Below are 56,546 nucleotides of genomic sequence, written 5' to 3' on the forward strand. Positions count from 1 at the left end.
GCCGGTGTCCGGTCCGGGGCCGTTGTCGAGGACGGTCACCTCCACCACGGGCCCGACCCGGACCACGCTGACCTCGGCCTTCGCTCCCTGGCCCGCGTGCTTCCGCACATTGGTGAGGGCTTCCTGGATCACCCGGTACGCGGCGAGGTCGGCGGCCGCGGGCAGAGCCGTGCCGTGGTCGGAGCGGGCCACCTCGACGGGGAGTCCCGCGTTGCGGAAGGTGTCGGCGAGCTCGTCGAGCCGGGCCAGTCCGGGGGCCGGCTCGGTCGGCGCCTCGGGGTCGCCGGACTGGCGCAGCAGGCCCACGGTGGCGCGCAGTTCGTTCAGCGCGGACCGGCTGGCCTCCCGTACGTGCGCGAGCGCCTCCTTGGCCTGGTCGGGGCGCTTGTCCATCACATGGGCGGCGACTCCGGCCTGCACGTTGACGAGCGCGATGTGGTGGGCGACGACGTCGTGCAGATCGCGGGCGATCCGCAGCCGCTCCTCGGCGACCCGGCGGCGCGCCTCCTCCTCGCGGGTGCGCTCGGCTCGTTCGGCGCGTTCCCTGATCGCGTGCACGAAGGCGCGGCGGCTGCGGACGGCGTCGCCCGCCGCGGCGGCCATGCCGGTCCACGCGAAGACGCCGAGGTTCTCCTGGGCGTACCAGGGCAGCGGTCCGGCGAGCATCGCGACCGCCGTGAGGACGGTCATGGTGGCCAGGCCGACGCGCCAGGTCGTGGGGCGGTCGGTGGTCGAGGCCACGGTGTAGAGGGCGACGACGGCGGACATCGCGACCGGGGCCCGGGGGTCGGCGGTCACCAGCTCCACCAGGGAGACGGCGACGGTCGCCGCGAGGACCTTCATCGGGGAGCGGCGGCGGAAGACCAGGGCCGCGGAGCCGAGGACCATGAGGGCGAGGCTGAGGGCGTCCGGGGTGCGGGCGCCCCAGGTCGTACCGTCGGCCCCGTGCGGGTCGACGAAGGAGCCGGCCACCATGCTGACGAGGACGCCTGCTGCGAGGGCGGCGTCCAGGGCGAGGGGGTGGGCCCGCAGCCAGTCCCTCATACGCTCCAGGGTGCTCACCCGGTCCACGGTACGGGGCCCTGCCGGGCTTGGGACCGGCCTGTACGACGCCGCTCCCCACCCGCCCGGGAGGCGGGCCGCGCGGCTTCCGGACTCGGCACCGGGGTGCCGCCCGCCGGGCTGCGGAGTTCGAGCGTGCCGCTCGCGGACTCGGGACGGAGGGCGTGGGCTCGCCGGACTCGGCACGGGCGGACCGGACTCACCGGACCCTGGAAGCGGGCGCGCCACCCGCCGGGCTCGCGAGGGGCGGTGCGGTGTCGCCCCGGACCGGGCGCGGACAGTTCGGTGCGCCCGCCGGACCAGGGCGCCGGGTGTGCCGCCGGCCGGGCTCAGCACGAGCCGTGCGGTGTCGCCCGCCAGAGCCGGGGCCGGGTGTGCTGCCCGCGGGGCGGGGGCTTCCCGGTGTCGGCTCGGGTGGCCGGCGGACGTGCCGCGGGCCGCTCTCCGCCGGTGGCGGAAGCGCGGTCGGGATGCTGGAGGGGTCAGCCGGGGATCAGGCCGTCGTCGCTCAGCATCTCGCGGACCTCTTCGAGGGTGGCGTCCGGGGACGGGAGGATGAGCTCCGACGGCTCCAGCGAGTCGTCGGGAAGCGGGGTCCCGGAGCGGCGCACCGCGTCCAGGAGGGCTCCCAGGGTGCGACGGAAGCCGGATTCGTCGCCCCTCTCCATTTCGGTGAGCAGCTCGTTGTCCAGCTTGTTCAGGGTGGTGAGGTGGCCGTCGTCCAGCCTCACCTGCCCCTCCCCCATGATCCGTACGATCATGTCGCCCTCCTCAGGCATGGGCCCGCTCAGGTCACTGCTTGTCGAAGCGCGGAGTGTCCTGCGGCTGCGACGACGACTTGGGCTGGCCCGTGCCGCCCTCGATCGCCTGCTGCTGCGCCGAGGAGCCACCGGCCAGCTCGGCCTTCATGCGCTGCAGCTCCAGCTCCACATCCGTACCACCGGAGATCCGGTCCAGCTCGCTCTGGATGTCGTCCTTGGCGAGCCCGGACTGGTCGTCGAGCGCCCCGGAGGCGAGCAGCTCGTCGATCGCGCCGGCCCGCGCCTGGAGCTGCGCGGTCTTGTCCTCGGCGCGCTGGATGGCAAGCCCCACATCGCCCATCTCCTCGGAGATGCCGGAGAAGGCCTCTCCGATCCGGGTCTGTGCCTGGGCCGCCGTGTACGTCGCCTTGATCGTCTCCTTCTTCGTACGGAAGGCGTCGACCTTGGCCTGAAGACGCTGGGCCGCGAGGGTGAGCTTCTCCTCCTCGCCCTGCAGGGTCTGGTGCTGCGTCTCCAGGTCGGTGACCTGCTGCTGGAGCGCGGCGCGCCGGGACAGCGCCTCACGGGCCAGGTCCTCGCGGCCGAGCGCGAGGGCCTTGCGGCCCTGGTCCTCCAGCTTGGTGGACTGGTTCTGGAGCTGGTTCAGCTGCAGTTCGAGACGCTTGCGGCTGGTCGCCACGTCGGCGACACCGCGCCGGACCTTCTGGAGCAGCTCCAGCTGCTTCTGGTATGAGTAATCGAGGGTTTCGCGCGGGTCCTCGGCCCGGTCAAGGGCCTTGTTCGCCTTCGCGCGGAAGATCATCCCCATACGCTTCATGACACCGCTCATGGGCTTCGCGCGCCCCCTTCTGACGGACTCCAGCTCCAGGTACTGCAACAGGACCCACAGTACGGGCCCTGCATCCATTACCGCACTGTTCGGGGACGGATGCGCTCATCCCCAAGGACGACTGCGCCCGCCACCGCTCCGGCGTAAGGAGTAGGTGGCACCCGGGGTCCACCCGGAAGTGCCATCCCCTCTGTCCCACTACAGACGCACGGTGTTGCCGGATCGTTCCCCACTCGATCGACGTCCATGCCCGCGGACCCCGTACCCTTGGGTTTTGTGTTCCGAAGCCGTGCGAAGGAAGAGAAGGCCCCCGCCGACAAGGCGCCGGTGACCGACTCCAAAATGACCCGTGACCCTCAGGCCCCCAAGGGCCGCCCCACGCCCAAGCGCAGTGAGGCCCAGACCCAGCGCCGCAGCGTCGCCCAGACGCCGTCGACGCGCAAGGAGGCGGCCAAGCGGCAGCGTGACGATCGCCGTGTCCAGATGGAGAGGCAGCGCCAGGCGCTGGCCAGTGGCGACGAGCGCTACCTGCCCGCACGCGACAAGGGCAAGGTGCGCCGGTTCGCGCGCGACTTCGTGGACTCGCGGTTCTGCATCGCGGAGTTCTTCCTGCCGATGGCCGTGATCATCCTCGTCCTGAGCGTGGTGCCGGTCGCCTCGCTCAAGAACATCGCGCTGCTGCTCTGGCTGGTCATCATCGTGATGATCGTGGTCGACTCGATCCTCATCACGATCCGTCTGAGGAAGCAGCTCACCACGCGCTTCCCCGACCAGCCCACGAAGGGCACGGTCCGCTACGCGCTGATGCGCACTCTCCAGATGCGTCGACTCCGGCTTCCGAAGCCGCAGGTCAAGCGCGGAGAGCGGCCCTGAGCACTACGTCGTTCTCCGGGGGCGCGGCGGATGCCTGGCTGAGCAAGCTGGGCGGGCTGCGGGATGTCGTACGGCAGGAACTGGTGGCCCGGCAGCTCGATGAGCAGATAACCGGGCGGTATCCGGTGGGGCAGCGCCTGCGGGTGCTGGACGTCGGGACGGGCCAGGGCACACAGGCCCTGCGGCTCGCGCGGGCCGGCCACCAGGTGACCGGGCTCGAACAGGACGCGACGATGCTGTCCGTGGCCCGGCAGGCGCTGGCCGCCGAGCCCGAGGGCATCCGGAGCCGGGTGCGCTTCATCGAGGGCGACGGGCGCGAGACCGGCGTGCACTTCCTGCCGGGCAGTTTCGACGTGGTGCTGTGCCACGGCGTCCTCATGTACGTCGAGGAGCCGGACGCGCTGCTGGCGGGGCTGGCACGGATGCTGGCCCCGGGCGGGCTGCTCTCGCTGCTGGTCCGCAACGCGGACGCGCTGGCCATGCGGCCCGGAATCGGCGGGGACTGGGCGACGACGCTGGCCTCGTTCGACACGACCGCGTACACGAATCGGCTCGGTCTCGACGTCCGTGCCGACCGGCTCGCCACGCTGACCGGCACGCTCGCCGGGATCGGGGCTCCGCTGCACACCTGGTACGGGGTGCGCGTCTTCACGGACACGGCGGCCGACGGTGCGCCGGTTCCGCCGGACGCGGAGACGCTGCTGGCCGCGGAGGAGCGGGCCGGGCGGACGGATCCGTACCGCCAGGTGGCGGCGCTGCTGCATCTGTGCGGCGTACGGGGCTGACCCCCTCGGGGCGGGGCTGACCCCTCACCCCTCAGGGCGGGGCTGCGACAACCCCTTCGGGGCGAGAACGGATTTCGCCCCCCGAGCGGAACCGGACAACCCGGAGGCCGTCGAGGTTTCCCGTGCCGCCGTGGGCGGAGACGGGTTGCCGGGGTGTGGCCCCGGCAACCCCTACCGGCCTACTCCGGTTCGGCGTGCAGGCTCATCGGACCGTAGATCTTCGTGCTGTCCTCGAAGAGGAACACCTGGTCCGCACCGCCCGCCAGAAGGTCCTTCCACACCTCACCGATCCAGGACTCGGCGTCGCCCTGGGTGGTGAACTCCTCGGGCTGCACCGCGGGTTGGACCTCTGTCCCGTCGGACTTCTCGAACCGCCACGTCCATGCCGCCATGTACGCCTCCAAGGTGTGAGCACACTGCACAGCGGAAGCCGGACAAGATCCGTCTCCCGACGGAAGCCTAGCCGGACGCGCAAGACGTGCGGGGACACGGAAAAATCGGCGACGTGGAACTGACTCTGCTCGGCACCGGAGCCCCCGCGGGCCTGCCCCGCCCCGACTGTCCCTGCGCTGCCTGCGCGACCGCGCTCGGCGAGAGGGCGCGGGCGGCCACCGCGCTGCTCGTGGACGGCACACTGCTGCTCGACCTCACCCCCGGCGCCGCGTTCGCGGCCGCCCGCGCCGGACACTCGCTGAGCGGCGTACGGCAGGTACTGCTCTCGCATCCGCACGACGGGCCCGCCGTGGAGGTGCCGGCCGGGCTGCCGCAGCCCGGCCGGGTGCCCGACGGACGGGAGTTGGCGCTGCTGACGGGACACCGGGTGCGGGCGGTGGCGATGGACGCGCCCGGCACGGGGTACGCGGTGACCGGCCCGGACGGGCGGCGGCTGCTGTACCTGCCGCCGGGCGCGGCGCCGGCCGGTCTGGACGACAAGGGGGACGTCTGTCACATGGTGCTCCTCGACGTGGTGGGACGCCCTGACGCCCTGGCGAAGCTGCGCGCGGTCGGCGCGGTCGACCCGACGACGGACGTGATCGCGGTGCACCTCGACCACGACGTGCCCCCGGGGCCCGAACTGCGGCGGCGGCTCGGCGCGGCGGGCGCGCGGGCCGTGCCCGACGGGACGACGCTCGACGTGGGCGTCTACGAGGACGTGCCCGATGTGCCGCGCAGGACGCTGGTGCTCGGCGGAGCGCGTTCGGGCAAGTCGGTGGAGGCGGAACGACGGTTGGAGGCCTTCCCCGACGTCGTGTACGTCGCCACGGGAGGTGCGCGCAACGGGGACTCCGAATGGGCCCAGCGGGTCAGCGCCCACCGTGAGCGGCGGCCCGGCTCCTGGCACACCGTCGAGACCTGCGACCTGGTCCCCCTCCTCGCCGAGGACGGCCCGCCCCTGCTCGTCGACTGTCTCTCGCTGTGGCTGACGGACGCCATGGACTCGGTGAACGCCTGGGACGACGCCGAGTGGTCCGGCGGCGGCGAACGCGCCCTGCGCGCCCGCGTGGAGGAGCTGGTCGCCGCGGTCCGGAACACCCGCCGCACGATCGTCGCCGTCTCCAACGAGGTCGGCTCGGGCATCGTCCCCGCCACGGCCTCCGGACGCCGCTACCGCGACGAACTCGGGCGGCTGAACGCGGCGTTCGCCGGGGAGTGCGAGCACGTACTGCTGGTGGTGGCGGGACAGGCCCTGAAGCTGAGGGGCTGACCCCGACCGCTCTCCGCTGTCGGACGCGCGTCCTTCGACTGCTCCGGACCCCCTGTCCGCCGGGTGGATCCGGGTGTCCGTCCCGACTTGCTCCCGCCTCCCGTTCCCGCTTCGCTGCGGGCGGCGGGCTCAGACCTCCCTGCGGGCGACGATGCGGTACGCGTTCGAGAAGCGGGTGCGGCGGAGCAGGGGGGCCATCAGGCGGTCCAGCACGGCGGCCGAGGCGAGGAGCGGGGCGGACGCCCGGGTCAGGGCCAGGCGCGCGGTGCGCTGGAATGGGGTCGGCGGTGCCGGACGCCAGGGGGCGTCGAGGCCGGGAAGGGCACCTCCGATGGCCAGGGCGAGGGCGCCCGAGAGGTCGTGGGGGATGTGCGGCTCCCGGCGGTCGGTCGCGACGACCACACAGCCGAGGGACTCGAGTTCGCCGAGCAGATTGGGCAGCGGCATGAGGTGCAGATGGCGCGGCTGGCCGTACGCCACCCACCACTTGCCGAGCAGCATGCCGAACGCACAGTCGGGGTCGGGGACTTCGACGAGGAGATGTCCGCCGGGGCGCAACACCTCCAGCGCGGCGCGCAGTTCCTCGCGCGGGTCGGGCGTGTGCTCCAGATGGTGGAACATGCTCACGACGTCGTAGCGGGCGCGCAGCCGCTCCGCGATCCGCGGGTCGGTGAGCCGCCCGACGTGCGCCTCCTCCACGCGTCCCGCCGCCCGCGCCCTCTCGACGCGCCGGGTCGGGTCGAGCCCGTCGAAGGACGTGTACGGGTGGACCTCCTTGGCCGCCGCCGGGAAGTGCCCGTGCCCGGTGCCGATGTCGAGCCAGCTCTCCGGCTCCGGGAAGGGCAGCATGGCGCGGGCCGCCGCGAGGTGGCGTCCGGCTCCGCCGCGGGCACCGAGCAGCCGTTCGGCGAGGCTGTCGTGGGCGTCCTCGCGGAGGTCCCGGTGGTAGAAGGCCAGCCCCTCGGGGGTGAGCCGGGGGTTCTGGAAGGCGTGGGCGCAGTCCCCGCACTCGTCGACGACGAACGTCCCCGGCTTGCGCTGCCGCAGATCCGGCGTACGCAGCCGGGTGTGCAGGCGCTTCGAGCCGCACCAGGGGCAGTCGGCGCGGCGCGGTTCGTGGAACCGGGCGGTGCCCTGGGCGAGTTCGGCCGCGTAGGCGGCACGGCGTTCGGCGATCGGCTGCCGGGTGGGGGGCATGGGCGCTCCTGTCGGGGATGAGCCGTACGACAATCCGACACAAACGGTACGTATGCGAAGGGGATCCGGAGTGCAACGACGTGGCGCGGTCGCGTTCGATCGCTGCCGGTACTGTTCGGCGAATGAGCTCGCTTAATCTCGATGACTTCACCGATCTGATCGAGCGTCCCGACGGAGGCGTACGCCGTGACGCCGAGGCGTACCGGGAGCGCCGGATCGTGCCGCCCGGGGCGCTGGGCCGCCTCGACGACCTGGGTGAGTGGCTGGCTGCGGCGCAGTCCGCGGTGCCGGTGCGGCCGATCGAGCACCCGCGGGTCGTGCTGTTCGCGGGCGACCACGGGATCGCCGCCCTCGGCGTTTCGGCGCGCCCCGCGGGCAGTGCCGGCCGGCTGGTGCGGGCGGTCCTGGAGGGCGCGAGCCCCGCGTCGGTGCTGGCCCGCCGGCTCGGCGTGCCGGTGCGCGTGATCGACATGGCGCTGGAGGCCGATCCCGAGGGGCTCCCCGACGAGGTCGTGCGGCACCGGATCCGGCGCGGTTCGGGCCGGATCGACGTCGAGGACGCGATGACCCTGGAGGAGGCGGAGGCCGCGTTCCGGGCCGGGGTCGCCATCGCGGACGAGGAGGCGGACTCCGGTACGGATCTGGTGGTGCTCGGCGACATCAGCGTGGGCGGGACCACGGCGGCGGCCGTACTGGTCGCGGCGCTGTGCGGGACCGACGCGTCCGTCGTCACCGGGCGGGGCGGGCAGGCCATCGACGACCTCGCGTGGATGCGCAAGTGCGCGGCGGTGCGCGACTCCCTGCGGCGGGCCCGGCCTGTGCTCGGGGACCAGCTTCAGCTCCTCGCGACGGTGGGCGGGGCCGACCTGGCGGCGATGACCGGGTTCCTGCTGCAGAGCGCGGTACGGAAGATGCCGGTGATCCTCGACGGGGTCGTGTCGGCCGCGTGCGCGCTGGTCGGACAGCGGGTCGCCTTCCGCGCGCCGGACTGGTGGCTGGCCGGGCAGCGCAGCGGGGAGCCGGCGCAGGCGAAGGCGCTGGACCGGATGGCCCTCGAACCGCTGCTCGACCACGGCGTGACGGTGGGCGAGGGAGCGGGGGCTCTGCTCGCCCTGCCCCTGGTCCAGGCCGCGGCGAGCCTCGCCGCGGACCTGCCGGAGGCCCCCTCCCCGGAGGCGGAACCGGAAGCGAATCCCAAGCCGGACTCCGAGCCCGGCGCCACGTCCGACACCGACACCGACACCGGACCCGACACCGACTCCACGCCCCCCGGGCGGAACGGGTAACCGCCCGCTTCCGAGCAAGCACCCGGGCCCGATGTCCGGCCCCGATGTCCGGGCCGGACGGCCGGACCGGACGGCCGGACCTCGACGGACCTGGACCTGGACGGGCCGGACCTGAACCTGGCCTGGACGGGCCGGACCCGGCCGGACCCGGCCCAGCCTGGACGGACCCGGACGGACCGGACCTGGACCTGGACAGGCCGGACCTGGACCTGGACCTGGCCTGGCCTGGACGGGCCGGACCTGGACGGGGACGGGCCTGGACCTGGCCTGGACGGGCCGGACCTGGACGGGGACGGGCCTGGACGGGCCTGGACCTGGCCGGGACGGGCCGGGACGGACGGGACGGGCCGGACGGGACGGGCCGGACGGGACGGACGGGACGGACGGGCCGGACGGGACGGACGGGACGGACGGGAGCGATTCGGCGGCGGGAGCCGTTCGGCTTGCGCCGAAGGCGCGCCTCCGCATAACACGGGCCCACCGGACCCCGGCCGGGAAACTCACCGACCAGGGCCGACCGCCTCAGCCCCGAACGCGCACCCCGGCCGGGACGCCCGACCGACCGCTCCTGGGCGGTGGCCCGAGATCCGACACCCCGGCCGGGACAGGCCGACATGACGAGGACGAGGACCCGCCGCCCGGCGGGGCATCACCCGTACCGCCCCTCCCCCGCAGCGGCCACCGCGCCCCATATCATCGCGCTTTATGGGAGATGCCCGAATTGCCGCTGACCAGGAACGGGCGTCGGCCCGCCGGAGTGACGGGGACCGGCGGTCCACGGCTTCCTCCCGGCGGTCCGCCGCCTTCGCCGTGTGGTACCTGCGCGCGGTCACGTTCATCAACTTTCTGAGCGCCGCCTGGGTGTCGCTCGGACAGGACGTACGACGGCACAACACCGAGAACTACTTCACGCCCTATCTGCTGACCGCCGGCTTCGCGTCCGGTGTGTTCACGATGTTCCTGGCCATCACGATGCGGCGGCGCAAGCGGGCCGCGTGGATCCTCAACTCCGTGCTCAGCGGGCTGTTCCTGCTGCTCTTCGGCGTCGCGATGGCGTTCCCGGAGATCCGCCAGTACGCCCAGAACTGGGTCTCGCTCGTGCTGACCGCGGCCTTCGTCGGCTCCCTGGTCCTGGGCCGCCGGGAGTTCTACGCGAAGGGCGACCGGTCGAACCCGAAGCTCGCCGCGGCCGTCGCGGTCGGCGGGCTGCTGGTCACCTCGCTGCTCGCCGCGCTGCTGGTCACCGTCACCAACGACGCGCACGACGCGCACCGTTCGACCTTCCTGGACCGCTGGCGCTACGGCACCCTGCGGCTCGTCTCGGTCGCCGCCGACGACTCCCACTACCCGGGGATCGCGACGCCGAACTGGGTCAACGTCACCATCAACGTGCTCAGCACCCTGCTGGTGCTCGCCGTCCTGTACGCGGCCTTCCGCTCCCGGCGCGCCGTCGACCCGCTCACCGAGGACGACGAGAAACGGCTGCGCGCGATGCTCGACCGCAACGGCGACCGGGACTCCCTGGGCTATTTCTCGCTGCGCCGGGAGAAGAGCGTGGTCTGGTCGCCCACCGGCAAGGCGGCGGTGGCGTACCGCGTGGTGGGCGGGGTCTCCCTGGCGAGCGGCGACCCCATCGGCGATCCCGAGGCCTGGCCCGGCGCCATCGAGCCCTGGCTCGCCGAGGCCCGGGAGCACGGCTGGATCCCGGCGGTGATGGGCGCGAGCGAGGAGGCGGGCACCGTGTACTCCCGGCATGGACTCGACGCCCTGGAGCTGGGCGACGAAGCCCTCGTCGAGACAGCCGAGTTCACCCTCGAAGGACGGGCCATGCGTACCGTCCGGCAGGCCTACAACCGGGTCAGGCGGGCGGGGTACCGGGTGCGCATCCGACGGCACGAGGACATCCCGGCCGCCGAGATGGCGTACCTGCTGGAGCGCGCCGACGACTGGCGCGACGGCGCGACCGAGCGCGGCTTCAGCATGGCGCTCGGCCGGCTCGGCGACCCCGAGGACGGGCGCTGCATGATGCTTGAATGCACGGATGCCGAAGGCGAGTTGAGGGCGGTGCTGTCCTTCGTGCCATGGGGGCCCGGCGGGCTCTCGCTCGACCTGATGCGGCGTGACCGCGACGCGGAGAACGGGCTGATGGAGTTCATGGTGATCGAACTCCTGCGGCGTGCCCAGGAGATCGAGATCACCCAGGTCTCACTCAACTTCGCCATGTTCCGTTCGGTCTTCGAACGTGGCGCGCGTCTCGGCGCGGGTCCGGTACTGCGGCTGTGGCGCTCGCTGCTCAGCTTCTTCTCGCGCTGGTGGCAGATCGAGTCGCTGTACCGGGCGAACGCCAAGTACCGGCCCATCTGGGAGCCGCGGTTCCTGCTCTTCGAGAAGAGCGCGGACCTGCTGCGCATCGGTGTCGCGTCCGCGCGCGCCGAGGGGTTCCTGGAGGCGCCGGGCCTGCCGAAGTGGCTGCACCGCAAGCACCTGGAGTCGCACAGATGAGACGGACGGGACCGACGGGGACCGACGTGAGGAGAGCCGTGGGGACGACCGGATGAGCACACTCGCCCGCTGGGCCCGCGCCGAGTGGGGGCTGCTGTACGCCACCGTGCGCCGGGCCCTGACGGCGAGGGGGTGGCGGGCGGTCCCGATGACCCTCGGAGCGGTGTGCCTGACGGCCGTCCTCCAGTTCGTCCAGAACCAGTCCTGGGGCTATCAGCTGGTGCAGGACACCGGCGCCGTCCGGGCCGAGGACCCGCTGTGGCTCGCTCTGCTGCGCACCCCGCTCTCCTTGTTCGTACCGGCGCTCGATCTGCCCGTGTGGGGCGCCCTCGTGCAGATCCTGGTCGTCTTCGGGATCGCCGAGATCTGTCTGGGCTGGTGGCGCACGCTCGTCATCGCGTACGTCGCCACACTGGCCGGGACGCTGTACGCGCGCTTCGGCATCGCGCTCGGCCCGCACCGTCCGCTGGGGCTGCCCGGGGCGGACGCGCTGATCGTCGACACCGGTCCGTCGGCGGCCGTGGTGGGCCTCGCCGTGTTCCTGGGCTGGCGCTACCGGGCGTATGGGACGGCGGGCGTGGTGATCGGGGCCATGGTGGCCGAGGTGCTCGTCAAGGAGAACCTGGCGGGCAGGGAGCATCTGGCGGCCATCGCCGCGGTGCTGGTGATGTGCTGTCTCTCCGCGGCGCGTCACCGCCGTTCGGGCAGGGAGCGGGCGGGCGCGGGGTCGGGTTTGCCGCCGATCCACTCCTGAGCCCTGCGGCTGGGGCCCGCCCAGCGGCGGTCGTGCCGGTAGGCGCGCAGTCTGGACCGGGCACGGGCGCGCGGCCGGTGCCGGTAGAAGCGCTTGGCCCACGGCGAAGCGGGCTTGGCCAGCCGGATCGTGCCGATGAAGGCGATGAAGGGAACGATCACCCCGAAGATGGCCGTGCGTACCTTGCCCTTGCTGAGGCAGAGCAGCGCGAAGAGGAAGTTCAGGGCGATGGTCACGATCGCGCCGGCGCGGTCCTGCGCCTCCTGGTCACTGACGTCGTTGACGCCGAACGGCGAGAAGCCGCTGAGCATCAGGCCGACGAGGGCCGCGGTGACCACGACGACCTCGACGCTCTTGCGCCCGGCCTCGGTCCAGTAGACGTCGTCGAGATGCAGGATCAGCGCGAACTCGTCGAGCACCAGGCCTGTTCCCATGCCGAACAGCACAGCGCTGGCGCACGCCCCGAAGCCGTACCGGCTGCTGGCCACCGCGCCGAAGCCGCCGATCACCGTGAGCACGACGCCGGGCACCACGTGGTGGATGTGCAGATCACCGGACTTGACGTTGCCGAAGGGCCCTTTGCCGACGCGGATGAGCCGCACGATCACGCGGGTGACCACGAAGGTCACGACGAACGAGGCCAGCGCCAGCAACACCGGGAGCTTCCCGGGCTCGACGACGTTCCGATAGAACCAATGACCCATATGTGAACTTTATCCACCGCCGCTGTTTCCGCCCTCCGGGCGTCCGGGTACCCTGCGCCGATGTCCAAGACCGCCTCCGGGGCCTCCCTCGCCGACAGCCTCCGCTTCGCCTTCGGCACCCTCACCGTGCTCCCCGTGAAGGTGACCCGCTGGGACCGCCACGCGGCGCGCGGCGGCATGCTGTGCGCCCCGCTGGCCGGTCTGGTGGTCGGGGCGGGCGCGGCTCTGGTGGGTGTGGCCCTGCTGGCCATGGGAGCCGGACCGCTGCTCGCGGCCGTGGCCACCGCCGCCGTTCCGGCCGCGCTGACCCGGGGCCTGCACCTCGACGGCCTCGCCGACACCGCGGACGGGCTGGGCAGCGGCAAGCCCGCCGAGGACGCGCTGCGGATCATGAAGCAGTCGGACATCGGCCCGTTCGGCGTGATCACTCTCCTGTTCGTCCTCCTCGCCCAGGTGGCCGCACTCGCCCAGGCGTACGAGGTCTCATGGGGCCGGGGCGTCCTGGCGGCCGTCGTCTCGGCGACGGTGGCCCGCCTCGCCCTCACGCTCGCCGCCCGCACCGGGGTGCCCGCGGCCCGGCCCGAGGGTCTGGGGGCGGCGGTCGCGGGCACCGTGCCGCCGCGCGGCGCGCTGCTGGTGGCGGCGGCCGTGGCCGGTGCGGCGGCGGGGGCGGGAGCGCTCGTCGGGACGTACGACATCGTGCGCGCCGCGGCGGCGGTGGGCGCCTCGTGTCTGGCCGCCGAACTGCTGCTGCGGCACTGCACGCGGCGCTTCGGCGGGATCACCGGCGATGTGTTCGGGGGTCTCGCGGAGACGGCGGCGACGACCGCGCTCGTGGTTCTCTCGCTGGGCTGACCACCACCGCGGGGCTCACGGGGCGGGCTCCAGGGCGTGCGGCAACGTGCCCCAGGGATGGTCCCCCACGCCGGGGACCGCGCAGTACAGGGCGGCCCCCCGCTCCCGTGCCGACGCCGCCACGTCGACGCCGGCCGGTACCCCGTGGACGAGGTGACAGAGGCTCGCCCCGGCACCCGTCCACGGCGGCGGGGGCCTCCTCCGGTAGCCGGCCCAGGTGCCCTCGAAGGTGACGAGGACGTCGGCGATACGGGCGTACGAAGGGTGCGGTGCCGTGCCGTGGTTGAGGACGAGGGTGCCGGGGCCGAGTCCACGGACGGCCGTCGCCAGCCGCCGATAGTAGCCGAACTCGCTTTCCGCGGCGGCCACTTGGTCGAGGAAAGTGCCGTCGGTGCCGTACCAGTCGCGGTGCCGGGTCAGTTCGCGCAGGACGTCCGCGAGCGGTCGGCGGCCGTAGTCCGTGTCGACGTACCCGAGCACCCGGACGTCCGCCGCGCGCAGTCGTCCGGCGACCACCGCGAACGCCGGGTCGGGGCGGTCGCCGGGTCCACTGGCGGGATTCAGCACCACGCCGTACAGCCGGGGCGCGGCCGCGACGAGCGCGTCCCATTCCGCCGGGCGGACGACGGGGTGTTCGTAGTACGGGACGAGAAGGGCATTCGAGGTGCCGGGCATACGGGCGGTGTTGGGCGCACGGGTCGCGGCGGGGGCGGCGGGCGAGCCGTGCGCGCCGGTGTCCGGCGGGTTCAGCGGGTTCACCGGTGGGCCGTCACCTTTCCCAGCCGGGCGCAGACGAGCACGGTCTGGGCGCCCGCCGCCGCGCCGTACACGATCAGGCCCACCCAGTGCGCGTCGCCGGTGTGCGTCGCCAGGGCCGCGGTCTGGGCGAGCGCGGCGGCACAGACGACAGTGGCCGTGCCGGTGACGGCGCCGAAGGACTGGAGCAGCAGCCCGGTCCACATGACCACACCCAGCAGGAGCAGTGCGCCGAGCCGGATCCCGTCCGCCGCCGCGGGTGCGTGCGGCCACAGCGCGGAGGTGGCGAGGCCGAGCACGAGCAGCGCGGCGAGGTAGCCGGCCAGGCAGCGGACGAGCGCGCCGGCGGTGGCCCGCCGGAAACTCCTCGCCGAGGTGCTGGAACGCAGCCCGGCGAGGCTCCCGCTGCGGAACCGGAACAGCAGCCACTCGGCGGGGCCCATGCTGAGCGTCAGCGCGACCGCGGCCGGTGCGGCGACGGCCGTACGGGCTCCGGTCAGGACGTCTCCGAGCGCCGCGTACAGCACGAGGACCCCGCTGCCGAGCCCGAAGAGGGCGTACGGCAGGGTTCCGGCGTGCCGGCTCGGGGCGGACCGGCGGGCACGCAGCCGCGCGGCGACCGGGCCGAGGCCAGCCGGGGCGGTCCCGGGCTTCTCGGCGGCCGGCCGGCCCGCGGAGGCCGCCCGCGGCTCACCGGCCCGCCCGGACGGCTCGGTGCCGCCCCGCAGCTTCCCGTACGGCAGCAGCGCGAGAAGCCCGGCACCCCAGCTTCCCTCCCCCAACTCCCGCACGGCGGGCGCCACTTCGAACAGCCCGAGCAGGGCGACCGCCGCCAGCGAGCCGAGCAGCAGGGCCACTCGCGCCAGATCCGGGACCGGGTGGAACACGGTCACGATCGCGCCCGCCGTCATGGGCGCCAGGGCGGCGAGCAGTGTGCGTTCCCTGCCCATCACCAGCAGAACGGTGGCCGCGCCCAGATAGCCCGACTGCCCGGCGGCGAAGGCGACGGCGCCCCGGCCGGCCGATCCCGCCGCCGCGAAGGCCACCAGGGAGCCGAGCAGGACACCGACCGGGGTCCCGACGAGCAGCGCGCGACGGGCGGCCGCGTGGTCGCCGAGTCCCATCCAGGTGTACGCGCGGTGCGCGAGCCCCTGGTTCCAGGTCCAGCCGCACAGCGCCCCGGTGAGCATCGGAACGGTGCCGGCCGGAAGTCCCAACGCGCCCTCGGGCCCCGCGAGAAGCGGGGCGGCGAGGACGTAGCCGAGGCCGGGGAGGGCGAAGACGATGCCGCGCAGGAGGCAGCCGAGGAGACCGATCCGCCAGGGGTCGTGGGGCGGGCCCGCCGGTTCGGGATGGGCCCGGTCGACCCGCCCGAACAACTCCTCCGCCAGGGCGAAGGAGTTGGTGACGCCGTACCGTTCGCGGATCTGGTCGTCCGACAGACCGTCGGACTCGAGGAGCGCGGCCACCTCGTCGGGGTGCACGGCGGCGGACACGGACTCCCCCAGATTCTCGGCGAGTTCGTCGATCGGGTCGGGCCGCGCCCAGCTCGTCGGGCGACGCTGGCCCGGCACCAGCGGAAGGGTGGCCTCGCGGGCCTCGGGCTGCGTACGCAGGGAGCCGCTCACCAGCCGGTCCCGTCCGTGGCGACGGCCTGGTACCAGGGGTCGCGCAGTTCGAGGGTCCAGTCGGCGACCGTCTCCACGGCGGGCTCGTACACCTCGGGCCGGCCCGCCAGTTCCTGGTAGACCGTCCTGAAGGCGTCGACCGAGCGGCGCAGCGTGAACCGGTCGATGACCCGCTGGCGGGACAACTCTCCGAGGTCCAGGCGCCGTTCGTCGTCGCGCAGCAGGGTGAGGGCGGCGGCGGCCATCTTCTCCGGCTCGCGCGGCGGAACGACGATGCCGGTGTCGCCGACCGCCTCACGGACCCCGCCCACATCGGTGGAGACCGTCGTACGGCCGCAGGACATCGCCTCGATGATCGAGAACGGGAAGCCCTCGGAGATGGAGGACAGCATGACGACATGGCCGGCCGCGTAGGCGCACCACACCTCGGTGATACGGCCCTCGAAGGTCAGCCCGTCGGTGACACCCAGTTCGGCGGCGAGTTTCTCCAGGCGGGTCCGGTACGCCTCTCCGCCGGGCGGCACGGGACCGAACAACCGCAGCCGGGTCTCGGGCAGTTCGGCGCGCACCATGGCGTACGCGCGAAGGAGTGTCTCCAGGTCCTTGATGGGGTCGACCCGGCCGCACCAGGTGAGGGTGGGCACGGCGGGTTCGGGGCCGGCGTGCGGGAAGGCGTGCGGGTCGACGCCGTTGTAGACCGTGCGGATCCGGTCGCCGTCGGCGCCGCCGCGCTCCTCCCAGCGGCGGTTGTACTGGTTGCAGGGGGTGATGAGGTCGGCGGCGCGGTAGCCCAGGGAGTTCAGTTCGCGGTAGAAGCCGAGCATGAACGCCTTGACGGGCCAACGCTGTTCGGCGGCGCGGTAGCCGAGGTAGCGCTCGCGCAGATAGATGCCGTGCTCGGTGAGCAGGAACGGGACCCCGTCCAGGTGGTGCGCGACGAGGGCGGGCAGGGTGGCGAGGCCGCTGCTGACCGCGTGGGCGACGGAATCCTCGGGGATCCGGACGCCGAGCGGGCGCAGCGCGTGCTCCAGCAGGTCGGTCGCCGTGAGCGCGTCGTGCACGGTGGGCCGCGCGGCGGCCGTCGGCAGATGCGGCATCGTCCAGATCCACATCAGCGAGCGCAGCGCCGACTCGCCACGCAGGGCGGCCGAGAGGCGTCCGTCGCGGGCGAGCCCGGCCAGTTCGTACAGGGCGTCGCCGAAGTCCTCGGGCGAGTCCGGGTCGAGGAAGGAGAGCAGGAAGCGTTCGTAGATCTCGGAGAAACGGCGCAGGGCGCGGCCCAGTGGTGGCCGCGCGCGGCCGGGCCGTGGCCCCCAGGTCGGTACACGGGTGTGCCGGTAGACGTTGGGCGGCAGCTCCCAGGTCACGGGTTCGCGGCCGCTGCCGGTGAGCGAGACGATGTGGAAGTCGACCTCCGGCATGCCCTTGACCAGTTGGTCGCACCAGGTGCTGACCCCGCCGTGGACATGTGGATAGGTGCCTTCGGTGAGCATGGTGACATGACGGCCGGTGCGCATCATGCGTGGTTCCCCCCTGGGACTGTTTCTTCCGGAGAGCCCCCCGGCCCCCCGTTGCACGGCTCGCGAGCGCACCCCGGCCGGTGTCGGACCGGGGTGCGCGTCGCGAGCCGCGGAACTGCCGTGCTTACGCGGGCAGGTTCAGCTTGACCGCGGACTGAAGGAGCTCCGGCTTGGTCCAGTCATTGCGCTGTCCCGCGTACGGCGTGCCGAACGCGGTGGTGCCGAGCAGGAGTTGCTTCTTGGTCCCCTCGGGCACGGTCACCGGGATCTCGGTCCCGGACGGGGCGGTGACGGTGACGGTGTTGCCGACGCGGTAGGCCGTGACCTTGCCGCTCGCCAGGGCCGTCTGCCAGGCGGTGCGGCGCTGCAGCTCGGTGCCGATCGCGCTCTGGCGGGGGTTCTGCAGCGGGGTGTTGTCGGCGTAGATGGCCTTGTAGTCGGAGAGCACCTTGTCCAGGACGGGGTACAGGATGCGGTCCTCGGCCAGGTTGGACTGGTGGACGTAGTGCGGGCGCGGGTCGTTGCCGATGGCGTGCGACAGCGCGTTGCGCGCCTCCACCGGGACGATGTAGTCGGCGTAGCCGGTGGCCGTGTTCAGCGGGGCCGGCAGGCAGGTGGACGTGGCGTTGTTCTCGCAGAGGCCGCTGCCGCCGTCGGCCTTGGAGGTGTAGATGTAGTTGTACTCGTCGGCCATCTCGTCGGCCTTGCCGGCGTTGTAGTAGATGTTCATCGGGTAGCGGGGGACGGTCATCACGCCGTTGCCGACCGAACGCTGTTCGGGCTCACGGGAGTTGTCGGACCCGGTCCACCTGACGCCGTTCGCGGAGAGGGCGCGCGCGAGGTTCGGGTTGTCGTCGGGCTGCTGGGGCAGCGTCTTGAGACCCGAGTGCTCGCCGGTCACCAGTTCGGTGCGGTCGGTGGAGAGGCCGTGGGAGGCCGCCCAGTTGTTGTTGTTCGAGATCTCCGCGGAGATGTCGGCCCGGCTCACGTACTTCGTCGAGCCGTCGGCGTTCTTCGAGCAGGTCCAGGGGACGGTCGTGGTGTCCTGGACGCAGCCGAGGAACAGGTGCGTGAAGGTGTGGTTCATCCAGCGGAACTTGGCCTTGTCGGCGAGCAGCCGGTCCGTGAGGGCGTCCGTGCCGCCGTTCTCGGTCTTCCACTCCTCGCCCGCGCCCGCGTTGAAGACCATGTCGAGCGTGAACCCGTGGTCGGCCTCCCACTGGGCGGCGTAGGCGGCGTCGTCCGCGGTCATCCGGATCGGCGTGGTGGTGTCCTCGCCGTTACTGCCCGCGCAGTCGATGTCGCCGGGCGTGCAGTTGAGCTGGGAGTCCCAGCGGGCGTCGGGCGCGAAGACGTCGTCGACGTGGACGGAGAAGTAGTTCCTGCTCTGTCCGAGGTGCACGCCTTGGGTGAGCCATTCGACGATGCCGCGCGCCAGGACCTTGAACTGCTTCTGGTACTGGTTGTACGCGAAGGTGATCACGAGTTCGTTGCGCCCGTCGTGGGCGTACTGCCCGAGCATCGAACCGCCGGTCGGTGCGTCCAGGTAGCTGGTGAACCCGTCCCTCGGGTGGGCCGCGTAGCCGTAGGTCTCCTGGACCGCCGGGTCGTTGTCCTCGAAGGTCAGCGGTCCGTCGAGGTAGCGGAACGGGCCGGCCGTGCCCGCCGCGGTGATCTGGGTGCGTGCGCCGTCCAGCACACCGGCCCATCCGCCGTTCTGGTCGGTGTAGTCAAGACCGACCTCGGGGTGTGCCCAGGTGTAGGCGTCCACCTGGGGGATGCCGAACGTCTTCTCGTACGCCTCCAGTGCGGTCTGTTCGGCCGAACCCGGGCCGAACGGCGCCTCGTTCGGCAGGACGACGCCCTGGTACTTCGCGCGCGGTGCGCCGTTCACGGTGTCGCTCAGGAACGTCGCGCTGATGGTCGGGCGGCTCGCGTCACCCAGATTGACGGTGGTGTACGGGACACCGGAGTTCTTCAGCTCCGCGGTGATCGCCCCGACCTGGCCCGCGCCGTTGTCGACGACCAGGACCTTGAGATCGATCCGCGGCGTGGCTGCCGCGGATGCGCCGGGTGCCCCCACTCCCAGCGCCAGGAGTCCGGCGGCCCCCAGGACGGCGGCCGTCCCTCTCCACCGATGCAGACTCTGTGCCATGTGTTGCGCCTCCCCCTCGAAGATCCCCCTTCGGGTGGAAACCGTGGGGGATCTGTGGAAATCGTGCAAACCAGTGAGCGGCCTGCTCACCGGAACACGATGAGTGTGTCTCAGGTCACCAGGAGTGAGGGGCGGGAATCCAGCACGGCGCCACTTGTGGGTGAACGTCCGTAGAAATGAGCGAAACCCGACCCCGAGCGTAGGCTCGTCCCGGGTACTCGCCCGCCCTGTCAGGGGCCCCGGCAAGGACCGCCCCCGAGGACGGATCTAGGGTCAGCCGTCGGGCCCGGTCGACCCACCCCTCTCGGCCACACGAACTTCAATGGAAGCGGAGATCTCACCACCGTGACTGCTCTCACTCTCAGCACCGCCGCAGCGTCAGGTCTGCGGGCCGACGCGATCGTCGTCGGTGTCGCGAAGGGCCCCAAGGGCCCGGTCGTCGCACCGGGCGCCGAGGCCGTGGACAAGGCGTACGACGGCGGGCTCGCCGGAATCCTGGAGACCCTCGGCGCCTCCGGCTCCGAGGGCGAGGTGACCAAGCTGCCCGCGCCGTCCGGATTCAAGGCCCCCGTCGTGGTGGCCGTCGGCCTGGGAGCGGTCCCCGAGGAGGACGCCGGCTTCGACGCCGAGGCGCTGCGCCGCGCGGCCGGTGTCGCCGCCCGCGCGCTCGCCGGAGCCAAGAAGGCCGCCTTCGCGCTGCCGATCCAGGACGCCGCCGACGCCGGTGCCGTCGCCGAGGGCGCCCGTCTGGGCGCGTACGGCTTCGACGCCTACAAGGAGACCGGCCGTGGCGACGCGGCCAAGAACGGCAAGGGTCCGCTCGGCGAGGTGACGCTGCTCGGCGGCAAGCCCCGGGACGCGGCCTACAAGGCGGCCGTCGCGCGCGCCACCGCCGTGACCGAGGAGCTCAACCGCGCCCGCGACCTCGTCAACACCCCGCCGAACGACCTCAACCCGGAGTCCTTCGCCGCCGTCGCCACCGCGGCCGGCAAGGAGCACGGCATCAAGGTGCAGGTGCTCGACGAGAAGGCCCTGGCGAAGGGCGGCTACGGCGGCATCCTCGGCGTCGGCGCCGGCTCGGCCGCCGGTCCCCGCCTGGTGAAGCTGTCGTACACCTCCGCCAAGGCCACCAAGCACCTCGCGTTCGTCGGCAAGGGCATCACCTACGACTCGGGCGGCATCTCGCTGAAGCCCGCCGGGCACAACGAGACGATGAAGTGCGACATGGCCGGCGCCGCCGCGGTCTTCGCCGCCGTCGTCACCGCCGCGCGCCTCGGCCTGGAGGTCAACGTCACGGGCTGGCTCGCGCTCGCCGAGAACATGCCCTCCGGCTCCGCCACCCGTCCGGGTGACGTGCTGCGCATGTACAGCGGCAAGACCGTCGAGGTCCTCAACACCGACGCCGAGGGCCGGCTGGTCCTCGCGGACGCGCTGTGGAAGGCGTCCGAGGAGAAGCCGGACGCCATCGTCGACGTGGCGACCCTGACCGGCGCGATGGTGCTGGCGCTGGGCAACCGCACCTTCGGCGTGATGGCCAACGACGACGCGTTCCGTGCCTCGATCGTCGAGGCCGCCGAGGAGGTCGGCGAGGAGTCCTGGCCGATGCCGCTGCCCGAGCACCTGCGCAAGGGCATGGACTCCCCCACCGCCGACATGGCCAACATGGGCGAGCGCATGGGCGGCGGCCTGGTCGCCGGTCTGTTCCTGCGCGAGTTCGTGGGCGAGGGCATCACCTGGGCCCACCTGGACATCGCGGGCCCCGCGTTCAACGAGGCCGGCCCGTTCGGCTACACCCCCAAGGGCGGTACCGGTTCCGCGGTCCGCACCCTGGTCCGTCTCGCCGAACTGACGGCGGCCGGCGACCTGGGCTGAGCCTTCGTACGGCGCACGGCCCCGGGCATCGACTCGCCCGGGGCCGCTCGTATGGCCGTACGGAGGTTTCGCCCTCGACGAAATCCGCGGGTTCACCCGGCTCCGCACCCCGTCGACGTGATGGATCAGACGTCCCACACACCGGCCCGGCGTCTCGCTCGCCCTCGACAAGTGCGAAGATGGGTTCTCGGCAGGACAGGGCCCCCACCACAGGGCCGTAGAAAGAGCGGCCGGACACCAGCCGACCGACCGGTCAACCGCCCGTAAGGGACAAAGGTGCCCGGCGTTACGGCGCACATGCATGGAGGACGTGACGTGGCGAACGACGCCAGCACCGTTTTCGACCTAGTGATCCTCGGCGGCGGTAGCGGCGGTTACGCCGCGGCGCTGCGCGGAGCGCAGCTGGGCCTGGACGTCGCCCTGATCGAGAAGGACAAGGTCGGCGGAACCTGCCTGCACCGTGGGTGCATCCCCACGAAGGCCCTGCTGCACGCGGGCGAGATCGCCGACCAGGCCCGCGAGAGCGAGCAGTTCGGCGTCAAGGCCACCTTCGAGGGCATCGACGTACCCGCCGTCCACAAGTACAAGGACGGGGTCATCTCCGGTCTGTACAAGGGTCTGCAGGGTCTCATCGCGTCCCGCAAGGTGACGTACATCGAGGGTGAGGGCCGTCTGTCCTCCCCGACCTCCGTCGACGTGAACGGGCAGCGCGTCCAGGGCCGCCACGTGCTCCTCGCGACCGGCTCCGTACCGAAGTCGCTGCCGGGCCTGGAGATCGACGGCAACCGCATCATCTCGTCCGACCACGCGCTCGTCCTGGACCGCGTGCCGCAGTCCGCGATCGTGCTCGGCGGCGGTGTCATCGGCGTCGAGTTCGCCTCGGCGTGGAAGTCCTTCGGCACCGAGGTGACGGTCATCGAGGGCCTCAAGCACCTCGTCCCGGTCGAGGACGAGAACTCCTCCAAGCTTCTTGAGCGCGCGTTCCGCAAGCGCGGCATCAAGTTCAACCTGGGCACCTTCTTCTCGAAGGCCGAGTACACCGAGAACGGTGTCAAGGTCACCCTCGCCGACGGCAAGGAGTTCGAAGCCGAGCTCCTGCTCGTCGCCGTCGGCCGCGGCCCGGTCTCGGCCGGTCTCGGCTACGAGGAGCAGGGCGTCGCGATGGACCGCGGCTACGTCCTGGTCGACGAGTACATGCGCACGAACGTCCCGACCATCTCGGCCGTCGGCGACCTCGTCCCGACGCTCCAGCTCGCGCACGTCGGCTTCGCCGAGGGCATGCTGGTCGCCGAGCGGCTGGCCGGTCTGAAGACCGTTCCGATCGACTACGACGGCGTCCCCCGCGTGACGTACTGCCACCCCGAGGTCGCCTCCGTGGGTATCACCGAGGCCAAGGCCAAGGAGATCTACGGTGCGGACAAGGTCGTCGCCCTGAAGTACAGCCTCGCGGGCAACGGCAAGAGCAAGATCCTCAACACCTCGGGCGAGATCAAGCTCGTCCAGGTGAAGGACGGTGCCGTGGTCGGCGTCCACATGGTCGGCGACCGCATGGGCGAGCAGGTCGGCGAAGCCCAGCTGATCTACAACTGGGAAGCGCTGCCCGCCGAGGTCGCTCAGCTCATCCACGCCCACCCGACGCAGAACGAGGCGCTCGGCGAGGCCCACCTCGCCCTCGCGGGCAAGCCGCTGCACGCGCACGACTGATCAGCCCCGGCCGGTCCTGCCGGCCGCCGGCTGTACCCAGTCCCCGCGTCGAGCAGGCGCGACGACGACCACAGACTTCCGCACTTCCCCTCGCTCTCGATTCCGATCGAGCAGGGGAGACCCCAATAAGGAGCAACAGAAACCATGCCGGTTTCCGTAACCCTTCCGGCACTCGGTGAGAGCGTCACCGAGGGCACTGTCACCCGCTGGCTGAAGGCCGAGGGCGAGCGCGTCGAGGCCGACGAGCCGCTGCTCGAGGTGTCGACGGACAAGGTCGACACCGAGATCCCCTCTCCCGCCGCCGGCATCCTGGCGTCCATCAAGGTCGCCGAGGACGAGACCGTCGAGGTCGGCGCCGAGCTGGCCGTCATCGACGACGGCACGGGCGCGCCCGCCGCCGCCCCGGCTCCCGCCGCCGAGGCTCCGGCCCCGGCCGCCGCTCCGGCCGCTCCCGCCCCGGTCGCCGCGGCCCCGGCCGCTCCCGCCGCCGCCCCCGCCGCTCCGGCCGGTGGCGCCTCCGGAACCGACGTCGTGCTGCCCGCGCTGGGCGAGTCGGTCACCGAGGGCACCGTCACCCGCTGGCTGAAGCAGGTCGGCGAGGAGGTCGCGGAGGACGAGCCGCTGCTCGAGGTCTCCACGGACAAGGTCGACACCGAGATCCCCGCGCCGGTCGCCGGCGTGCTGCTGGAGATCGTCGTCGGCGAGGACGAGACCGCTGAGGTCGGCGCCAAGCTGGCCGTCATCGGCGCTCCGGGTGCGGCTCCGGCCGCTGCCGCGCCGGCCGCTCCGGCGGCCCCCGCGCCGGCTCCGGCCGCCCCCGCCGCCCCGGTTCCGGCCCCCGCTGCCCCGGCCGCGGCCGCCCCCGCTCCGGTCCAGCCGGCCGCCCCGGTCGCGCCCGCCGCTCCGGCGCCGGCGCCCGCGCCGGTGGCCGCGCCGGTGGCCGCGCCCGCCCCCGTCGCCCCGGCTCCGGCGCCCGCCGCGCCCGCCGGTGACGACGGTGCGTACGTGACCCCGCTGGTGCGCAAGCTCGCCGCCGAGAACGGTGTCGACCTGGCCGTCGTCAAGGGCACCGGCGTCGGCGGTCGTATCCGCAAGCAGGACGTCGTCGCGGCCGCCGAGGCCGCGAAGGCCGCGGCCGCCGCTCCGGCACCGGCCGCTTCCGCTCCGGCCGCCTCCGCCAAGAAGGCGCCGGTCCTGGAGTCCTCCCCGCTGCGCGGCCAGACCGTCAAGATGACCCGCATCCGCAAGGTCATCGGCGACAACATGGTGAAGGCCCTGCACGAGCAGGCGCAGCTGTCCTCGGTCGTCGAGGTCGACATCACCCGCCTGATGAAGCTCCGCGCGCAGGCGAAGGACTCCTTCGCGGCCCGCGAGGGCGTCAAGCTCTCCCCGATGCCGTTCTTCGTGAAGGCGGCGGCCCAGGCGCTGAAGGCCCACCCGGCCGTCAACGCCCGGATCAACGTGGACGAGGGCACGATCACCTACTTCGACACCGAGAACATCGGTATCGCGGTGGACTCGGAGAAGGGCCTGATGACCCCGGTCATCAAGCGCGCGGGCGACCTGAACATCGCCGGTATCTCGAAGGCGACCGCCGACCTGGCGGGCAAGGTCCGGGCGAACAAGATCACCCCGGACGAGCTGTCCGGCGCGACCTTCACCATCTCCAACACCGGCTCGCGCGGCGCGCTCTTCGACACGATCATCGTGCCGCCGAACCAGGTCGCGATCCTGGGCATCGGCGCCACGGTCAAGCGTCCGGCCGTCATCGAGACGGAAGAGGGCACCGTCATCGGCGTCCGCGACATGACCTACCTGACGCTGTCCTACGACCACCGACTGGTGGACGGCGCCGACGCGGCCCGTTACCTGACCGCGGTCAAGGCGATCCTGGAGGCGGGCGAGTTCGAGGTCGAGCTCGGCCTGTAACCCGCACCGCTCGCACGCTGACACGGCACCCCCGTCCGGACCTCCGGGCGGGGGTGCCGTGTTTGTGCGGGGGCCGGGTTCCCGGTGCGCCGTTCTTCCGCCGGGCACCGTGTTCGACGGTCACATCGACGGCACGAATCCGGACTTCACCCGGTACGAGCCCGTACGGACGGGAACACTCTGACAGCGTGTAAGTCTCGTCTCACCTGCGGGAAAGCGCCGCCATGCACCCCTCACCGACCGGGGCACGGCCTTATTGTCTAAAGGTCAAACGCCCTCCCGAAGGAGCCTTCATGACCGCGCCCGTCGTCCACTCGCTGCGCGAACAGATCCGCGAGCACATCGTGGAGGGGATCGTCAGCGGGCGCTGGAAGCCGGGCGAGCGGATCGTGGAGCGCCGGATCGCCACCGAGCTGGAGGTCAGCCAGACCCCGGTCAGGGAGGCGCTGCGCGAGCTGGAGTCGCTGCGGCTGATCGAGTCGGCGCCGAACAAGGGCGTCCGGGTGCGGAATCTGACGGCCGCCGACCTGGAGGAGAGCTACCCCGTCCGAGCCGGTCTGGAGGCCATCGCGGCGGAGCTGGCGGCCGATCGGCTGGCCGAGGACTGCTCGGCGCTGGAACCGCATGTGACGGCGCTGTACGAGGCCGACCGGCTGGCGGACGGGACCGGTCAGGTGCGGCACACCGTGGGGTTCCACCGCGAGCTGGTCAGGGCGGCCGGGAACTCCGTCCTCCTGCACACCTGGGAGGGCCTGGGTATCGAGGTCTTCACGGCCCTGTCCATCCGCTGGCTCGGAACCGTGCAGCAGTCGTACGCGGAGGAGCACGAAGCCCTCGTGGACGCCTTCCGGCGGCGCGATCCACTGATCGCCGACCTCGTGAAGGCCCATGTCCTCGGCTGCGCCCCTCGCCCGTGAGGGACGGCCGGACGGCACCGGCGCAGGGGAGCACACCCGCGCTCAAGCGTGCTCCCACCTGCGAGAACCGTCGATTTTCAAGGCACCCGGTGCCTGGCTTCAAGGCACCCCGTGCCGACTTTCCGATCTGAGGAGAATTTCCCTCGGAATCCTTTGATCGATCATCGATCAGGGAGTTACAGTCACCGACGGGCTCCTACAAGAGCCCTCCGCCCTGTCCTGCCATAGACCAAGGGCACCCCCGAACACCCCTTGCCGATGAGGGAACCCCCCTCCGCATCCGGAAGGCGGCGCAATGACCGACCCCACCGCAATCCAGCCGAGCGAGCTCGACCAGCTCCCGGACCGCGACCCCGAGGAGACCGCCGAGTGGCAGGCCTCCCTGGACGCCGTCACCCAGGCGGCCGGGCCGCACCGTGCCGCGTACCTGATGCGCCGCACGCTGGAGCGCGCCGAGGGCAACGGCCTCGCGCTGCCCAAGCTGCTCGAGACCGACTACGTCAACACCATCCCCACCGCCGCCGAGCCCACCGTGGACGGCGACGAGGCGATGGAAGCCAGGATCACCGCGTGGAACCGCTGGAACGCGGCCGCGATCGTGACCCGGGGCGCGAAGCACGGCGTCGGCGGCCACATCGCCACCTTCGCCTCCGCGGCCTGGCTCTACGAGACCGGCTTCAACCACTTCTTCAAGGGCAAGGAGGGTGACGGGTCCGGCGACCAGCTCTACATCCAGGGCCACGCCTCCCCCGGCATCTACGCCCGAGCGTTCCTCGACGGGCGTCTGAGCGAGCACCACCTGGACAAATTCCGCCAGGAGGCGGGCGGCAGCGGTCTCCCGTCGTACCCGCACCCGCGCCGGCTGCCCTGGCTGTGGGAGTTCCCGACCGTCTCCATGGGCCTCGGCCCGCTGTCGGCGATCTACCAGGCCCGCTTCAACCGCTACCTCACCAACCGCGCCATCAAGGACGTCTCGGCGTCCCACGTATGGGCGTTCCTCGGTGACGGCGAGATGGACGAGCCGGAGTCGACGGCGGCACTCGCACTCGCCGCCCGCGAGGGTCTCGACAACCTGACCTTCGTCATCAACTGCAACCTGCAGCGCCTCGACGGCCCGGTGCGCGCGAACTTCAAGATCGTGCAGGAGCTGGAGGCCCAGTTCCGCGGCGCCGGCTGGAACGTCGTGAAGTCGCTGTGGGGCAACGCCTGGGACGAGCTGTTCCGGCTCGACACCACGGGCGCGCTCGTCCGCCGCCTGCGCCAGGTACCCGACGCGCAGGTGCAGACGTACCAGACCCGCGACGCCGCCTACATCCGCCAGGACTTCTTCGGCGCCGACCCGGCGCTCGTCGAGATGGCGAAGCTGCTGAGCGACGACAAGATCCTCGAGTGCTTCCACCTCTCCCGCGGTGGCCACGAGGCGCGCAAGGTGTACGCGGCCTACCGCGCCGCCCTCTCCCACAAGGGCGCGCCGACGGTGATCCTGGCCCAGACAGTCAAGGGCCACACCCTCGGCGAGGGCTTCGCGTCGAAGAACGCCAACCACCAGATGAAGAAGCTGTCGACGGACGAGTTCAAGCAGATGCGTGATCTGCTCGAACTGCCCATCTCCGACAGCCAGTTCGTCGACGGCGTGGTGCCCTACGGCCACCCGGGCGCCGACTCTCCCGAGGTCCGTTACCTCCAGGAGCGCCGCGCGGCCCTCGGCGGCCCGGCCCCGGCCCGCCGCACGCACGCCCTGGCCCCGCTGCCGGCCCCCGCCGACAAGACGTTCGCGTCCTTCGACAAGGGCTCCGGCACCCAGAACCTGGCGACGACGATGGCGTTCGTCCGGCTGGTCAAGGACCTGGTCCGCGACAAGCAGACCGGCCGGCGCTGGGTGCCGATCGTCCCGGACGAGGCCCGTACCTTCGGTATGGAGTCGCTCTTCCCGTCCCTCGGCATCTACTCGCCCAAGGGCCAGACGTACGAGCCGGTCGACCGCGACCAGCTGATGTACTACAAGGAGGCCAAGGACGGCCAGATCCTCAACGAGGGGATCACCGAGGCCGGTTCCATGGCGGACTTCATCGCCGCGTCCACCGCGTACTCCACGCACGGCGAAGCGATGATCCCCTTCTACATCTTCTACTCGATGTTCGGCTGGCAGCGCACCGCCGACCAGATGTGGCAGCTCGGCGACCAGCTCGGCCGCGGCTTCCTGGTCGGTGCCACCGCCGGTCGTACGACCCTGACCGGTGAGGGCCTGCAGCACGCCGACGGCCACTCCCCCGTCATCGCGGCGACCAACCCGGCGGCCCTGTCCTACGACCCGGCGTTCGCGTACGAGATCGCGGCGATCGTCAAGGACGGTCTGCGCCGGATGTACGGCGAGGCGGCCCCGGGCGAGGACTCGGACGTCTTCTACTACCTGACCGTCTACAACGAGCCGATGCCGCAGCCCGCCAAGCCGGCCGGTCTCGGTATCGACGAGGGCATCCTCAAGGGCCTGTACCGCTTCAACACGTCGGAGTCGGCGGGCCTGAACGTGGCGGCGGCGAACGCTCCGCGGATCCAGCTCCTCGGCTCCGGCACGGCGATCCACTGGACCCTCGAGGCCCAGAAGCTGCTCGCCGAGGAGTGGGGCGTGGCCGCCGACGTGTGGTCCGCGACCTCCTGGACCGAGCTGCGCCGCGACGCGCTGGAGGCCGACGCGGCCCTGCTGCGCGGCGAGGAGCGGGTGCCGTTCGTCCGCCAGGCGCTGCAGGGCGCCGAGGGCCCGGTGCTCGCGGTCTCCGACTACATGCGCCAGGTCCCGGACCAGATCGCGCAGTGGGTCGAGCAGGACTGGTCCTCGCTCGGTGCCGACGGCTTCGGCCTCTCCGACACCCGTGCGGCGGCCCGCCGTCACTTCGGCGTGGACGCGCAGTCGATCGTCGTCGCGGCGCTGGCGCAGCTCGCCCGCCGCGGTGAGGTCAAGGCGTCCGCGGTGAAGGAGGCCCGGGAGCGCTACGGCCTGTAGTGCACGGGGGTTGAACGCGGAGAAGGGGTACGGCGGTCGCCGTGCCCCTTCTCGGTTTTCCCGGCGGCGTTGCGCGGTGGTCTGCGAGGCGCCCTCGCGCGGCGGCCTCGCGAGGTCGGCCGGCCCGTCTCCGCGTTGTCAGTGGTGCCCGGCATCATGAACACATGCGTGCTGCTCGTCTGATCAAGATGGTGCTGCTGCTCCAGGCCCGCGCCTCGATGACCGCCGCCGAGCTGGCGCGGGAGCTGGAGGTCTCCGAGCGCACGATCACGCGGGACGCGCAGGCGCTGTCGGAGGCGGGGGTCCCGGTGTACGCGGACCGGGGGCGGGCGGGGGGCTACCGCCTGGTCGGCGGGTACCGGACACGACTGACGGGGCTGGCGCGGAGCGAGGCGGAGGCGCTGTTCCTGAGCGGGGTGCCGGGGGCGCTGCGCGAGATGGGCCTTCAGGACACCGCGTCGGCGGCCCGGCTCAAGGTGTCGGCGGCGCTGCTGCCCTCCGTGCGGGACGCCTCGCGCACGGCGGCGCAGCGGTTCCATCTGGACGCGCCCGCCTGGTTCAGCGAGCCGCGGACGCCGGAGCTGCTGCCCTCCGTCGCGGACGCGGTGTGGGACGACCGCCCGGTCCTCGCGCGCTACCGGCGGGGCGAGTCCGAGGTGGAGCGGACGCTCGAACCGTACGGGCTCGTCCTGAAGGCGGGCGTCTGGTACCTGTGTGCACGGGTCGCGGACGCTGCGGCCTTCCGGGTGTACCGGATCGACCGGTTCACCGCCGTCGACATCGGTGCGGAGCGGTTCCGCCGGGACGACGGGTTCGACCTGCCCGCGTTCTGGGAGGAGCGGGCGGAGGAGTTCGCCCGGTCCGTCCTGCGGTCCGAGGTCGTCGTACGGCTGTCCCCGGAGGGCGTACGACAGCTGCCGTACGTCCTTGATCCCGTGTCCGCGAAGGAGGGGCTCGGCACGTCCGGTGCCCCCGACGGACAGGGCTGGGTGACTCTCACGCTCCCGGTCGAGTCGGAGGAGGTCGCCCGCATACAGCTGCGGGGGCTCGGGCCCGAGGTGGAAGTGCTGGCTCCGGCGCTTCTGCGGGAGCGGTGCGCGGAGGACGCGGCCGGATCGGCCTCGCTCTACCGGTGATCGCGGCCGGATCGGCGGCGCTCCGCCCGTGATCGCGGACCCCGTGAGGTCCCTCCGCGCCGGCCGATTGAAATCCGTACGAACCCGGCGGTTTTACCTTCGGCATGTGCATGCATAACAATCTGCGCCACTCCACGTGCGTCCCTCCCGCCCAGGCCCGATGCTGGACCCGTGATGGACGAGACGGAGTTCTGGCAGCTGGTGGACGCGACCCGCGAGACTGCCGAGGGCGACCCCGAGGAACAGGCCGACCTGCTCGTCGAGCGGCTCGTCCAGTTGGACCCGATCTCCGTCCTGGACTTCGCCCGGCACTTCGAGTCGCGCTACAACCGCGCCTACCGCTGGGATCTGTGGGGCGCCGCCTGGGTGCTGCTCGACGGGGCCAGCGACGACGCCTTCGACTTCTTCCGGTGCTGGCTGATCGGCCAGGGCCGGGAGGTCTTCGAGGGCGCGATGCACGACCCCGACACGCTCGCCGAGCTCCTGGAGGACTTCGACGAGGAGATCGACGGGGACGGCGAGGAGCTGGGCTACGCGGCCGACGAGGCCTACGAGCAGCTGACCGGTGCCGTCGCGCCCGCGCTGGGCATCCCGGCCGCGGCCGGAGAGCCCGAGGGCACTCCGCTCGACTTCGAGAACGAGTCGGTCATCGCGGAGCGCTACCCCAAGTTGTGGGAGCGGTTCCGGGAGGACTGACGGGCCCGGCGGGAATTGTCAGGCAGGCCCTGGTACTGCCGTTGCAGCACTAGGCCGCGGTCCGCCGTCGGCCGAGGTCCGAGGGGATGTACGCCTGCGGCTGTTCGGCGCGCACCGTGTGGTGCATCGGGGCCGCGTTGGCCTGGTCGAGCGCGGACGCCGTGACCGCCGCCGGGCCCAGCACGACCGTCGCCATCGCGCAGACAACCGCCCACGGGCCACGCACGGCCTTCACCCGGCCGTCGGCCGGGTGCGCGTTCCCCGCGTCCTGCGCGCCCGCGATGCGCCTCGCGTGCGCCCCGCTCCCCGCGCGGCTCGCGGGCTCCGTCCGACTGATCCTCATGATTCCCCACTTCCGGTCAGTGCGTACGGCGACCGTAGGGCGCACGGCTCTGGGGAGTCTGTGAGCGGCCGGGGGCGTACCTGTGACTGTCGCGCGGGGTTCGGACGGGCGGTCAGCGGCCCTGGTAGCGGGCCGCCAGGGCGCGGATCTCGGGGAGGCGGGCGGTGAGGGCCGCGCCGGGGCAGTTGGTCATGAAGGCGGCGTTGTGGCCGGAGACGGTGGAGAGCACGGCGGCGGTGCCCGCCGCGTAACGGCTGAGGCTGTTGCTGGAGACGAGGCGGACCGTGCCCCGGGGGTCGACGCGGCCGAGCCCGAGTTTCCAGGCCGTGAGACGGGCGATCGCGTCGGTCATCGCCCTCGGCACCGGTGCTCCCGCCGTGAAGGTGCCGATCGCGGCGATCCCGGCGGAGCGATGGTTGAAGCCCTGCGTGTGCGCCCCTGTGACGGGCCGGTCGACACCGCCCGCGCGGCCCTCGTAGATCGTGCCGCAGCGGTCGACGAGGAAGTTGTAGCCGATGTCGTCCCACTGTTTGGCGCCGGTCTGGCCCGCGTAGACGTCGCGGATGATGCGGGGCACGTCGGCGCAGTCGTAGCCGTTCGGCGAGTCCGTGTGGTGGATGAAGACCGCGACGACACGGTCGTCGTAGCGGGGCGGCGGCTGCTTGCGCGTGCTCGCGGCGTCGAGCCACTTCGAGCGCGGCACGATGACCGGCCGGGCGACGGGGTGGGGCACGGTGAGCCGGGCCGCGACCGGGGGCGGGGCGGCCGCGCGGGCCGCCGTGTGGTCGACCCCGGCCACGCACATCACCAGCGCCAAGGCGGCGAGCAGGCCGGGTACGCACCCGAGGAGGAGAAGGACCCGTCGCGGCAGCCCCACCGGCGCACACCGGCGCACACCGGACGACAGAGGGGCGCGCGGATCTCGCTCCGCCCCTGTGCGAACCTCGCGGGCTCGGGGCGCCGGGCGTCCGCGGCGCCCATGACGCGCGGGGCGGGACGCTTGCTCCCCGCTCCGTATTCGAGGCCCCCGCGGCTTCCGGAAGACACGCATGGAGCCACCCTGACCCGGATCCGCGCGGGCCGCGATGTGTGGTGTGCCACCTGGTGGAACCATCGGACGTACCCGGGACGTTTCTACAGGTCCACGGGTGTGTGGCCGTCTTCCGCGGCACCGAACGCGCGTGGCTGATCACTGGGCCCGCCCGACGCGTACTAAGGGGCCCTAGAGAAAGGCGGCTCCGTGGACGTGCTCGACCTCCTGCTGATGCTGGTGATCCTGGTCTACGCGGCGTCCGGGTACCGCCGTGGCCTGGTGGCCGGCTGTGTCTCGCTGGCCGGTTTCGTGGGCGGTGCCGTCATCGGCGTATGGGTGCTTCCCTGGATGATGGAGCTGGTCACCGCGGGGACACCGGCGGCGACGGTGACGGCGGTGCTCACGGTGCTGGTGCCCGCCGTGGTGGGTCACGAGCTGGCCGGGCGGCTGGCGCTGAAGCTGCGCCGCGAGCTGGACGAGGGGCCGTTGCGGGTGGCCGACGGGATCGGCGGAGCCGCGGCGAACACGCTGGCCGTGCTGCTGGTGGCCTGGGTGGCGGCGAGCGTCCTCGGCGCGTCCTCGTCGACGGTGGTGACACAGTCGATCCGCAACTCGGCGCTGCTGGGCGCCGTGCAGAAGACGATGCCGGAGACGACTCCGACCTGGTTCTCGCGTGCGACCTCGGCGCTCACGGAGGCGGGCTTCCCGCAGGTCTTCAACCCGTTCGAGAACGAACCGACGGCCGGTGTCGCCAAGCCCTCCGGGGACAGCGTGACGCCGTCCGCGACGAACGCCGCGAAACTGAGCACCGTGAAGGTCGAGGGCGTCTCGGGCAACCAGGGCCGGGAGGGCAGCGGCTTCGTCTACGCCTCCCGGCACGTGATGACCAACGCGCACGTGGTGGCGGGCATCGACCGGCCGACCGTGCGGGTGGGCGGGGTCAGCCACCCCTACCAGGCGCGGGTCGTGCTCTTCGATCCGCAGAAGGACGTCGCCGTCCTGTACGTGCCGGGTCTGCGGGCCCCCGTCATCCACTTCGACGGAGTCGCCTCGCGCGGCGACTCCGCGGTGGTCGCGGGCTACCCGCAGGACGGCGGCCTCGACCTCCAGGCGGCCACGGTCGCGAACCGCATCAACGCGACGGGGCAGAACATCTACAACTCCGGCACGGTCACCCGCGAGATCTACTCGATCCGCTCGACCGTCCGTCCTGGCAACTCCGGCGGTCCGCTCCTCACCACCGACGGCAAGGTGTACGGCGTGGTCTTCGCCCGTTCGACCTCCGACAGCGAGACGGGGTACGTCCTGACGGCGCACGAGGTCGCGGGCGACGCCCACAAGGCGGCACACGCCACGGCCCGCGTCGACACGGGCGACCTCGTCACCTCCTGACACCGGCCGAGCCCTGACGCCGGCTCAGTCCCGACCCCGGCCGGGAAGCACGGCCTGCCCCGGTCGGGGAGCAAGCACGGCCGGCCCGGCCCGGAAACACGGGCTGTCCCCGGCTCGGGGAGCAACCACGGCCCAGCCCGGCCCGGAAGCACGGGCTGCCCCCGGCTCGGGGAGCAACCACGGCCCAGCCCGGCCCGGAAACACGGGCTGCCTCCGGCTCGGGGAGCAAGCACGGCCCGGTCCGGCCCGGAAACACGGGCTGCCCCCGGCTCGGGGAGCAAGCACAGCCCGCCCGGCCCAGCTCGGGAGCACGGGCTGCCTACGGCTCGGGAGCACGGTCGTCTCACCATGGGCCTCCGGCCGTGCGGCATCCGCGACCCACCCATGTGGCACGCTTTGCCGCGTCGGCGAAACATGCCCCCCACCCCTCTCCCGGCGTACGCTTTCCCCGTGAGCAGCCAGCCGGCCCCCGCGCCCGAAGCCCCCGCACTTTCGCTGACCGAGCGCCGCAAGGCGGCGACCCAGCTCGACATCGCACGCGCGGCCGCGGAGCTCTTCACGGAGTACGGTCCGGACGGCACCACGGCGGAGGACATCGCCCGCCGGGCCGGGGTGGCGCTGCGCACCTTCTACCGCTACTTCCGCAACAAGCAGGACGCCGTGGGCCCGCTGCTCGCCGCCGGCGGCGACCACTGGCGGGCCCTGCTCGCGGCGACGGAACCGGGCACGGCGCTGCCGAAGGCCCTGGAGTCGGCGATCGAGGACGCCCTGTCCGCCCCGGACGCGCACGCGGCCGAGAGGCTGGAGCAGACCCGTACGCTGCTGCGGGCGGCCGTCGACGATCCGGCGCTGCGCGCGGTCTGGTACCGGGTGAACCAGGAGTCGGAGGAGCGCCTGATCCCGGTGGTCGCCCGGCTGGCGGGCACCGGTGCGGACCCGCTGGAGACCCGGCTGACCGCCGCCGCGGCCACGGACGCGATCCGGATCGCCCTGGAGACCTGGGCGGCCACGGACGCGGCGGCCGACGGACCGGGTTCGCCCGCCGACCTGGCGGTCCGCTGTCTGCGTCATCTCATGGGCGGCCCGCGCCCGTTGCCCACCGACGGCGAGAACTGATCAGAGCGGGCGCCCCATCAGGACGTCGTCCACGTACACGCCGTCCAGCAGGAACTCCCCGGGCAGAATCCCCTCGACGACGAACCCCTCGGACTCGTACAGCCTGCGCGCCGGGGTGTTGTGGCCGAGCACGCGCAGCGTGATGCGCCGGGCGCCCTGGCGGCGGGCCTCCTCCCGCACCGCCCGCAGCAGCGCGCGGCCCACTCCGGCGCCGCGGGCCTCGTCGGCGACGGCGAGTCCGAGAATCTGCCGGACGTGCGCGTTGGAGGCGAGCGGGGTCGGGAAGCCCAGCCGGATGTACCCCACGAGCCGGTCGTCGAGCTCGGCGACGAAATGATCCCGGGGACCGAACCGCCCACTGTAGAAGGGTTCGTACGGCGGCCGGGGGCGCGGCATGACGGCGTGCAGCGTGGACCAGGTGTCACGGTCGAGCCGGCCGAGCGCGTCCTCGTCGTCGAGGGTGGCGGTGCGTATCCGCGGAGCAGCTGACATACCGGTCACTGTACGGCCGCCGCGCTGGCGCCCGTTCCGTGAAGTCCGCCGCGGCGCGGGCAGGATGGACCCATGACCGAATCACCGCTGCCCCCGGGTTCCCGCATCGTGATCGCCGGCGCGTCCGGCCTGATCGGCTCCGCGCTGGCGCGCTCCCTGAGCGCCGAGGGGCACGAGGTGGTCCGGCTCGTGCGCCGTGAGCCGCGCTCGCCCAACGAGGTCCGTTGGGATCCGCAGCGGCAGCGGATCGACGCGGTGGGGCTCATCGGGTGTGCCGCGGTGGTCAATCTGGCGGGGGCCCCCGTCGCGGGGCGGCCCTGGACGCGGACGTACAAGCGGATGATCCGGGACAGCCGGGTGCTAGGGACGGCGACGCTCGCGGAGGCGGTGGCCTCGCTCGACGAACCACCGCGGGTCTTCGTCAACGGCAGCGCGATCGGGTTCTACGGCGACACGGACGGCCGTGCGGTGGACGAGTCGGCGCCGCCCGGGGACGGGTTTCTGCCCTCCGTCTGCGTGGAGTGGGAGGAGGCGACGGCTCCCGCGCAGGAGGCGGGAGTGCGTACGGTGCTGCCCAGGACCGGGCTCGTGGTGGCCCGCGAGGGCGGGGCCTGGGCCCGGCTGATCCCGCTGTTCCGGGCGGGCGTCGGGGGGCGGATGGGGAACGGACGCCAGTACTGGAGCTACATCGCGCTGCACGACGAGGTGGCCGCGATCCGGTATCTGATCGACACGGAGTCGCTGTCCGGGCCGGTGAACCTGACCGCCCCCGACCCGCTCACCAACGGCGAGATCACCGAGGCCATGGGCCGCGTCCTGCGCCGCCCGACCCTCGTCAGCGCCCCCGCCCCGCTCCTGCGCCTCGCCCTCGGAGACATGGCCGAGGACATCCTGGGCAGCCAGCGCGTCCTGCCCACCCGCCTCCTGGAATCAGGCTTCACCTTCGCGTTCCCCTCGATCGAGGGAGCACTGCGAGCGACCCTGGACTGACAGGGGACCTCTCCGGAGGCCCGGAGCACCTCCGCGGGCGCCCCGCCCCGGCGGCCCCCGCCGCCTCCGGGTGCTCCGGCCCCGGACGGACGCCCGCCAACGCGGGTCCCACCGCCTCCGAATGCCCCGCCCCCGGGAGGCCTCCCGTCTCCGGGTGCTACGCCCAAGACGGGTGACCGCCCCCGGCAAGTGCGCCGCCTCCCGGCGTTCCACCCCCACCGGAGCGCCGACGCCCCGCGGTGTTCCGCACCCCCGGCGGATCCCGCTGCATCCGGGGGCGCCCCGCCCCCTCACGGGTGACCGCCCCCGGAAAGGCCGCCGTCTCCCGGCATTCCCCCCCCCATCGGGGTGCCGTGTTCCGCGCCTCCGGCGGGTCCAACCACCCCCGCCGGGCAGGTACATGCACCCCCCATGCTCCCGTGCACGGCCGCCGCGCGACTTCCCCCTTGCGTCCGCACCTCGCACCCTCGATCCGAACTCGGGTATCCCACAAGCGTGTTGGGGGCATGACGTCCCCACCGGCCGCGCAACCTCGAGGAGGGGCACGTGCTAGAGCCCGCACGCCAAGCCACGCACATGGCGGAGATCGCGGAAGACGTGGACGTCGTCGTCGTGGGAGCCGGTGTCGCCGGTCTCGCGGCCGCACGGCATCTGACCGGGGCGGGGCTGAGGACCACCGTCCTGGAGGCCGCCCCCCATGTGGGCGGCCGTATGTCCACGGAGAAAATCGACGGCTTCCGGCTGGACCGGCTCGGCCGGCTCCTGTCCACCTCGTACCCGGAACTGCGCCACACCCCGGGCCTGGGCGCCCTGGTCCTGTGCCCGTTCTCCCCGGGCGTGCTCCTGCACAGCGACGGCCACCGCCACCAGGCGGGCGCGCCAGGCACTCCCCGGAGCGCGAGGGGCGCACTCACCACCGCGCGCGCCCTCGCGAGCGCCCCCCGGCTTCCGCTGCCCCGGCCCGCGCGCGGAACCACCCGCCCCGTACCGCTCGGCGGCCCCCTCGACCAGTCCCGTCTCAGCACAGCCCTCGCGCGTCTCGCCTCCACTCCGCCGGAGCGTCTGCTCGCCCGTCCGGATCTCACCGCGGCGCGGGCGTTGACCGCCCGGGGCCTGCCGGCCCGTACGGTCGACACCTTTCTGCGCCCCCTCCTGGCGGCCCTGCTGTGCGACCCGGAGCTCCAGACGTCGAGCCGTTGCGCCGACCTCGCACTGCACTCCTTCGCGACGGGCCGGCTGTGCCTGCCGGAGGGCGGCGCGGACGCGCTCCCCGAGCTGCTCGCGGCCGCTCTTCCGCCCGGCACCGTGCACACGGGCGTCGAGGTCACCGCCGTCTCCACGACCCGTGTGACGACGAAGGACCACGGCGAACTCCGTTGCCGGGCCATCCTGTTGGCGACCGGCGCCCGCGCCGCCGCCGAGTTCCTGCCCGGACTGCACGTCCCCGCCTTCCATCCGGTGACCGTCCTGCACCACACCACGGACGAACCCCCGCTCACCGCACCGGCGTTGCTCCTGGACGCCGACCGGAGCGGTCCGGTGGCGCACACGGCGGTCGTCAGCCAGGTCGACCCCACCCGGGCACCCGCCGGCCGCGCCCTGATCTCCTCGACCGTGCTGGGCACTCCGCCCGCCGCGGCCCACCTGGACGCGGCGGTCCGCGCCCAACTGGCCCGCCTCTACGGCACGTCGACGGACCGCTGGGAACTGCTGGCGGTCCATCACGAACCCGAGGCGGTCCCGGCGATGCCGCCACCGCACGATCCGCGCCGCCCGGTACGGCTGCTCGCGGGCCTGTACGTGTGCGGCGACCACCGGGACACCAGCACGGTGCAGGGCGCGCTGCACTCCGCCCGGCGGGCCGCCCACGCCCTCCTGACCGACCTGGACGTCCGCCCGGCCCCGTTGGCGGAGCCCCTGGAGTCCGCCGCCGCCTGACCCCGGGCTCCCGGCGCTCCTTGGCTCCGGAACTCCTGGGCTCCTGGGCTCCCGGCCGCCGGAAGGCCCGAAGGCCGGGCCGCCAGGCGGCAGGGAGCCACGATCGCGGCTCGGGAGGAGCCGAGGGCGAGCCTCCCGGTCGGCGAACAGGCCAACCGTCGCGGCGGGAGGACCGGGCACCGGCGGAGGGACGGACCGAGCCCCCGGCGGGCGGACCGCGCTCACCGGCTACCCCGCCGGGTGGCCCGGCCTCCCGCCCGACGGACCGAGGACCCACCGGCGGACGGGACGGCCTCCCCGGCAGGCAAGGACAGCCACCCAGGGCAAGGGACCGAACCCGGCGGAAGGGCCGGCCATCCCGGCGGGGAAAGGCGGTCTGGCCGCCCTCGCGCCGGGTGGCCCGGCCGCCCGGCGGGAGCGGATCGGGGACCCGCCGCGGGCGGCGGACTCGCCTCTCCCGGCGAGTGCATCGAGCTTCCCGGTCTTCGGCACCCCAGGCCGGAGACCGGGGACGCCCCCGCCTCCCGCTCAGTTCAGCGCGGCCACCTTGTCCCGGTAGCTGCGCACCGGTGCGGCGTCCCGGTACGGTTCGAGCCGTTTCTCGAAGTCCCGTACGTACTCCACGGCCCGTGCCGACCGCATCTCCGCCGCCTGCCCCGCGGCCTCCGCGCCCAGCAGACAGGCCTGGTCGAGCTCTCCGAGCCCGAGCCGTGCGGAGGCGAGCACCACCCGGCAGAACAGCCTGCTGCGGGCGTAGCCGGGCGCCCGCAGTTGCAGCGAGCGTTCGGCGTGCTGCGCCGCGGCCCGGAACTGCTGAAGGTCCCGGTGACAGTGCCCGAACTCGTCGGCGAGCTGCGCCTCGTCGAAGTACCGGGCCCACTGCGGGACTTCGTCGCCGGTCCGGGACGTCTCCAGCGCCCGCTCGGCCCGGACCAGGGAGGCCGTGCAGGCCCGCACCTCGCCGAGCACCCCGTGGCCGCGCGCCTCGACGGCGTGCAGCAGCGCCTGCACGACGTGCGGACCCCCCGAGCCGAGGCCCTGCTGGGCGACCCGCGCGAGTTGCACGGCCTCGCGCCCGTGCCCGAGGTAGACGGCCTGCCGGCTCATCGTGATGAGCACGTAGGAGCCGTACACCCGGTCGCCCGCGGCCTGCGCCAGTCGCAGCGCCTGGACGAAGTACCGCTGCGCGAGCCCGTGCGCGCCGATGTCGTACGACGTCCAGCCGGCGAGCCGGGTGAGGTCGGCGGCGGCGGCGAACAGGTGCCGGCCGGTCTGCTCCCCGTACGCGCCGCGCAGCATCGGCTCGGCCTCGTGCTCCAGGTAGCGGACCAGCGCCTGGCGGGCGTGGCCGCCGCCGTAGGCGTGGTCGAGGGCGCGGAAGAGTTCACCGACCGAGCGGAGCGCGGCGATGTCCCCGCCGCTGACCCGCTGGCCGGGGCCCCGCTCGGTCCGGCCGCGCTGCCGGGACGAGGGTCCGCCCTGCTCGGGCGGTGCCGTGACCTTGGGCACCGCCGGGCGGCCCTGGGCGGGCACCCGGGAGGGCTGTTCTCCCCGGGCGACCCGGTCGTCGGCCCGGCCGATCAGCCAGTCCCGGCTGGGCACGACGAGTCCGGCCGGGGTGAAGGCGATCTTGCGGAGCTCGGCGTGGCTGCCGGAGTCCTTGCGCCACAGGCCGCTGACGATGTCCACGGCCTCCTCGGGGGTCGCGGCGAACTCCAGCCCCGCGTACACGGGTGCGCAGGCGTCGAGTCCGAGGTCCTGCGCGCTCAGGCGCCGGCCGAGGCGGCGCGTGAAGACCTCGGCGATGAGCGCCGGGGTGGTCCCGCGGGGCTGCTGGCCCCGCAGCCACCGGGTCACGGATGTCTTGTCGTATCTCAGGTCCAGTCCGTGTTCGAGCCCGAGCTGGTCCACGCGACGGGCGAGACCTGCGTTGGAGAACCCCGCTTCTGCGATGAGCGCGGCGAGCTGTCGATTGGGAGTGCGCTGCGCGGGTCGTTCCGTCATCTGCGGTGCGGTCTCCTGCCTTTCGGGTCCCCAAGGGGCCTCGGGGCGGCGTGGAACGTGCTTGCGCCTCCCCCGAGGACTCCTCGTGCCCGGATTGCCTGTGAGCAGCCCTTATGGCCTCGTGAACGGCGCGAATGTAGCGGAGCGTGAGCACGGCATCGCACACATCGTCATTCATTCATCCGATCGTGTGAGGATTGGCTGTCGGGCTGACGCGGATCGGTCGGACGTACAGTGGCGTGGGCGCGCCACGGACCTGGCGAAAGGTTCCTCCGCGTGCCCCGCACGGGGACCACCACGTGCCCGAGGAAGCTTCTAGGGAGGCGCTTGCCGTGAGTGAGTTGCGGTTCGTCCGCATGGGATTCGGTGCCGAGGCCGTCGAGTACCAGGAGGCGTGGGACGAGCAGCGTCGCGTGCACGCCGCCCGGTTCCTGGACGAGATTTCCGACACCTGTCTGCTCCTGGAGCATCCGCCGGTCTACACCGCGGGCCGGCGCACGGCGGACAACGAGCGGCCCCTGGACGGCACGCCCGTCATCGACGTGGACCGCGGCGGCAAGATCACCTGGCACGGTCCGGGCCAGCTGGTCGGCTACCCCATTCAGAAACTCCCCCGTCCGGTGGACGTCGTAGCACACGTACGCCGTCTGGAAGAGGCGCTCATCCGTACGTGTGCGGAGTTCGGCCTGGAGACCAGCCGGGTCGAGGGCCGCAGCGGCGTCTGGATCCTCGGTGACACCAAGGACCCCGCCGAGCGGTCCTCCACGCTCGGGGGCCTCTCCCTCGACTTCGACCCGCGACTGCAGGACGAGGAGTTCGACCCGCGGCTCAACGGCCCGGAGTACGCCCCGTCCAACGCGGGCCAGCGCCGCGAGGACCGCAAGATCGCCGCGATCGGCATCCGCGTCGCCAAGGGCGTCACCATGCACGGCTTCGCCCTGAACGTGAACCCGGACAACGCCTGGTTCGACCGGATCATCCCGTGCGGCATCCGCGACGCGGGGGTCGCCTCCCTCGCGGGCGAGCTGGGCCGCGACGTGACCATCGCCGAGGTCCTCCCGGTGGCCGAGAAGCACCTCGGGGACATCCTGGCGAACGCGGACCTGAAGCCGCGCGTCGTCGAACACGCACCGGCCTAGAAGCCGCGCCCCCACCGCGGGGACCTCCCGGGAATGCACCCCCGCTCCCGAAGGTTGCCCACCTCGGGGGCCGAGAACCGCACGGGCGTACCCTGGTGTACGCCGAAGAATCGAAGTTACAGGGAGCCGATGTGTCCGCAGTCGCACCCGACGGACGCAAGATGCTGCGCCTGGAGGTCCGGAACAGCCAGACCCCCATCGAGCGCAAGCCCGAGTGGATCAAGACCCGGGCGAAGATGGGTCCCGAGTACACGAAGATGCAGGCACTCGTGAAGAGCGAGGGTCTGCACACGGTCTGCCAGGAGGCGGGCTGCCCCAACATCTACGAATGCTGGGAAGACCGCGAGGCCACCTTCCTCATCGGTGGGGACCAGTGCACGCGGCGCTGCGACTTCTGCCAGATCGACACCGGCAAGCCCGAGGCGCTGGACCGCGACGAGCCGCGCCGTGTCGGTGAGTCCGTGGTCACGATGGACCTGAACTACGCCACCATCACCGGCGTCGCCCGCGACGACCTGGAGGACGGCGGCGCCTGGCTGTACGCCGAGACGGTCCGCCAGATCCACGCCCAGACCGCGGGCCGCGAGGCCGGCCGCACCAAGGTCGAACTGCTCGCCCCGGACTTCAACGCCGAGCCCGAGCACCTCGCCGAGGTCTTCTCCTCGCGCCCCGAGGTCTTCGCGCACAACGTCGAGACGGTCCCCCGGATCTTCAAGCGCATCCGTCCGGGCTTCCGCTACGAGCGCTCGCTGAAGGTCATCACCGAGGCCCGCGACTACGGTCTGGTCACGAAATCGAACCTGATCCTCGGCATGGGCGAGACCCGTGAGGAGGTCAGCGAGGCGCTCCAGCAGCTGCACGACGCGGGCTGCGAGCTCATCACGATCACGCAGTACCTGCGCCCCTCCGTGCGTCACCACCCCGTGGAGCGCTGGGTCAAGCCGCACGAGTTCGTGGAGCTCAAGGAGGAGGCCGAGGAGATCGGCTTCTCCGGCGTCATGTCGGGCCCGCTGGTCCGCTCCTCGTACCGGGCCGGCCGCCTCTACCAGATGGCCGTGGAGAAGCGTGGGGCGTACGTCGCCTCGCAGGCGGTCTGATACGCCGAACGGATCACGTTGCGAAACGAAAGCGGTGGCACCGAGTGCCACCGCTTTTGTGTGAATCCGGGCACAAGCGACCCGGCATTCACAAGGGGCCGTTCACATCCCCCGCGGCATCCGCGCAGTTGGAGACACCATACGGACCGCGTCAGGAAGTGGACCCGCCGTATCAAGGCTTCACTGGTGTTTGACCGGTCGGTCACGCCCTGGTAACACCAGTCAGTGACCCTGGTCCTACGTCACGCACCGCCCCGTCCGAGCCGCCGATCCCGAGGGGGGACCTCCATCATGCAGGCCGCGCCCGTACGCGCCACCGCGATTCCGTCGTTCACCGATGCACTCCGTGCCGTCGAGTCGCTGCTCATGAGCAGCGGGCAGCGCACCGCTCGCCGCAACGCCTGGACCTCCGTCCTGGAGGACCGTCGCCGTGCCAAGGACCGCGTCGAGGCGCAGCGCGTGCTGGAATCCGTCTCGCACTCCTGAACGACGCACTCCCGGCCGCCGCTCCCCCGGTGCAGCGGTCCCGACCGCCGGTACTGCCGTCGTCGGCGCTTCCCGGGCCACGTAGACTCGTGGCATGGCGAGGAAGGAACCCGCAGCGGACGCTGCGAACCCCGGGCGACTCAAGCAGATCGCTCTGACGTACAAAATGACCCGCAAGGCCGATTCGAAGATCGGTCTTGTACTCGCGGCTGTCGGAATTCTCACCCTCGGTGTCTTCCTCGCGATCGGCTTCTTGATCGGTTACCCGGTCTATCTCGGCATCCTCGGGCTTCTGCTCGCCTTCCTCGCGACGGCGATCGTCTTCGGACGCAGGGCCGAGCGGGCCGCCTTCGGGCAGATGGAGGGACAGCCGGGCGCGGCCGCGGCGGTGCTCGACAACATCGGCCGAGGCTGGACCACGACCCCGGCGGTGGCGATGAACCGCAGCCAGGACGTCGTGCACCGCGCGGTCGGCAAGGCCGGCATCGTGCTGGTCGCCGAGGGCAACCCGAACCGGGTGAAGAGCCTGCTGGCCGCCGAGAAGAAGAAGATGGCGCGGATCGTCGCGGACGTCCCGGTGCACGACATTCTCGTGGGCACCGGCGAGGGCCAGGTGGAGCTGAAGAAGCTCCGCACGGCGATGCTGAAGCTGCCGCGCGTGCTCGCCGGCCCTCAGGTCACCGCGACCAACGACCGGTTGCGCGCGATGGGCGACCTGATGAGCAACATGCCGCTGCCGAAGGGGCCGATGCCCAAGGGCATGCGGATGCCGCGCGGCGGCCCGAAGGGCTGACCCTCCAGCTACGACCTCTGCGCGGTACCGCGCAGTTCCACGTTCTACGCCGATGGGGCGCCCGGAGATTCTCCGGGCGCCCCATCGGCGTAGAAGGATCGTTGCGCCCCGGGTCCCCGGAGCGTACGAGGTCAGATACGGACTTCGATCGTGCGGGCCAGCCGGTCGTGCAGGCCGCGGCCGTCGCGGTCCCAGATCAGCGCCGGGACGGCCACGCACAGGAGCGCGGTGCGCACCAGGACCCGCAGCGGGTTCAGCCGGCCGCCGCCCTCGGGGACGACACGCAGGCCGAACAGGCGCTTGCCCGGAGTGAAGCCGACGGTACCGACCGTGAGCAGGCCGAGAACGAAGAAGACGAGCAGGGCCCAGTTGCCCGTCGCCTGGCCGTAGCCGTCGGTGAGGAGCCCGTATGCGATCAAGAGGCACAGGCCCCAGTCGACGGCGAGGGCGCCCAGACGGCGGCCGGGGCGGGCGATCGAGCCGGGTCCGTGCTCCGGGAGACCGAGCTGTTCGCCCCGGTATCCGAAGTCGACACCGGCTTCCTCCGCCGCCGCGCGGGGACCGGAGAGCCACGATCCGATTGCTTGCCTGTTGTCCACCCGTCCAAGGTACTGGGCCCGTTTTGCCATGCGGACAGGAGGGGCCTGGAGGACCCGGGTCGGTTAACTTGGGCGAAACAAATGGGTCACGCTTGAGAAATCCCCCGTCCCTATGGTCGGCTCCAGCGTGTGCCACCGCACTGGCCGCACGAACGAACTACCACCCCGGTCCAATGTGGGCGGGAGTAGGAGGAGCTGGATGTTCCAGAACGCCGACGAGGCCAAGAAGTACATCTCGGACGAGGGCGTCAAGTTCGTCGATGTCCGCTTCTGCGACCTGCCGGGTGTGATGCAGCACTTCACGATCCCGGCCGAGGCCTTCGACCCGACCGAGGAGCTCGCGTTCGACGGCTCCTCCATCCGCGGCTTCCAGGCCATCCACGAGTCCGACATGGCGCTCCGCGCCGACCTGTCCACCGCGCGCGTCGACCCCTTCCGCCGCGACAAGACGGTCAACATCAACTTCTTCATCCACGACCCGATCACGGGCGAGCAGTACTCCCGTGACCCGCGCAACGTGGCCAAGAAGGCCGAGGCCTACCTCACGTCGACCGGTATCGCCGACACCGCGTACTTCGGTCCCGAGGCCGAGTTCTACGTGTTCGACAGCGTGCGCTTCAAGACCTCCGAGAACGAGGCCTTCTACCACATCGACTCCGAGGCCGGCGCCTGGAACACCGGTGCGGTCGAGGACAACCGCGGTTACAAGGTCCGCTACAAGGGCGGCTACTTCCCCACCCCGCCGGTCGACCACTTCGCCGACCTGCGTGCCGAGATCTCCCTGGAGCTGGCCGCCTCCGGCCTCCAGGTCGAGCGCCAGCACCACGAGGTGGGCACGGCCGGCCAGGCCGAGATCAACTACAAGTTCAACACGCTGCTCGCCGCGGCCGACGACCTCCAGCTCTTCAAGTACATCGTGAAGAACGTCGCCTGGCGCAACGGCAAGACCGCGACCTTCATGCCGAAGCCGATCTTCGGTGACAACGGCTCGGGCATGCACGTCCACCAGTCCCTGTGGAGCAACGGCGACCCGCTGTTCTACGACGAGGCCGGCTACGCGGGTCTGTCGGACACCGCCCGCTTCTACATCGGCGGCATCCTCAAGCACGCCCCGTCGCTGCTCGCCTTCACCAACCCGACGGTGAACTCCTATCACCGCCTGGTCCCCGGCTTCGAGGCCCCGGTCAACCTGGTGTACTCGCAGCGCAACCGCTCCGCGGCCATGCGTATCCCGATCACGGGCTCGAACCCGAAGGCCAAGCGCGTCGAGTTCCGCGCGCCCGACTCCTCCGGCAACCCGTACCTGGCGTTCTCGGCCCTGCTGATGGCCGGCCTGGACGGCGTCAAGAACAAGATCGAGCCGGCCGAGCCGATCGACAAGGACCTCTACGAGCTGGCTCCCGAGGAGCACGCGGGCGTCGCCCAGGTCCCGACCTCGCTCCCGGCCGTCCTCGACCGCCTGGAGGCCGACCACGAGTTCCTGCTCGCGGGCGACGTCTTCACGTCCGACCTGATCGAGACGTGGATCGACTACAAGCGCACGAACGAGATCGCGCCGCTCCAGCTGCGTCCGCACCCCCACGAGTTCGAGCTCTACTTCGACGTGTAGGCCCGCCGCCGACGAGTGAGCCCGTCGACCCACTGACGTGTTAGCCCGTCGCTCCAGCCGTACACCACCGGCCGTGCCCTTCCTCCGGGAGGGACACGGCCGGTGTGCTTTCCCCGTGTCCGCTGCGCATAAATAAGTGGCTCTTGACAGGGAAGTTCTTTGCCCACCGCGGGGCCGATCGGCACCTGTTCATGGGCAACCGCAGGAGCACAATGGATAGCGGGACGAGTGCCTGACTGCGGGGTGGTGCGAGATGCAGAGCCGATTCCGGAACGATCGGCAGCTGACCGTGCGGATGACGGTCACGCTGTTCCTGCTCGGATTGCTGTACGTGGCCTTCGTCGCCGCGTTGATCGTGTTGCTGAAGTCGTGGGTGCTGGTCGTGGTGATCGCGGCCGGGCTGCTCATCGCTCAGTACTGGTTCTCGGACCGGATCGCGCTGTACGCCATGCACGGGCGGATCGTGGAGCGCGAGGAGTATCCCCAGCTGCACGGCGTCGTCGACCGGCTGTGCGCCGTGGCCGACATGCCCAAACCGCTCGTCGCCGTGTCGGACATCGACATGCCGAACGCGTTCGCCACGGGACGCAACGCCGATCACGCGGTGCTGTGCGTGACCACCGGGCTGCTGCGCCGCCTGGAGCCCGACGAACTCGAGGGCGTCCTCGCGCACGAGCTGTCGCACGTGGCGCACAAGGACGTCGCCGTGATCACCGTGGCCTCCTTCCTCGGGGTGCTCGCCGGGCTGATCGTGCGGTTCGCGTTCTACTCGCAGCTCTTCGGCGGGCGGGGCCGCAAGGACCAGAACACCGTCGCCATCTTCATGGCGGTGATGGCGGTGTCCGCGGCCGTGTACGCCATCAGCTTCATGCTGATCAGGGCGCTCTCCCGGTACCGCGAGCTGGCCGCCGACCGTTCCGCGGCCCTGCTCACCGGCCGGCCCTCGGCGCTGGCGTCCGCGCTGACCAAGGTGACCGGGGACATCGGTCGCATTCCGACGAAGGACCTGCGGACCGCGCAGGCCTTCAACGCCTTCTACTTCACACCCGCGCTCGGCGCCCAGCCGGGCATCGCCAACCTCTTCTCCACCCACCCGAGCCTGGAGCAGCGGCTCGAACAACTGGCCCGCATCTCCGCCGAGCTGGGCGAGCCCGCGGTACCTGACGCGATCACCCCGACTCCCGGAGAGGCCGTCTGACCGCATGGGGTTCCTGGACATCCTGCTCGGCCGCAGCAAGCCCGCCGTACCCGATCTCGACCAGCTCTTCGGGCTGCCGTCCGCGGCCGTGACCCTCCAGGCGGCGGCCGGGTTCGTCCCGACCGGCACGGGCGCGGTGTGCTTCGCGTCCGTCGAGGGCGCGGCCTTCGCCGAGGCGCACCAGGAGGCGCAGGCGCTGCTCGACGCGGACACCGGGCGGACGGGCTCCCCGGTGGAACTCAGCAAGGACGAGTACGGATACTCGTGGCTCGTCTCCCGCCGGGCGCCCGACGACCTGCCGGCGCTGGTGAGCGATCTGCACGCGGTCAACACCTCCCTGGAGAGCACCGGCTTCGGACCCCAGCTGCTCTGTTCCGTGGTGGGTTTCCGGGACAGCGGACAGCGACGGCTCGACCTCGTCTATCTCTATAAACGAGGAACTTTCTACCCCTTCGCGCCGCTCGCCGACGAGGGCGAGCGGCGCGACAACGCGCTGGAGCTCCAGATCAAGGCGGCGCTCGTCGACGACCTGCGCATCGAGCAGGACCTCGCCCGCTGGTTCCCGATCTGGGGTGCCCCGGGACTGTGACGCCCCGACACCGGGGTCAGGATCGCAGAAGTGCTACTTCTGGCGTTCCTGGCGGCGCGTCTGGAGGGGGCGTTCGCGGCGGTAGCGGCGTTCCCACCTGGCCTGGCGGTCGCGCCGGTCGCGGTACGCCCGGTAGTTGTTGTCCGTGCGGCCCGCGGCTGCGCCCGAGCCCGGTGCGGCGGGGCCCGGGGACCCCGCGGCGGACGCGCTCCCCCCGGTGCGGCCGTAGCGGACGTACAGGAAGAGCAGGACGATCGCCGCGAGCCAGAGGGTGTGGTTGGAGAAACCCATGACGACCAGGATCGCGGTCGCGGAGAAGATCAAGGTGCCCATGACGGGACTCCTTGCATGCGTGAGTGAAAAGGCCTTGACGGCTTTCTGGATGTGCCGACGGGGCGCTGGGGGAGGCGGCCGTCCGGCGGTGCGTAGAGAGTAGCCCCGAGACCGCGAACTGATGCCCGTCCGGCGGAAACCGGTGTGCCGCCGCTCCGGAACACGCCTTCAGCGTAGGGAGCGTGACCGCCCGTACGCATCTGGATTTCTCCCGACTGCACCCCACCCCATATCGCTATAAAGTCGAACAGAATCGACATAAGGGGTGCCCCTCATGAGCAATCTGTTCGTCGTCGCCTACGACGATGTCGCGACCGCGAGTCAGGTGCGCGACAAACTGTTCGAGCTGTCGAAGCAGCATCTCGTCGAGCTGGAGGACGCGGTCGTCGTCGAGCGGAGCGAGGACGGCAGGATCAAGCTGCACCAGGCGGTCAGCCACACGGCCGTCGGCGCGGCCGGGGGCGCGCTGTGGGGCGGGGTGATCGGGCTGCTCTTCCTGGCCCCGCTGCTCGGCGCGGCGGTGGGCGCGGCGGCCGGTGCCGCCGGTGGCGCGATGACGGACACCGGGATCGACGACAAGTTCATGAAGGATCTCAGCCAGAACCTGCGGCCGGGCGCCGCCGCGCTGTTCGTTCTGGTCAAGCAGGCGGCCGGGGACAAGGTGATCCCCCAGATCGCCGAGTTCGGCGGCCAGTTGGTGCAGACCTCGTTGAGCCAGGAGCAGGAGGACGCGCTGCGCCACGCGGTCGCCGCGGCACGGGCGAAGACGGCCGGCGGCACCGTGGCACCGGAATCGGGCGGTACGGCCGCAGCGACAACGGACGCGACGGCCACACCGGAAGCGGGTGCTGCGGCCACACCCGGAACCGGCCCCGAGGCCACGCCCGGAACCGGTGCCGCCTCCGGAGCCGGAGCCGCGTCGCCGACGGTCAGCACCACCAAGCCGGACGCGAGCGGCGCTCCCGCCTCCTCCTGAGCCGACGGTTCCGTCCTGTCAACCACCCTTTTCGGAAGGGGATTTCGCCCGTCACTCCCGTCACCCGGGTGACGGTCCGCGCGCCGCACCCACCTCAGGAGCGGCGCGACCGGCGTGCGTAAATGGGGGGATGCTCTCTCCCTTCGCGCACGACCACGACGGTGAACGACTGAGCTGCGTCCGCAGCGGCGGGGACGACCTCGGCGGCGGCGCGGCCACCGTCGTCCTTCTGCACGGCGCCGGCACCGGCAGCAAGGAGCGACTGCTCACGCTGCTCGACGACTTCGCCGCCCGCGGCTGCGCGGGGCTCGCGTTCGACTTCTCCGGACATGGTGAAAGCACGGGCACGCTGGGCGAGTTGAGTCTTCGGCGGCGTTTCGAGCAGGCCGTGTCGGTCATCGACGCGACGGCTCCGGCGGGCGCCCCGCTGATCCTCGTCGGGTTCAGCATGAGCGGCCAGACGGTGGCCGATCTCGCGCGGCACTACGGGGAACGCGCGGTGGCGCTCGTGCTGTGCGCGCCCGCGGTGTACGCCGCCGAGGCCTGGCCGGTTCCGTTCGAGGACGCGGAGAGCACCTCGCGGCAGGACGGCACCGGGGCGGCGGAGAGCCGCTTCAGCCGGATCATCCGCACGCCGGACAGCTGGCGACAGGCCCCCGCGCTCGGCGTACTGCGGGCGTACGAGGGGCGGGCGATCCTCGCCGTACCCGCCGTGGACGCGGTCATCCCGCCCGCCGTGACCGAGGCGGTCGCGGACGCGCTCACCGCCCGCGCCCGTTTCACCCGCTTCGAGCTGCCCCACGCCGATCACCTGCTGGGCCTCTGGTTCCGCGACCACCCCGAGGACCGGCAGCGGCTCGTGGACCTCGTCCTCACTGGACTCGGCGACCCTGTCCGGACAGCCGCCGACGCCTGAACAGCCTTGACGACGGCGGGAGTTCAGGACCAGGTGCCTCACACGCCGGGGGCCGCCGGGACCACGCCCGCCATCACCGCCGCGCCCAGTGCCGCGTGGTCGGTGGCGTTGTGGTCCGTGTAGCGCAGCGCGAACTCCGCGACGGCGCGGTCGAAGGTGTCGGCGCCGCCGAGATAGGCGGCGATCGCGATGCGGTCGCCGGAACGGGCGTGCGCGCGGGCCAGAGCGGTGCCGCACAGCCGGGCGTAGGCACGCAGCTCGCCCGGACTCATGCCGGCGATGTCCGCGGACCCCTTCATGTCGTGCAGTTGGCGCCAGTAGAACGCCCGACCCTCGGGGCCGGTCGTCCAGCCGAGGAAGATGTCGCCGGCGGCCTGCATCAGCCGCTGCCCCGCGACGACCCGGCGCCCGGGATGGACGTACGGACCGCTGGGCAGATGCTCTTCGAGTACGGACCGTCCCGCCTGTTTGATCTGCAGGAACAGCGGGTCGTCGGCGTCCCGCCCGGCGAGCAGCACGATGAAGCAGCGGGTGCCGACGCTGCCCACGCCGACGACCTTGCGGGCCGCGTCGACGAACCGGTAGCGGTCCAGGAGCAGGCGGCGTTCCTCGGGGAGCGTCGAGCGGTAGTCGCTGAAGATCTTGCGGAGCGAGGCCATGTCGAGGGATCCGGCCGGTTCCAGCAGGGGCGGGTCGCGGACGATGCGACGGCGTCCGTCGACGGTCTCGGTGAGTTTGCCGAGCGCCTGCAGGCTGGTGCGGCGGCGGGCCCGGGTGAGGGTCGCCTCGGCACGCCGGCGCTGTCGCCCCGAGCGGACCAGCGGCAGCAGCAGATCGGCGTCGATGTGCTGGTACCAGACGGTCAGCTCGCCCTGTCGGGCGAGCCGTCGCACGACCTCGCGGTACTGGCCGGCGGCAGCCCGTGCCGCGCCGAAGACGTGCTCCTCCTTGTGCCCGTTCTCCCGGGCCGCGACCGCGACGCTGGCCGCGAGCCGTTTGACGTCCCACTCGAAGGGTCCGGGGAAGGTCTCGTCGAAGTCGTTCAGGTCGAAGAGCAGGGAGCGTTCCGGGGAGGCGTACAGACCGAAGTTCAACAGGTGTGCGTCTCCGGACAGTTGGACGGTGAGTCCGGTGTGCGGCTGGGCGGCCAGGTCGGCCGCCATGACGGCGGCCGCCCCGCGCAGGAACGCGAGCGGTGACGCCGCCATCCGCGCGTACCGGATCGGCAGGAGCTCCGGAAGCCGGTCCCTGCCCTGCTGTTGCAGGAGGCCGACCGGGTCGGGGCGGTCGGCGGCGGGGATCCAGGTGCCGTGCGCTGAACGGGAGACCCGCTTGCGGGCGGCGCGGCCCCGGGCGGCCCGGTCCGCCGAGGTGGCCGTGACGCTGTTGCGGAGCATGGCGTCAGTGCCTTACTGCGCGGGCGACGGTGGTCTTGACGTCACCGGTGAGGGAACGGTTGCTGCGGGCGGTGCCGTCCTTGGAGGCGCTCCCGGCGACGTCGTTCACCGTCACGACGGTCGTGTCGAGGAGGTTGCCGCTCTGGTCGCGGAAGTCGACCTGGACGACGTACGACTTCGCCGAGGAGGTGGGATTGGTGACGGTCACCTTGACCGTGGCACGCCCGTCGGAGTCGGGGCTCGCGTTCCCGTCGAGCCTCACCTCGTCCTTGGCGTCCACGCCGCCCTTGAACTCGTCGAACTTGCGGCCGGCCTCGGCGGTCGCGGAGGCGAGGGCGTCACCCGCCTGGGTGGCGGCGGACGCGGCCTGCGAGACGGCCGACGCGGCCTTGGACGCGGCGGACGCGGCCTTGGAGGCGGCGTCGGAGGGGCTGCTGTCGTCCGAACAGGCCGCCAGCTGCGTGGCCAGGGCCGCCACCACGAACACGGCCAGGATCAGTCGGACCGGTCCTCGTATGCCGTTCCTCTGATGCATCGTCTCTCCCCACGTGGTCCTGGTTCGCCTTTCCGGACTCCGCTTCCTCGCGGTGGCCCCAGTCAAGGCCGCGGGCGGGGCCGCCGCATGCCCGGCTGCGTCGAACGGGTGAGCCTCGTCCTGTGACGGGCGGACGTCCGAGAGGATGAGGCTCACGGAGCAGGAGTACGGAGTACGGGACGGACGGACGGAGGCGACGTGACGGGGAAGCCGCGGCACATCGGGGTGGCGGAGCGGCGGGCACGGCTCGGGTTGCGGCAGCGGCTCGTGGGCGCCGCGCGGGCGGCGACCCCCGAGGAGGTGGCGGACTCCCTGGTCGCGCTGCACGGGACCGACCCGGCGACGGTGTACATGGCGGTGGGCGCGCGTCTCGCGGACGCCGGGGAGACGGTGGCGCAGGTCGACCGGGCGCTGTACGAGGACCGGTCACTCGTACGGATGCACGGCATGCGGCACACCGTGTTCGTGTTCCCCACCGGCCTGGCCGCCGTCGTGCATGCCTCGACGGGGCTCGACATCGCCGTGAAGGCCCGGGCCGGACTGGTCAAGGACATGGCCACCGGAAGCGACGGACGGCTGACCGAGGAGTGGCTCGATGAGGTCGAGGCGTCCGCGCTCGCGGCGCTGGCCCGGCGCGGACAGGCCACGGTGAACGAACTCACCCGGGACGAACCGCGGTTGAAGGAGCAGTTCGTCTACGGGGCAGGGAAGAGCTACGAGAGTCCGCAAGCCGTGTCGTCCCGGCTGATGCGGGTGCTGGGCGTCGAGGGCCGGGTGGTGCGCGGTCGCCCGCTCGGGTCCTGGACGTCGAGCCAGTTCCGCTGGGCGGTCGCGCCACCGCATCCCCGACTCCCGCCCACCGAGGCCCGGTCCGAGCTGCTGAGCCGCTGGCTCACGGCGTGCGGGCCCGCGACGGAGGCCGACCTGAAGTGGTGGACGGGATGGAAGGTCACCGACGTACGGCGGACGCTGGCCGCGATCGGTGCGGTCGCCGTCTCGCTCGACGACGGGCTCACGGGGTACGTGGCGGCCGGCGACGAAGGCCCGGTCGACGGGCCGGGTGCACCCTGGGCCGCCCTGTTGCCGGGCCTGGATCCGACGCCCATGAGCCGGCAGGAGCGGGACTGGTATCTCGAACCGTCCCTGCGGCCCGCCCTGTTCGACGGCAGCGGCAATGTCGGGCCGACGGTGTGGTGGGACGGCCGGGTGGTCGGGGGCTGGGCACAGCGGCCCGACGGCAAGGTCGTCTGGCGGCTGCTGGACACCGCGGGTGTCGGTCGCGAGGCACGGGACGCGATCTCGGCGGAGGTCGAGCGCCTTCAGGCCTGGGTCGGTCGGACCCGGGTCACTCCACGCTTCCGGACTCCCCTGGAACGGGAGTTGTCTGCGGGCTGACGGCCGGTGCGGGAGCGGAAGTCGCCGACGGGGTCGCGGTCTGCGCCGGGGGCGGCTTCGAGGGGGGCCGGCGTCGGCGCCGGGTTGGTGCCGAGGTCGGGCTTGGTGCCGAGGTCAGGGCCAGGGTCGGGGTCGAGACGGGTGCCGGGGATTGGGGCCGGGGTTGGTGCCGGAGCCGGGCCAGGGTCGTTGCCGGGGTCGGCGCCGAGGCGGGTGCCGGGGATTGGGGCCGGTACCGGGCCAGGCTCGGTGCCGGGGTCGGTGCCGGGTGGTCCCGCGGCGGGCGGGGTCACCCGGCACCGGTGGATCGGCGCGCTCAACTCCTCAGCGCGCGTACCTCATCAGCGCGCGCACCATGTGGCACGTGGTGTCCGACGGCGGGTGAACGCCGATGACTTCCGCGGTGCTGCGGATCCTTTCGTTGCGGGCCTGGTTCGGCACGTACACACCGGAGTCGAGCAGGGCGATGGCGAGTCGCATCGCCTTGAGCCGGCGGTTGTGCGTGACATACCAGTCGCGGGGATGCCCCGGCGGCAGCGGGCGCTTCTCCACGGGCTCGTACGGCAGGTCCAGCAGGACCGCCCTCTTGGATGTGGACTGAGTGGGCAGTGGCTTCAGTGCGGCAGCGGGCACAGGCATCCTCCTGTCGCGGTCAGGGCGCCGTCCGGACCTCCCGGCGACACCCTCGAACACTGCTTCTATTCTACCGCCGGGCACTGACAAAAGCCGCTGGCCACAAGGGCTTTGAGGGTGCCGTGACAGCAGAACACGAAGGTGTCTCCCGTAACGTGTGCGGCATGGAGATCTGGATCAACCCGGCCTGTTCGAAGTGCCGCAGCGCGATCAGCCTGCTCGACGCCGAAGGCGCCGACTACACCGTCCGCCGCTACCTGGAGGACGTGCCCGGCGAGGACGAGATCCGCGACGTCCTCGACCGCCTCGGCCTCGAACCGTGGGACATCACGCGGACCGAGGAGGCCGACGCGAAGGAACTGGGGCTCAAGGAGTGGGCGCGGGAAGCCGGTTCACGGGACCGGTGGATCAAGGCGCTGTCCGAGCACCCGAAACTCATCCAGCGGCCGATCATCACCGCGGACGACGGGACGGCGCTGGTGGGCCGCACGGACGAGGCGGTGCGCGACGCCAGGTCCCGGTGACGGACCGGGGCGGAGCGGACGACACCCCGGCGACACCCGGCCGGCACCGCTCCCGACACCCCGGCGACACCCGGCCGGCACCGCTCCCGACTCCCGGGCGACACCCGGCCGGCGTCGGTTCCCACACCCCGGCCGACACCGGCCGGCGTACGGCTCTCGATCGCTCCGTCCAACTCCCGTGTGATCCAGGTTACTTAAGTGAATGACGTAACCGTTGAGCAACCGCGTTCGGCATCTCGTACATAGCGGCGTACCCCTCCCCCACGCTCTGGAGGCGCGCATGTCGCGTAGGAGAAGGACTCTCAGCACCAAGAAGAAGATCGCTCTGCTGGTCAGCGCGGTGACCGTGGCGGGCGGCGGGGCCTTCGCCCTGGCCGCCACGTCGAACGCGGCGTCCGTGCAGACCGCTCAGACCTCGGTCGCGTGTCAGGGCCTGGCCACCGCGCTCGGCAACAACCAGAGCTTCATCGCGGACCAGAAGGCCCACCCCGACTCCCAGTCGGCGGCCAGAATCGCGAACCGCGATGCGGTCATCGCGCAGATCAAGGTTCAGCAGCAGGCGTCGGGCTGCGCTGTCGGGGAATCGGCTCAGGGCTCCCAGACCGCTCAGCAGCCCGCACAGTCCGCACCGGCCAAGGCCGCGCCCGCGCCGGCGGCTCCGGCGAAGACCGCCCCCGCGAACAACGCCGGCGGTGGCGCCGCCACCGGCCAGCAGGTGTGCACCGGTTCGACCGTCACGCTCTCCGGCGAGGCCGGCGCACCGGCCGCGTCCAGCAACCAGTTCCCGGCCGGAACGAAGCTGAAGGTCACGAACCTGGACAACAACAAGTCCACGACCGTTCAGGTCACCTCCGTGTCCGGCAGCTGTGTCCTGCTGAACAACGCGGCCTTCGAGCAGGTCCGGGAACCGGGCAAGTTCCTGATCCGCAAGGCCCGCATCGAGAAGGTCGGATAACGGGCAGAACATGTCGAAGGCCCTGCCGTCGCCGATCCTCTCCGGGTCGGAAGCGGCAGGGCTTTCGCATGAGCGGGCACCCGTTCGCACGCGCGCAACCGGGGCGGAACCGGGCCACATCCCCCGTACCGCTCCCACGCGCATCGCATACGAGCAGTCCCCGCCGGACCCGCGGGACCCCGGCCCGTGACGCGCGGGCCGATCGCGGTCGCGAACGATCACGCGCGGACGACCGCGTCGGCGCAGGTCATGTGAGACCGGGCACACACAGCCCAGGTAACACGGGGTTCACATTCGGGCAATGCTCGGGAAATCCCTGGTTGACAGGCTGCCGACATCCCCAGCGGCGCACCGGTGCCGCAGCGCCGCTGCACCCGCAAGTGCGATCAAGACCCACCCCGAAGGATGTGGCCCGTGAGCTTCAAGGCTGAGTACATCTGGATCGACGGCACCGAGCCGACGGCCAAGCTCCGCTCCAAGACGAAGATCCTGGCCGACGACGCCAAGGGTGCCGAGCTGCCGATCTGGGGCTTCGACGGCTCCTCGACGAACCAGGCCGAGGGTCACGCCTCGGACCGCGTACTCAAGCCCGTGGCCAGCTTCCCGGACCCGATCCGCGGCGGCGACGACATCCTCGTCATGTGCGAGGTCCTCAACATCGACATGACGCCGCACGAGTCCAACACGCGTGCCGCGCTGGCCGAGGTCGCGGAGAAGTTCGGCGCGCAGGAGTCGATCTTCGGCATCGAGCAGGAGTACACCTTCTTCAAGGGTGCGCGCCCGCTCGGCTTCCCCGAGGGCGGCTTCCCGGCCGCGCAGGGCGGCTACTACTGCGGCGTCGGCGCGGACGAGATCTTCGGCCGTGACGTCGTCGAGGCGCACCTGGACAACTGTCTCAAGGCGGGCCTCGGCATCTCCGGCATCAACGCCGAGGTCATGCCCGGCCAGTGGGAGTTCCAGGTCGGCCCGCTGGCGCCGCTGGAGGTCTCGGACCAGCTGTGGGTCGCCCGCTGGCTGCTCTACCGCACCGCCGAGGACTTCGGCGTCTCCGCGACGCTGGACCCGAAGCCGGTGAAGGGCGACTGGAACGGCGCGGGCGCGCACACCAACTTCTCCACCAAGGCGATGCGCGAGGGCTACGACGCGATCATCACCGCGTGCGAGTCGCTCGGCGAGGGCTCCAAGCCGATGGACCACGTCAAGAACTACGGCGCCGGCATCGACGACCGTCTGACGGGCCTGCACGAGACCGCCCCGTGGAACGAGTACAGCTACGGCGTCTCCGACCGCGGCGCGTCGGTCCGCATCCCGTGGCAGGTCGAGAAGGACGGCAAGGGTTACATCGAGGACCGCCGCCCGAACGCGAACGTCGACCCGTACGTCGTGACGCGTCTCATCGTCGACACCTGCTGCACCGCTCTGGAGAAGGCCGGCCAG

The 56,546-nt window shown here is 72.0% G+C and carries 50 protein-coding genes (2 of these 50 cut by a window edge); 31 read left to right on the plus strand and 19 right to left on the minus strand.

What is annotated here, in order from left to right:
* The 3 genes from ACFYR3_RS02310 to ACFYR3_RS02320 all read right to left on the minus strand — a co-directional run.
* Positions 1–1,062 carry the 5' portion of a histidine kinase gene (locus tag ACFYR3_RS02310; RefSeq protein ID WP_355845438.1) on the minus strand. It extends 207 nt beyond the left edge of the window, so only the first 1,062 of its 1,269 coding nucleotides appear in the window; the start codon lies at positions 1,060–1,062; its stop codon lies off the left edge, out of view.
* 482 nt (positions 1,063–1,544) lie between these two features.
* Positions 1,545–1,823 carry a hypothetical protein gene (locus tag ACFYR3_RS02315; RefSeq protein WP_355845435.1) on the minus strand — a complete coding sequence of 93 codons (279 nt, stop codon included), beginning with the start codon at positions 1,821–1,823 and terminating at the stop codon, positions 1,545–1,547.
* 31 nt (positions 1,824–1,854) lie between these two features.
* Entirely contained in the window at positions 1,855–2,652 is a 798-nt protein-coding gene (locus ACFYR3_RS02320; RefSeq protein WP_355845459.1) for a PspA/IM30 family protein, read from the minus strand.
* A gap of 246 nt (positions 2,653–2,898) precedes the next feature.
* Here ACFYR3_RS02320 and ACFYR3_RS02325 point away from each other — a divergent pair, with 246 nt between their 5' ends.
* Together ACFYR3_RS02325 and ACFYR3_RS02330 are read left to right on the plus strand one after the other, a co-directional pair.
* Positions 2,899–3,525 carry a DUF3043 domain-containing protein gene (locus ACFYR3_RS02325; protein ID WP_355845432.1) on the plus strand — a complete coding sequence of 209 codons (627 nt, stop codon included), beginning with the start codon at positions 2,899–2,901 and terminating at the stop codon, positions 3,523–3,525.
* Positions 3,526–3,608: 83 nt separating this feature from the next.
* The gene (locus ACFYR3_RS02330) at positions 3,609–4,310 is read left to right on the plus strand and encodes a methyltransferase domain-containing protein (protein WP_355845429.1); all 702 of its coding nucleotides are present in this window, start codon (positions 3,609–3,611) and stop codon (positions 4,308–4,310) included.
* 179 nt (positions 4,311–4,489) lie between these two features.
* Here the strand turns inward: ACFYR3_RS02330 and ACFYR3_RS02335 are convergent, their stop codons facing one another.
* Positions 4,490–4,702: a hypothetical protein gene (locus ACFYR3_RS02335; protein WP_081216814.1), complete on the minus strand. Its 213-nt coding sequence runs from the start codon at positions 4,700–4,702 to the stop codon at positions 4,490–4,492.
* Positions 4,703–4,815: 113 nt separating this feature from the next.
* Here ACFYR3_RS02335 and ACFYR3_RS02340 point away from each other — a divergent pair, with 113 nt between their 5' ends.
* Positions 4,816–6,015 carry a bifunctional adenosylcobinamide kinase/adenosylcobinamide-phosphate guanylyltransferase gene (locus ACFYR3_RS02340; protein ID WP_389281100.1) on the plus strand — a complete coding sequence of 400 codons (1,200 nt, stop codon included), beginning with the start codon at positions 4,816–4,818 and terminating at the stop codon, positions 6,013–6,015.
* A gap of 129 nt (positions 6,016–6,144) precedes the next feature.
* Here ACFYR3_RS02340 and ACFYR3_RS02345 read toward each other — a convergent pair whose 3' ends face one another.
* A complete protein-coding gene (locus ACFYR3_RS02345; protein WP_355845423.1) occupies positions 6,145–7,212 on the minus strand; it encodes a class I SAM-dependent methyltransferase in 1,068 nt (355 codons plus the stop codon).
* A 122-nt stretch (positions 7,213–7,334) separates the two neighbouring features.
* Here ACFYR3_RS02345 and cobT point away from each other — a divergent pair, with 122 nt between their 5' ends.
* From cobT to ACFYR3_RS02360, 3 genes are all read left to right on the plus strand, one after another.
* A complete protein-coding gene (cobT, locus tag ACFYR3_RS02350) occupies positions 7,335–8,498 on the plus strand; it encodes a nicotinate-nucleotide--dimethylbenzimidazole phosphoribosyltransferase (RefSeq protein ID WP_389281102.1) in 1,164 nt (387 codons plus the stop codon).
* A 705-nt stretch (positions 8,499–9,203) separates the two neighbouring features.
* A complete protein-coding gene (locus ACFYR3_RS02355; protein ID WP_389281104.1) occupies positions 9,204–11,000 on the plus strand; it encodes a phosphatidylglycerol lysyltransferase domain-containing protein in 1,797 nt (598 codons plus the stop codon).
* A 52-nt stretch (positions 11,001–11,052) separates the two neighbouring features.
* Complete coding sequence (locus tag ACFYR3_RS02360; RefSeq protein WP_389281106.1) at positions 11,053–11,754, plus strand: hypothetical protein; 702 nt, start codon at positions 11,053–11,055, stop codon at positions 11,752–11,754.
* Here the strand turns inward: ACFYR3_RS02360 and ACFYR3_RS02365 are convergent.
* A complete protein-coding gene (locus ACFYR3_RS02365; RefSeq protein ID WP_389281108.1) occupies positions 11,691–12,458 on the minus strand; it encodes a hypothetical protein in 768 nt (255 codons plus the stop codon). The two genes, ACFYR3_RS02360 and ACFYR3_RS02365, sit on opposite strands and share 64 nt — an antisense overlap.
* A 60-nt stretch (positions 12,459–12,518) precedes the next feature.
* Here ACFYR3_RS02365 and ACFYR3_RS02370 point away from each other — a divergent pair, with 60 nt between their 5' ends.
* The gene (locus ACFYR3_RS02370; RefSeq protein ID WP_389281110.1) at positions 12,519–13,313 is read left to right on the plus strand and encodes an adenosylcobinamide-GDP ribazoletransferase; all 795 of its coding nucleotides are present in this window, start codon (positions 12,519–12,521) and stop codon (positions 13,311–13,313) included.
* A gap of 15 nt (positions 13,314–13,328) precedes the next feature.
* Here ACFYR3_RS02370 and ACFYR3_RS02375 read toward each other — a convergent pair whose 3' ends face one another.
* From ACFYR3_RS02375 to ACFYR3_RS02390, 4 genes are all read right to left on the minus strand, one after another.
* Positions 13,329–13,988 carry a spherulation-specific family 4 protein gene (locus ACFYR3_RS02375; RefSeq protein WP_389281226.1) on the minus strand — a complete coding sequence of 220 codons (660 nt, stop codon included), beginning with the start codon at positions 13,986–13,988 and terminating at the stop codon, positions 13,329–13,331.
* A gap of 80 nt (positions 13,989–14,068) precedes the next feature.
* A complete protein-coding gene (locus ACFYR3_RS02380) occupies positions 14,069–15,697 on the minus strand; it encodes a hypothetical protein (RefSeq protein ID WP_389281112.1) in 1,629 nt (542 codons plus the stop codon).
* Positions 15,694–17,217, minus strand: a complete 1,524-nt coding sequence (pelF, locus tag ACFYR3_RS02385; RefSeq protein WP_389281114.1) for a GT4 family glycosyltransferase PelF — start codon at positions 17,215–17,217, stop codon at positions 15,694–15,696. The genes ACFYR3_RS02380 and pelF overlap by 4 nt, the downstream gene beginning before the upstream one ends.
* Positions 17,218–17,341: 124 nt before the next feature.
* On the minus strand, positions 17,342–19,372 hold the full coding sequence (locus ACFYR3_RS02390) for a hypothetical protein (protein ID WP_389281116.1): 2,031 nt from the start codon (positions 19,370–19,372) through the stop codon (positions 17,342–17,344).
* Positions 19,373–19,717: 345 nt separating this feature from the next.
* Here ACFYR3_RS02390 and ACFYR3_RS02395 point away from each other — a divergent pair, with 345 nt between their 5' ends.
* From ACFYR3_RS02395 to ACFYR3_RS02425, 7 genes are all read left to right on the plus strand, one after another.
* The gene (locus ACFYR3_RS02395; RefSeq protein WP_355845396.1) at positions 19,718–21,244 is read left to right on the plus strand and encodes a leucyl aminopeptidase; all 1,527 of its coding nucleotides are present in this window, start codon (positions 19,718–19,720) and stop codon (positions 21,242–21,244) included.
* 315 nt (positions 21,245–21,559) lie between these two features.
* Positions 21,560–22,948: a dihydrolipoyl dehydrogenase gene (gene lpdA, locus ACFYR3_RS02400; RefSeq protein ID WP_355845393.1), complete on the plus strand. Its 1,389-nt coding sequence runs from the start codon at positions 21,560–21,562 to the stop codon at positions 22,946–22,948.
* A 144-nt stretch (positions 22,949–23,092) separates the two neighbouring features.
* Positions 23,093–24,877: a 2-oxoglutarate dehydrogenase, E2 component, dihydrolipoamide succinyltransferase gene (gene sucB, locus ACFYR3_RS02405; RefSeq protein WP_389281118.1), complete on the plus strand. Its 1,785-nt coding sequence runs from the start codon at positions 23,093–23,095 to the stop codon at positions 24,875–24,877.
* 293 nt (positions 24,878–25,170) lie between these two features.
* On the plus strand, positions 25,171–25,794 hold the full coding sequence (locus ACFYR3_RS02410; RefSeq protein WP_356783616.1) for a GntR family transcriptional regulator: 624 nt from the start codon (positions 25,171–25,173) through the stop codon (positions 25,792–25,794).
* Between the two features lie 295 nt (positions 25,795–26,089).
* Positions 26,090–28,795, plus strand: a complete 2,706-nt coding sequence (gene aceE, locus ACFYR3_RS02415) for a pyruvate dehydrogenase (acetyl-transferring), homodimeric type (protein WP_389281120.1) — start codon at positions 26,090–26,092, stop codon at positions 28,793–28,795.
* A gap of 164 nt (positions 28,796–28,959) precedes the next feature.
* The gene (locus ACFYR3_RS02420; protein ID WP_355845384.1) at positions 28,960–29,931 is read left to right on the plus strand and encodes a WYL domain-containing protein; all 972 of its coding nucleotides are present in this window, start codon (positions 28,960–28,962) and stop codon (positions 29,929–29,931) included.
* 174 nt (positions 29,932–30,105) lie between these two features.
* Positions 30,106–30,627 carry a DUF4240 domain-containing protein gene (locus ACFYR3_RS02425; RefSeq protein ID WP_356783637.1) on the plus strand — a complete coding sequence of 174 codons (522 nt, stop codon included), beginning with the start codon at positions 30,106–30,108 and terminating at the stop codon, positions 30,625–30,627.
* Between the two features lie 49 nt (positions 30,628–30,676).
* Here the strand turns inward: ACFYR3_RS02425 and ACFYR3_RS02430 are convergent, their stop codons facing one another.
* Both ACFYR3_RS02430 and ACFYR3_RS02435 read right to left on the minus strand, forming a co-directional pair.
* A complete protein-coding gene (locus ACFYR3_RS02430) occupies positions 30,677–30,970 on the minus strand; it encodes a hypothetical protein (RefSeq protein WP_355845462.1) in 294 nt (97 codons plus the stop codon).
* 112 nt (positions 30,971–31,082) lie between these two features.
* Complete coding sequence (locus ACFYR3_RS02435; protein ID WP_389281122.1) at positions 31,083–31,847, minus strand: peptidoglycan recognition protein; 765 nt, start codon at positions 31,845–31,847, stop codon at positions 31,083–31,085.
* Positions 31,848–32,210: 363 nt separating this feature from the next.
* On the opposite strand from ACFYR3_RS02435, the gene ACFYR3_RS02440 reads away from it, so the two are divergent.
* Positions 32,211–33,395: a MarP family serine protease gene (locus ACFYR3_RS02440; protein ID WP_355845381.1), complete on the plus strand. Its 1,185-nt coding sequence runs from the start codon at positions 32,211–32,213 to the stop codon at positions 33,393–33,395.
* A 450-nt stretch (positions 33,396–33,845) separates the two neighbouring features.
* Complete coding sequence (locus ACFYR3_RS02445) at positions 33,846–34,511, plus strand: TetR/AcrR family transcriptional regulator (RefSeq protein ID WP_389281124.1); 666 nt, start codon at positions 33,846–33,848, stop codon at positions 34,509–34,511.
* Here the strand turns inward: ACFYR3_RS02445 and ACFYR3_RS02450 are convergent, their stop codons facing one another.
* Positions 34,512–35,003, minus strand: coding sequence for a GNAT family N-acetyltransferase (locus ACFYR3_RS02450; protein ID WP_355845375.1), 492 nt, complete (start codon positions 35,001–35,003; stop codon positions 34,512–34,514). It abuts the gene before it with no gap.
* A 72-nt stretch (positions 35,004–35,075) separates the two neighbouring features.
* Here ACFYR3_RS02450 and ACFYR3_RS02455 point away from each other — a divergent pair, with 72 nt between their 5' ends.
* Positions 35,076–35,993, plus strand: coding sequence for a TIGR01777 family oxidoreductase (locus tag ACFYR3_RS02455; RefSeq protein ID WP_389281126.1), 918 nt, complete (start codon positions 35,076–35,078; stop codon positions 35,991–35,993).
* A gap of 576 nt (positions 35,994–36,569) precedes the next feature.
* Positions 36,570–37,931, plus strand: coding sequence for an NAD(P)/FAD-dependent oxidoreductase (locus tag ACFYR3_RS02460; RefSeq protein WP_389281228.1), 1,362 nt, complete (start codon positions 36,570–36,572; stop codon positions 37,929–37,931).
* A gap of 528 nt (positions 37,932–38,459) precedes the next feature.
* Here the strand turns inward: ACFYR3_RS02460 and ACFYR3_RS02465 are convergent.
* The gene (locus tag ACFYR3_RS02465; protein ID WP_389281128.1) at positions 38,460–39,935 is read right to left on the minus strand and encodes a regulator; all 1,476 of its coding nucleotides are present in this window, start codon (positions 39,933–39,935) and stop codon (positions 38,460–38,462) included.
* A 332-nt stretch (positions 39,936–40,267) separates the two neighbouring features.
* Here ACFYR3_RS02465 and lipB point away from each other — a divergent pair, with 332 nt between their 5' ends.
* From lipB to ACFYR3_RS02485, 4 genes are all read left to right on the plus strand, one after another.
* Complete coding sequence (gene lipB, locus ACFYR3_RS02470; protein WP_355845363.1) at positions 40,268–41,074, plus strand: lipoyl(octanoyl) transferase LipB; 807 nt, start codon at positions 40,268–40,270, stop codon at positions 41,072–41,074.
* A 131-nt stretch (positions 41,075–41,205) separates the two neighbouring features.
* Positions 41,206–42,171 (plus strand): lipoyl synthase, encoded by a 966-nt coding sequence (lipA, locus tag ACFYR3_RS02475; RefSeq protein ID WP_261708511.1) that lies wholly within the window; start codon positions 41,206–41,208, stop codon positions 42,169–42,171.
* Positions 42,172–42,462: 291 nt separating this feature from the next.
* Positions 42,463–42,657, plus strand: a complete 195-nt coding sequence (locus ACFYR3_RS02480) for a hypothetical protein (protein WP_103553051.1) — start codon at positions 42,463–42,465, stop codon at positions 42,655–42,657.
* 94 nt (positions 42,658–42,751) lie between these two features.
* Positions 42,752–43,450, plus strand: coding sequence for a DUF4191 domain-containing protein (locus ACFYR3_RS02485; protein WP_355845359.1), 699 nt, complete (start codon positions 42,752–42,754; stop codon positions 43,448–43,450).
* A gap of 131 nt (positions 43,451–43,581) precedes the next feature.
* On the opposite strand, the gene ACFYR3_RS02490 is transcribed toward ACFYR3_RS02485, so the two are convergent.
* Complete coding sequence (locus ACFYR3_RS02490) at positions 43,582–44,049, minus strand: RDD family protein (protein WP_355845356.1); 468 nt, start codon at positions 44,047–44,049, stop codon at positions 43,582–43,584.
* A gap of 199 nt (positions 44,050–44,248) precedes the next feature.
* Between ACFYR3_RS02490 and glnA the strand changes: the two genes are divergently transcribed.
* The 3 genes from glnA to ACFYR3_RS02505 all read left to right on the plus strand — a co-directional run bounded on the left by glnA (position 44,249) and on the right by ACFYR3_RS02505 (position 47,445).
* Positions 44,249–45,658 (plus strand): type I glutamate--ammonia ligase, encoded by a 1,410-nt coding sequence (gene glnA / locus ACFYR3_RS02495; protein WP_355845353.1) that lies wholly within the window; start codon positions 44,249–44,251, stop codon positions 45,656–45,658.
* 253 nt (positions 45,659–45,911) lie between these two features.
* Positions 45,912–46,856, plus strand: a complete 945-nt coding sequence (htpX, locus tag ACFYR3_RS02500) for a zinc metalloprotease HtpX (RefSeq protein WP_355845350.1) — start codon at positions 45,912–45,914, stop codon at positions 46,854–46,856.
* Between the two features lie 4 nt (positions 46,857–46,860).
* Entirely contained in the window at positions 46,861–47,445 is a 585-nt protein-coding gene (locus ACFYR3_RS02505; protein WP_355845347.1) for a hypothetical protein, read from the plus strand.
* Between the two features lie 33 nt (positions 47,446–47,478).
* On the opposite strand, the gene ACFYR3_RS02510 is transcribed toward ACFYR3_RS02505, so the two are convergent.
* On the minus strand, positions 47,479–47,778 hold the full coding sequence (locus ACFYR3_RS02510) for a hypothetical protein (RefSeq protein WP_355845344.1): 300 nt from the start codon (positions 47,776–47,778) through the stop codon (positions 47,479–47,481).
* 274 nt (positions 47,779–48,052) lie between these two features.
* On the opposite strand from ACFYR3_RS02510, the gene ACFYR3_RS02515 reads away from it, so the two are divergent.
* Positions 48,053–48,754, plus strand: coding sequence for a DUF1269 domain-containing protein (locus ACFYR3_RS02515; RefSeq protein WP_389281133.1), 702 nt, complete (start codon positions 48,053–48,055; stop codon positions 48,752–48,754).
* A gap of 130 nt (positions 48,755–48,884) precedes the next feature.
* The gene (locus ACFYR3_RS02520) at positions 48,885–49,670 is read left to right on the plus strand and encodes an alpha/beta hydrolase (RefSeq protein ID WP_389281135.1); all 786 of its coding nucleotides are present in this window, start codon (positions 48,885–48,887) and stop codon (positions 49,668–49,670) included.
* Positions 49,671–49,708: 38 nt separating this feature from the next.
* Here ACFYR3_RS02520 and ACFYR3_RS02525 read toward each other — a convergent pair whose 3' ends face one another.
* Both ACFYR3_RS02525 and ACFYR3_RS02530 read right to left on the minus strand, forming a co-directional pair.
* The gene (locus tag ACFYR3_RS02525; protein ID WP_355845335.1) at positions 49,709–51,067 is read right to left on the minus strand and encodes a DUF2252 domain-containing protein; all 1,359 of its coding nucleotides are present in this window, start codon (positions 51,065–51,067) and stop codon (positions 49,709–49,711) included.
* Positions 51,068–51,071: 4 nt separating this feature from the next.
* Positions 51,072–51,602, minus strand: a complete 531-nt coding sequence (locus tag ACFYR3_RS02530) for a hypothetical protein (RefSeq protein WP_389281137.1) — start codon at positions 51,600–51,602, stop codon at positions 51,072–51,074.
* A gap of 198 nt (positions 51,603–51,800) precedes the next feature.
* Here ACFYR3_RS02530 and ACFYR3_RS02535 point away from each other — a divergent pair, with 198 nt between their 5' ends.
* Complete coding sequence (locus ACFYR3_RS02535; RefSeq protein ID WP_389281139.1) at positions 51,801–52,997, plus strand: winged helix DNA-binding domain-containing protein; 1,197 nt, start codon at positions 51,801–51,803, stop codon at positions 52,995–52,997.
* 324 nt (positions 52,998–53,321) lie between these two features.
* On the opposite strand, the gene ACFYR3_RS02540 is transcribed toward ACFYR3_RS02535, so the two are convergent.
* The gene (locus ACFYR3_RS02540; RefSeq protein WP_355845326.1) at positions 53,322–53,630 is read right to left on the minus strand and encodes a hypothetical protein; all 309 of its coding nucleotides are present in this window, start codon (positions 53,628–53,630) and stop codon (positions 53,322–53,324) included.
* A 164-nt stretch (positions 53,631–53,794) separates the two neighbouring features.
* On the opposite strand from ACFYR3_RS02540, the gene ACFYR3_RS02545 reads away from it, so the two are divergent.
* The 3 genes from ACFYR3_RS02545 to glnII all read left to right on the plus strand — a co-directional run.
* Positions 53,795–54,154 (plus strand): arsenate reductase family protein, encoded by a 360-nt coding sequence (locus tag ACFYR3_RS02545; RefSeq protein ID WP_389281141.1) that lies wholly within the window; start codon positions 53,795–53,797, stop codon positions 54,152–54,154.
* Between the two features lie 280 nt (positions 54,155–54,434).
* Positions 54,435–55,109, plus strand: a complete 675-nt coding sequence (locus ACFYR3_RS02550; protein WP_356783593.1) for a hypothetical protein — start codon at positions 54,435–54,437, stop codon at positions 55,107–55,109.
* Positions 55,110–55,523: 414 nt separating this feature from the next.
* A protein-coding gene (glnII, locus tag ACFYR3_RS02555; RefSeq protein ID WP_355845317.1) for a glutamine synthetase crosses the window boundary here: on the plus strand, positions 55,524–56,546 show its 5' portion. Its footprint extends 6 nt past the window's final position; the window shows 1,023 of its 1,029 coding nt (coding positions 1–1,023); the start codon lies at positions 55,524–55,526; its stop codon lies off the right edge, out of view.

It is taken from the genome of Streptomyces sp. NPDC005784, assembly GCF_042871525.1.
Classification (GTDB): domain Bacteria; phylum Actinomycetota; class Actinomycetes; order Streptomycetales; family Streptomycetaceae; genus Streptomyces.

Bases quoted from the DNA above. Each gene is read 5' to 3' on its own strand.
- ACFYR3_RS02480 (WP_103553051.1), top strand. From the start codon at position 42,463: ATGCAGGCCGCGCCCGTACGCGCCACCGCGATTCCGTCGTTCACCGAT.
- pelF (WP_389281114.1), bottom strand. From the start codon at position 17,217: ATGATGCGCACCGGCCGTCATGTCACCATGCTCACCGAAGGCACCTAT.
- ACFYR3_RS02505 (WP_355845347.1), top strand. From the start codon at position 46,861: ATGGGGTTCCTGGACATCCTGCTCGGCCGCAGCAAGCCCGCCGTACCC.
- htpX (WP_355845350.1), top strand. From the start codon at position 45,912: ATGCAGAGCCGATTCCGGAACGATCGGCAGCTGACCGTGCGGATGACG.
- ACFYR3_RS02525 (WP_355845335.1), bottom strand. From the start codon at position 51,067: ATGCTCCGCAACAGCGTCACGGCCACCTCGGCGGACCGGGCCGCCCGG.
- ACFYR3_RS02390 (WP_389281116.1), bottom strand. From the start codon at position 19,372: ATGGCACAGAGTCTGCATCGGTGGAGAGGGACGGCCGCCGTCCTGGGG.
- ACFYR3_RS02510 (WP_355845344.1), bottom strand. From the start codon at position 47,778: ATGGGCACCTTGATCTTCTCCGCGACCGCGATCCTGGTCGTCATGGGT.
- ACFYR3_RS02335 (WP_081216814.1), bottom strand. From the start codon at position 4,702: ATGGCGGCATGGACGTGGCGGTTCGAGAAGTCCGACGGGACAGAGGTC.
- ACFYR3_RS02550 (WP_356783593.1), top strand. From the start codon at position 54,435: ATGTCGCGTAGGAGAAGGACTCTCAGCACCAAGAAGAAGATCGCTCTG.
- ACFYR3_RS02360 (WP_389281106.1), top strand. From the start codon at position 11,053: ATGAGCACACTCGCCCGCTGGGCCCGCGCCGAGTGGGGGCTGCTGTAC.
- ACFYR3_RS02315 (WP_355845435.1), bottom strand. From the start codon at position 1,823: ATGATCGTACGGATCATGGGGGAGGGGCAGGTGAGGCTGGACGACGGC.
- ACFYR3_RS02320 (WP_355845459.1), bottom strand. From the start codon at position 2,652: ATGAGCGGTGTCATGAAGCGTATGGGGATGATCTTCCGCGCGAAGGCG.
- sucB (WP_389281118.1), top strand. From the start codon at position 23,093: ATGCCGGTTTCCGTAACCCTTCCGGCACTCGGTGAGAGCGTCACCGAG.
- ACFYR3_RS02430 (WP_355845462.1), bottom strand. From the start codon at position 30,970: ATGAGGATCAGTCGGACGGAGCCCGCGAGCCGCGCGGGGAGCGGGGCG.
- cobT (WP_389281102.1), top strand. From the start codon at position 7,335: ATGAGCTCGCTTAATCTCGATGACTTCACCGATCTGATCGAGCGTCCC.
- ACFYR3_RS02420 (WP_355845384.1), top strand. From the start codon at position 28,960: ATGCGTGCTGCTCGTCTGATCAAGATGGTGCTGCTGCTCCAGGCCCGC.
- ACFYR3_RS02355 (WP_389281104.1), top strand. From the start codon at position 9,204: ATGGGAGATGCCCGAATTGCCGCTGACCAGGAACGGGCGTCGGCCCGC.
- ACFYR3_RS02345 (WP_355845423.1), bottom strand. From the start codon at position 7,212: ATGCCCCCCACCCGGCAGCCGATCGCCGAACGCCGTGCCGCCTACGCG.
- ACFYR3_RS02370 (WP_389281110.1), top strand. From the start codon at position 12,519: ATGTCCAAGACCGCCTCCGGGGCCTCCCTCGCCGACAGCCTCCGCTTC.
- ACFYR3_RS02375 (WP_389281226.1), bottom strand. From the start codon at position 13,988: ATGCCCGGCACCTCGAATGCCCTTCTCGTCCCGTACTACGAACACCCC.
- ACFYR3_RS02545 (WP_389281141.1), top strand. From the start codon at position 53,795: ATGGAGATCTGGATCAACCCGGCCTGTTCGAAGTGCCGCAGCGCGATC.
- ACFYR3_RS02465 (WP_389281128.1), bottom strand. From the start codon at position 39,935: ATGACGGAACGACCCGCGCAGCGCACTCCCAATCGACAGCTCGCCGCG.
- ACFYR3_RS02455 (WP_389281126.1), top strand. From the start codon at position 35,076: ATGACCGAATCACCGCTGCCCCCGGGTTCCCGCATCGTGATCGCCGGC.
- ACFYR3_RS02410 (WP_356783616.1), top strand. From the start codon at position 25,171: ATGACCGCGCCCGTCGTCCACTCGCTGCGCGAACAGATCCGCGAGCAC.
- ACFYR3_RS02485 (WP_355845359.1), top strand. From the start codon at position 42,752: ATGGCGAGGAAGGAACCCGCAGCGGACGCTGCGAACCCCGGGCGACTC.
- ACFYR3_RS02450 (WP_355845375.1), bottom strand. From the start codon at position 35,003: ATGTCAGCTGCTCCGCGGATACGCACCGCCACCCTCGACGACGAGGAC.
- glnA (WP_355845353.1), top strand. From the start codon at position 44,249: ATGTTCCAGAACGCCGACGAGGCCAAGAAGTACATCTCGGACGAGGGC.
- ACFYR3_RS02325 (WP_355845432.1), top strand. From the start codon at position 2,899: ATGCCCGCGGACCCCGTACCCTTGGGTTTTGTGTTCCGAAGCCGTGCG.
- ACFYR3_RS02530 (WP_389281137.1), bottom strand. From the start codon at position 51,602: ATGCATCAGAGGAACGGCATACGAGGACCGGTCCGACTGATCCTGGCC.
- ACFYR3_RS02365 (WP_389281108.1), bottom strand. From the start codon at position 12,458: ATGGGTCATTGGTTCTATCGGAACGTCGTCGAGCCCGGGAAGCTCCCG.
- ACFYR3_RS02460 (WP_389281228.1), top strand. From the start codon at position 36,570: ATGGCGGAGATCGCGGAAGACGTGGACGTCGTCGTCGTGGGAGCCGGT.
- ACFYR3_RS02520 (WP_389281135.1), top strand. From the start codon at position 48,885: ATGCTCTCTCCCTTCGCGCACGACCACGACGGTGAACGACTGAGCTGC.
- ACFYR3_RS02515 (WP_389281133.1), top strand. From the start codon at position 48,053: ATGAGCAATCTGTTCGTCGTCGCCTACGACGATGTCGCGACCGCGAGT.
- aceE (WP_389281120.1), top strand. From the start codon at position 26,090: ATGACCGACCCCACCGCAATCCAGCCGAGCGAGCTCGACCAGCTCCCG.
- ACFYR3_RS02425 (WP_356783637.1), top strand. From the start codon at position 30,106: ATGGACGAGACGGAGTTCTGGCAGCTGGTGGACGCGACCCGCGAGACT.